We start from the raw sequence: 56,210 nt of genomic DNA on the forward strand, positions 1-56,210 counted from the left end.
GCGCCGCATCGCCGAGATCAACACCGGCGTGCTGACCGCGCCCGCGCGCCGTCTGCGCACCTGGCTGGACAAGGTCGGCAACGACAATGCCAAGCGCGAGTTCTATCTCACCGACGTGGTGAAGCTGGCGTCGCGCGATCGGGTGCGGCTCAGAACGGTCGCCGCGGAGTCGCTGGAAGAAGTGCTGGGCGTCAACGATCGGGTGCAGCTGGCGGCACAGGAGCGCGCCTGGCAGCGCCGCCAGGCGCTGGCGATGATGCGCCAGGGCGTGGGCATCCGCGATGCGGAACGCTTCGACCTGCGCGGCTCGCTGTTATGCGGCCAGGACGTCCATCTGGATGTGGGCGTGGTCATCGAGGGCGAGGTCGAGCTGGGCGATCACGTCCACGTCGGCGCCTACACCGTGCTGCGCAACGTCAAGATCGGAGCCGGAACGCATGTGGAAAGTCACAGCGTGCTGGACTCCGCCATCGTCGGGCGCGGCTGTCGGATCGGCCCGTTTGCGCGCCTGCGGCCGGACACGCGCCTGGCCGACCAGGTTCACGTGGGCAACTTCGTGGAGATCAAGAAAAGCACCCTCGGTGAAGGCAGCAAGGCCAATCACCTGGCCTATCTTGGCGACGCCCGCATCGGCAGCCGCGTCAATGTCGGCGCCGGAGTCATCACCTGCAACTACGACGGCGTCAACAAGCACCCCACGGTGATTGGCGACGGCGCCTTCATCGGCACCGACACCCAGCTGATCGCTCCAGTCACCATCGGTGCCGGGGCCTACATCGCCGCGGGCTCCAGCATCGCGATGGATGCACCGGCCGATCAGCTCACGATCTGCCGCGCGCGCGAGCAGCGATCCTTGCCCGGCTGGAAACGGCCGAAGAAGCAGTAACCGCGGGCAACCGCAGCGCTCGATCCGGAAGTTGCGGCAGCGGTCTTTCGGACGTAGCGAAGAACCATCCCCGTCGCCGCAGGCTGACCACCGCCCAGGTGCAAGACCGGTGACGGCTGCTATCCGGATGCTGTGAGCAGCTCCGCGACACGGGCGAGATCGGCAGGCGAGTCGATATCGATACCCGCGTGTGGCATCGGCAGCCGACGCAGCGCCTCATCGTACTGCTGTAGCAGGACACCTGCGCCGCGATCCCCCGACAGCGCGCGCAACGCGGGCAGATAGGTGCGCGGAAACAGGCAGGGTGGCCCCAGGCTAGGCCCGTAATCCGCAGCCAGGATCGCCTGAGGATACCTGCGGTGTTCGCCTATCAGGGCTTGCAGGTCTGCGGGCGTGAGCAGCGCCTGGTCCGCCAGCACGATCAAGACGGCGGCGGGGTCTGCGGGCATCCGTTGCGAGACGGCGCAAGCGATGGAGCCGCCCATGCCCCGTGCCCAGTCCGGGTTCTCGATGAGCCGGAGCGGCAGATCCTGTAACTCGCGGCGCACCCGATCTGCCTCAGCGCCGATGACCACGTCCAGCGGTAGTCCGGCGGTCAACACAATGAGCGCGGCGCGCCGCACCAGGCGCTGACCGCACAGGGTTTCCAGTTGCTTGAGGCGGCCGTAGCGGCGACCGGCGCCGGCGGCGAGCAGCAAGGCACGTACTTCGTCCGTCACCGGATCAGGCACTGCGATGGATCGGCGCCTGCGTGGCGCTCAGCGGGCCGCCAGCAGTGCCGTTTGCCACCGCCAGCATTTCGGCCGCGATGGCGATGGCGATCTCCTCGGGCGTCTCCGAACCGATATCCAGGCCGGCGGGACTTCGCAGCGGCGTCCGGCTGCCGGTACAGACTTCCATCAACTGCGCTGCGCGACGGCGTGCGCCTACTGCGCCCAGATAGGCCAGTGGCACATTGCGCAATGCGCGCAGGTAATCCAGGTCACGCTCCAGGTTGTGGGTCATCACCACCGCGAAGCTGCGCATATCCGTCGTCAGCTTTGCACTGACCTGTTGCGGCGCGCAGTGCAGCCGCTGGGTGCCCGGCGGCAGCGGCAGTTCCGGCACGCGGTCGTCGGCATGATCGATCAGGTAGACCACCCAGCCCAGTTGGGTCAGCACCCGCGCCAGGGCCAGCGCGGTGGCGTTGACCCCGAACAGCAGGGCAGCGCAGGGTGGATCCAGTCGTTCAAGCAGCACCGCGACCGGGCCGCTGTCGGAGTTCAGCTCGATCACTTCGGGTGGGCGGCGCGCCGGCAGTTGCGCGGCATGCTCACGCAGTTGCGCCGACAAACCGGCGTCGCCCAGCGCATCCACTTGCAGGCCGGGCGACCATAGCCAGCGCCGCGGTCGCGGCAGGCAGCCACCGGCACGCGCGAAAAGGGTGGCCATCACGCCGCTTTCACGAGCCTGCAGCAGGCGGTCGACGTGCTCGGCGAACGCCCAGTCGGCGGCTTCGCGCAAGGGCTCGATCAGCACTTCCAGTTCGCCGCCGCAGCCCATCTCCAGCAGCGCGTCGTAACCGTGCTCGCGGTCGTAGCGCAGGATGCGCGCGTGATCCTCCGCGATGGCTTCGCGTGCGCGTGCGGCGATGTCCTGTTCCGGGCATCCGGCGGACAGCCCGCGCAGGATGCGGCCATCGCCGTACACCAGCATGCGCGCGCCGGCGCGGCGGAAGGTGGCGCCGCGCGTACGCAGCAGCGTGGCCAGCGCCGCGCCCTGCGCGCAGGGCAGGCCGCGCAGTCCCGCCAGCAACGGTGCAAATTCCTGTGGGGTGTTCACAGGGCTGCGGCCAGCGCCTGCGACGCGTTAGGGTCAGGCTCTGTGCCCTTCACCTGGCGGGTCCACCAAGCTGACGCCAGCGCGACTTTCCGCCGTCGGAGTTGGGGACGTGAGCCAGCGTCCGGCGGCGGGCACGGCCCGCCCTACGCCACCGTGGATGGATGCGCGGGGCGGCCATGGTCCACCCGCCGGTAGGGCGGCCCGTGGCCGCCGTCCACCCCAGATTTTGGAGCCTCGCGATGGCGCGAACGTCGGAGTGCGAACGCTTCACGCGGTCAATTGATCGGCAATCGGCAGCTTGCGGATGCGTTGCCCGGTGGCGGCGAAGATGGCGTTGCACAGGGCGGGGGCCAGCGGCGGCACGCCGGGCTCGCCGACGCCGGTGGGCGGTTCGGGCGAGGCCACGATGTGGACCTCCACCGGCGGCATCTGGTTGATCCGCAGCGGCGTAAAGTTGTGGAAGTTGGTCTGCACCACCGCGCCCTGTTCCAGGGTGATGGCGTTGTTCAGCGCCGCGCTCAAGCCGAAGCCGATGCCGCCTTCCATCTGCGCGCGGATCACGTCCGGGTTGATCGCCAGGCCGCAGTCCACCGCGCAGACCACGCGATCCACGCGTAGCTTGCCGTCGGTGATGGTGACCTCCACCACTTCCGCCACGATGCTGTTGAAAGATTCCTGCACCGCAATGCCGCGGCCGCGCCTGGCCTTGCCCTCGCCGGGCGCCAACGCCTGGCTCCAGCCGGCCTTCTCGGCCGCCAGGTCCAGTACCGCGAGATGCCGCGGAAAGTCTGCCATCTGCGCGCGGCGGAACTGGTAAGGATCCGCGCCGGCCTGGATCGCCAGCTCGTCGATGGTCGACTCCTTGGCGAACGCGGTGTGGGTGTGGCCCACCGAGCGCCACCACTGCACCGGCACGCCGCTGACTGGCGAGTGCAGATCGATGTGCACGTTGGCCGCCTTGTAGTAATCGAAGCAGCCCTCGACCGAAGCGTGATCGACGCCGTCCTTGACCAGGAACGCCTCGAACGGTCCGCCGGCGGCGATCGACTCACCCACCACCCGGTGCTCCCAGGCCAGGATGCCGCCGTCGGCAGAGGTGGCGGCGCGCACGCGGTGGAAGAACATGGGGCGGAAATAGCCGGCGCGCATGTCGTCTTCGCGCATCCACACCATCTTCACCGGGACTTGGTGGCCTTGCGCATGCGCGGCCTTGGCGATGCTCACCGCCTGCAGCACATAGTCGCTGTGCGGGTTGGCGCGCCGGCCGAAACTGCCGCCGGCATACAACTGATGAATGACGACCTGGGCAGGCTCCAGGCCCAGCAGCTTGGCGACGTTGCCCTGGTCGATGGTCTGGAACTGCTCGCCGTTCCAGATCTCGCAGGCGCCGTCTTCGAGCTTCACCAGGCAGTTCATCGGCTCCAGCGCTGCGTGTGCCAGATACGGGAATTCGTACTCCGCCTCGATGACCTTGTCTGCTTGCGCCAGTGCTGCCGCGGCGTCGCCCTCGTGCTTGGCCACCGCCCCCGGTTGGTCGGCCAGTTGCTTGAACTCGGCCATGATCTCGCTGCTGCTGCGCTTCATGGCGACGCTGTCGTCCCACTCCAGCACCAGCGCATCGCGGCCCTGCTTGGCGATCCAGGTATTGCGGGCCAGCACCGCAACGCCGCCCGGATACCCGGTGCCGCCGTCGTAACGCACGACGTCGACCACGCCGGCCATGGCCTTGGTCTTGGCCGCGTCGACGGACTTGAGCCGGGCGCCGAACTGCGGCGGCAGCGCGGCCACGGCAACCAGCATCCCGGGCAGTTTCACGTCCTGGGTGAATAGTGCGCTGCCGTCGGTTTTGTCGCTGCTGTCCTTGCGCGGCAGCTTCTGCTGCCCGATCAGGGTGAACTATGCCGGGTCCTTGAGTTTCGGTGCTTCCGGAACAGGTTGCCGGCCCGCGGCCTCGGCGAGCTCGCCGAAGGTGGCCTGGCGGTTCGACTCGGCGTGGGTGATCACGCCCTTGCTCACGGTGATGCCCTCGGCCGGCACCTGCCACTGTTCGGCTGCTGCGGAAACCAGCATGGCGCGCGCGGCGGCCCCGGCGCGGCGCATCTGCTCGTGCGAGCTGGCCATGGCATTGCTGCCGCCGGTGCCCTGCATGCCGCCGGAAAGCGCGTTGCCGTAGCGCTTGGCGTCGGCCGGCGCGCCTTCCACGCTCACCAGTTCCCAGTCGGCATCGAGTTCCTCGGCGGCCAGGGTGGCCAGGCCGGTGTAGGTGCCCTGACCCATCTCGAGATGTTTGGCGACGATGGTGACGCGGTTGTCGCTGCCGATGCGCACGAACGCGTTGGGCGTGAAATCGGCGGCGGTCGCAGCCGCCGGCGGTGCGCCGGACGTGCCGGCCTGCTGGCCGCAGGCGCTCAGCGCCGGGCCGATGCAGACACCCACCGCCAGTCCGCCCATGCCCTGCACGAACTGACGACGGCTGAGGTTGACCGGCGCCGGCAGCTCGGCCGGGTCGATGCGCGGCACGGCGGGAATGTAGCGTTCGAGGATGCGCATGATTCCGCTCCTTCAAGCCTTGAGCGCGCGGCTGGCGTCATGGATGGCGGCGCGGATGCGCACATAAGTGGCGCAGCGGCACAGGTTGCCGCCCATGGCGTCGTCGATGTCGGCGTCGCTGGGCTCCGGATTGGTCTTGAGCAGGGCGGTGGCCGACATGATCTGGCCGGACTGGCAGTAGCCGCACTGGACCACGTCCAGCCGCCGCCACGCGGCCTGCACCTGCGCGCCCACCGGATCGGCCTTGAGCGCCTCGATGGTGGTCACCGCCTTGCCGGCCGCGGCGGACACCGGCGTCACGCAGCTACGCATGGCCTGGCCGTCCAGGTGCACCGTGCATGCACCACACTGGGCCATGCCGCAGCCGAACTTGGTGCCGGTCAGCCCGGCCTCGTCGCGCAGAAACCACAGCAGCGGCATGGACGGATCGCCGTCGAAGTCGTGTTCGGAGCCGTTGACCTCGAGCTTGAGCATGAGGAAACCCTCGTAGTCGGTTCAGACTGGAATGGTAGCGGGCGCGGGCGGCACGCGTGATGACGGCAGCGGCGCGCGCAGGCCCGATCTAAAATGCACAGGTCGTTCCAGGTTCTGGCGCCCGCGTCGCTCGACTCCCTTTTTCCAAGCAGAAAGTTCAATTCTTCGGAAACCCTCATGTGCGGAATTGTCGGCGCCATCGCGCAACGTGACGTCACCCCGATTCTGGTCGAGGGTTTGCGCAGGCTGGAATACCGCGGCTACGACTCCGCCGGGGTGGCGCTGCTGACCGACGACGGCGGGCTGGCGCGTCGACGTGCGCAGGGCAAGGTGCAGGAACTGGCGCAGGCGATTGCTGCAGCGCCGGTATCGGGTACGCGTGGCATCGCGCACACGCGCTGGGCCACCCACGGCGTGCCCAGCGAGCGCAACGCCCACCCGCATTTTTCCGAAGACTGCGTCGCGCTGGTGCACAACGGCATCGTCGAGAACCACGAGAACCTGCGCGTCGAGCTCAAGGCCAAGGGTTACGTGTTCACCTCGGAGACCGACACCGAGGTCGTCGCCCACCTGCTCAACGACAGCTTCAAGCAAAGCGGCAATCTGTTCGACGCCGTGCGCACCACCGTGCAGCGCCTGCACGGCGCCTTCGCCATCGTCGCCATCGACGTGCGCGATCCCGACCGCCTGGTCTGCGCCCGCGCGGGTTGCCCGGTGGTACTGGGAGAAGGGCAGGGCGAGTTCTATGTCGCCTCTGACGTGCAGGCATTGCTGCCGCACACCCGCAGCTTCCGCTTCCTGGAAGAAGGCGACGTCGCCGAACTGACGCTTCAAGGCCTGCGCATCGTGGATCGCGACGGCGCGCCGGCCGACCGGCCGCTCAAGCAATCCGAGCTGTCGGTGGATGCGGTGGAGCGCGGCGAATACGCGCACTACATGCTCAAGGAAATCTTCGAGCAGCCGCGCGCCCTGGGCGACACCCTGGCCGAACGCATCCTTGGCAACCGCGTGCTGGAACCGGCGCTGGGTCCCCGGGCGCAGGAGATCCTGCCGCTGGTGCGCGGCGTGCATATCGTCGCCTGCGGCACCAGCTATCACGCCGGCCTGATCGCGCGTTACTACATCGAGCAGGGCGCACGCCTGCCGTGCACGGTGGAAGTGGCCAGCGAATATCGCTACCGCAAGCCGGTGGTGCCGCCGGGCACCTTGCTGATCGCCATTTCGCAGTCAGGGGAAACCGCCGACACCTTGGCTGCACTGCGCTATGCCAAGGAACTGGGTTACCTGGCCACGGCCACCATCTGCAACGTGCCGGAATCCTCCCTGGTGCGCGAAGCCGACATGGTGCTCATGACCCGCGCCGGCCCCGAGATCGGCGTGGCCTCCACCAAGGCCTTCACCACCCAGCTCGCGGCGTTGTCGATCCTGGGCATCGCGCTGGCCCGCCACAACGGCATGAGCGCAGAAACCGAAGCCGAGTACGTGCGCCAGATCGCCCATGTGCCCGAAGTGGTGGAAAAGACCCTGGCGTTGGAGCCGCAGATCAAGGCCTGGGCCGCGCACTTCGCCGACAAGCACCACGCCCTGTTCCTGGGCCGCGGCCCCACCTTTCCGGTGGCGATGGAAGGCGCACTCAAACTCAAGGAAATCTCCTACATCCACGCCGAGGCCTATGCCGCCGGCGAACTCAAGCACGGCCCCTTGGCGCTGGTGGACAAGGACATGCCGGTGATTGCGGTGGCGCCCAACAATGCGCTGCTGGAAAAGCTCAAGTCCAACCTGCAGGAAGTGCGCGCGCGCGGCGGCAAGCTCTATGTGTTCGCCGACCCCAACACCGGCTTCGTCTCCGAGCCCGGCACCGAAGTCATGCTCATGCCCGAGCACATCGAGGCAGTACAGGCGCCGCTGGTCTACACCATCCCGCTGCAACTGCTGGCCTACCACGTCGCCGTGCTGCGCGGGACCGACGTCGATCAGCCACGCAATTTGGCCAAGAGCGTGACGGTGGAGTAGGGGGGCGCGCCACGTGATCGGAATTGTTCTGACCAATTAGGCTCTGTTCACTACCCCGATGGTGTGGTCGTCCGCCAGTTCGCCGGCTGGCTGCCCGGCAAGGGTTCGGGTTGGAAGTGGCCTTGGTGCGACGGGGGCGCTATGCGCTTGGCTGAACGGCCGGCTCGGCGGCTGCGGAACCACGCCGGGGGGCTGCGACTTTTCAAGTCGCCCGTCGGCCTTATTGAGCACGCCCCGCGGGCCGCGGCTACAATCCGCGACTCTTTTTTCCCCTGCGTAGCCTCCATGCGTTCCCATTACTGCGGCCAGGTCACTGAAACCCTGACCGGCGAGACCGTCACCGTGTGCGGCTGGGTGCATCGTCGCCGTGACCACGGCGGGGTGATCTTCATCGATCTGCGCGACCGCGAAGGTTTGCTGCAATGCGTGTTCGACCCGGACACGCCCGAGGCCTTCGCGCTGGCTGATCGCTTCCGCTCCGAGTACGTGGTCAAGCTCACCGGCCGCGTGCGCCCGCGACCAACGGGTACCGAGAACGCGAACCTCACGACCGGCAAGATCGAGGTACTGATCAAGACCGCCGAGCTGCTCAACAGCGCGCAGACCCCGCCGTTCCAGCTCGACGACGACAATGTCGGCGAGGACACCCGGCTCAAGTTCCGTTACGTCGATCTGCGTCGCCCGGCCCTGCAGAAGAACCTGCGGCTGCGCCACGACGTGATCCGCCGCATCCGCAACTACATGGACGACAACGGCTTCGTCGATGTGGAGACGCCGATCCTGACCCGCGCCACGCCCGAGGGCGCGCGCGATTACCTGGTGCCCTCGCGCACGCATCCGGGTCATTTCTTTGCGTTGCCGCAGTCTCCGCAGCTGTTCAAGCAGCTGCTGATGGTGGGCGGGTTCGATCGCTACTACCAGATCGCGCGCTGCTTCCGCGACGAGGATCTGCGCGCGGATCGCCAGCCGGAATTTACCCAGCTCGATATCGAGACCTCGTTCCTGACCCAGGAACAGATCATGGCGATCGTCGAAGGTCTGGTGAAAGAGATCTTCCAGTCCGTGCTGAACGTTGATCTCGGCAAGCTGCCGCACATGAGCTATGACGAGGCGATGGCGCGCTACGGCTCGGACAAGCCCGACCTGCGCAATCCGCTGGAACTGGTGGACATCAAGGACCTCGTTGCCGATTCTGACTTCAAGGTGTTCGCCAATCCGGCGAAGGACCCGAAGTGCCGCGTGACCGCGCTGCGCGTGCCGCAGGGCGGCGTGAAGCTGTCGCGTGGTCAGATCGACGGCTACACCGGCTTCGTCGGCCAGTACGGCGCCAAGGGCCTGGCCTGGATCAAGGTCAACGAGAAGGCCAAGGGCCGCGAGGGCCTGCAATCGCCGATCGTGAAGAATCTTTCCGACGTGGCGTTGGCCGGCATCCTCGAACGCACGGGCGCGTTGGACGGCGACCTGCTGTTCTTCGGCGCCGACAAGTTCAGCGTGGTGTCCGACGCGCTCGGCGCGCTGCGCCTTAAGGTCGGTCGCGACATTGGCCTGACCTCGGAAGGCTGGAAGGCGCTGTGGGTGGTCGACTGGCCGATGTTCGAGTGGGACGATCGCGACGGCGGACGCTGGGTCTCGCCGCACCATCCCTTCACCGCGCCCAAGCAGTTCGACGCTGGGGCCATCAAGGCCAATCCCGGTAGCATCGTGTCGCAGGGCTATGACATCGTGCTCAACGGCGTCGAACTCGGCGGCGGCTCGGTGCGTATCCATCGCACCGACGTGCAGCAGGCGGTGTTCGAGCTGCTCGGCATCGGTGCCGAGGAGCAGCAGGAGAAGTTCGGATTTCTCCTTGAGGCGCTGTCCTTCGGCGCGCCGCCGCACGGCGGTCTCGCGATCGGCATCGACCGCCTGATCATGCTCATGGCCGGCGGCGCGTCGATCCGCGAAGTCATCGCCTTCCCCAAGACCCAGACCGCGCACGATCCGCTGACTAACGCGCCCGGCACCGTCGACGTCAAGAGTCTTCGCGAACTGTCCATTCGCAGCACGGTCGTCAAGAACCCGGAAACCACCGCGGCGCAATAAGGTCCAAGCCCGAACGCGCGCAGCCCCAAGGAACACGATGCCCATTACCCGATTCTCAGTGACCGCCCTGGCGGCTGTTGCCCTGGCCGGATGCAGCAGCATCGGCGACGGCAGCAAGCCGGAATCGCTCAAGATTCTGCAGCTTGGGCCTACCGATCAGCTCACGCTCGAATTGCTGGAGGCTCCGACCGAGCCGGCCAAGGCGTTCACCTGCATCCGTACCGGGCTGTCCTTGTTCGTGACCTTCAGCGGCGGCGACATCGGCAATTTCACCAATCGTGCGCGCTGGTCCAGCGACAACGAGGCGGTGGTCCGGGTGAGCAATCGCGACGAGGAAGTGCCCGACTCGGATGGCTTGGTGTTCGATTTCGGGTCCTTGACGCCGGTCGCGCCCGGCACCGCCAACATCACGGCGGAGTACGTCGGAATGACTGCGACGATTCCGGTCACGGTGGCCGGCATCGATACCAGCACCATCCGCATCGAGCCGGAGAAGGCGGTTCTGGCGGCGCGCTCGGGCCAGAATTTTTCGGTCAGCGCCATGATCGACGGACAGATGACCGACGTCAGCAATACGGTGACCTTCGCGTTCGCCGAACCGGACGAGGAGATCGCGCTCACCGAGCCCACCGGCTTCGTCACGGCCGTTGCCGACGGCGGGCCGCTGGTGTTGGAGGGGCGGCTCAACGCCCCCTGCGACGTGACCCCGTCGGCAACGGTGCGGGTCGCGCCTCTGCAGTCGATCGCTCTGGACTACGAGGAAGGGTTCGACGGCGAGATGGTCAGCGGTACGACGCAGTTGCTGCGTGCGACCGGCGACTTCGGGGACGTTGACGGCGACGGCGAGCCGGACACGCAGGATCTCAGCGCGCAATCGATCTACACCTCCTCGGACACCGACGTTATGGGGACCGGCGGATTGCTTTCAGGTCTCAACCTGGCGATCGCGGGGACCAGCGGCGAGCAGCCTTCGGTCGTCGGCGACGCGACAATCACGACCAACTTCGGGCAGGTGATCGATCCGGACGGCGATGGTTCGGTCGAGGAAAGTCCCGGGGTCACCAGCAATGAACTGGAGTTCACCGTGCTGAATGTGGCGCTGGAGGAGGTGCGTATCGTGCCGGAGGAGCCGATGACAATCGCGCCCCTGGGCAATACGCGTTTTCGCGCCATCGGTACTTACAGCTTCGACGGTACCGAGCGCGAGCAGGACATCACCCGCCACGTCAACTGGGCCTCTAGCGATACCGAGCTGGTGCTCATTGGCGCCGGCATCAGCACCTCCGCCGGATTCGCGGTGGCCCGCACCGAAGACGGCGAGGGCGAGGTCGATATCACCGCGACCGTCGTCAGAGGCGTACTGGATCTGGATCCGGACGGCGAACCCAATCCCGATCGGCCGCTGGACGATCCGGACGACAGCCGCGACACCGTGAAACTGTTCGTGGCGATTCCCGACGACCAAGAGGAAGCCGCGCCGTAACGGTTTTTCTGCAACGTTTTTTGTAGCGCTCAACCGTCCCGGCGCGCGGTGATTCTTCCGCGCGCCAGAACCAGATTGAAGCGCTGCTGCGGAGCCAGGGACGTCGCGTCTCGAACCACGTGGCCTTCGGCGGTCGTGGCAATGGCATAACCGCGATCCAGCACCGCCTGCGGGCTGACGCTGCGCAGCAGGCTGTGCTTTTGCTGCCAGCGCTCGGCATGCCGCAATAACGCTGCGCGCAAATTTCGCTGCAACTGGGTGGCGGCCAGGTCCAGTTGCCGGCGTGCCGCCGCCAGTCGCGGACGCGGATCGCGCAGTGCCAGGCGGATGTGCTGCGCGTGGTGACGCTCGGCGTAACGTTGCAGACGCTGCTGCCAGCCGTCGCCGAGCCGTTGCGTCATCTCGTCCAGCATCTGTGCGCGTTCATGTAGCTGGCGCTGCGGATGGCGCTGATGCAGACGGTCCCGCTGCTGCTGCAGCTGTGTGCGGTCGTGCAGGATCCGGCGCAGCAGATCGCGGTTCAGGCCGCTGTGCGCCTGCGCCAGGCGTGCGCGAATGGTGGCCTGGTCGGGACTGATCAGTTCCGCTGCCGCAGTCGGGGTGGGCGCGCGCAGATCGGCGGCGAAGTCGGCTATGGAAAAGTCGATCTCATGACCGATTCCGGTGATCACCGGCACTGCACAGGCGGCGACCGCGCGCACCACGATTTCCTCGTTGAACGCCCACAGGTCCTCCAGCGAACCGCCGCCACGGACCAGCAGCAGCGCATCGATCTGCGCGCGTCGCGGCAGTTCGCGCAACGCCCGCACGATGGCCGGGGCGGCCGTGGCGCCTTGGACCGGCACCGGCCACAGCGCCACCTGCAGCAGCGGGAAACGTCGCGACAACGCAGCCAGCACGTCCTGCACGGCGGCGCCGGTGGCCGAGGTAATCAGTCCGATGCGGTGCGGGCGCTCGGGGATCGGGCGCTTGCGTGCCGGGTCGAACAGGCCCTCGGCGGAAAGCCGCCGCTTGAGTGCTTCGAACTCGCGCAGCAGGGCGCCTTCGCCGGCGGGTTCCAGGTGCTCGCAGATCAGTTGCAGGTCGCCGCGGGCGGTGTAGAAACTGGCGCTGGCGCGCACCAGCACGCGATCGCCGTTGCGCGGCTGCGCGGCGACCACGTAGTTGGTGTTGCGGAACATGGCGCAGCGAATCTGCGCGCGCTCGTCCTTGAGGGTGAAATACCAGTGCCCGGAAGCAGGCCGGCTGAAGTTGGAGATCTCGCCTTCCACCCACAGCCGCGGCAGGCTGTCTTCCACTAGCGCGCGCAGGATCTCGGCCAGATCGGAGACGCTGTGGACGGTGCGGGCAGGTGAAGAATTCAAGCGTGACGGGCAGGAGGAATGCCGCAGGAGAGCGCGTATAATACGGCTTTGATGGAGCCCTCAATGCGTATTGAAACCGAGGCGCTGACGTTCGACGACGTCCTGCTGCAGCCCGCCTACTCGGAAGTCCTGCCGCGGCAGGTCGATCTCACCACGCGACTGACGTCGCGCATCTCCCTGAACATTCCGCTGCTGTCGGCCGCCATGGATACGGTGACCGAGGCCAAGCTGGCGATTGCGCTGGCGCAGGAAGGCGGCATGGGCATCGTGCACAAGAACATGACGCCCGAACGTCAGGCCGCGGAGGTGCGCGCAGTCAAGAAATACGAATCCGGCGTGATCACCGACCCGATCACGGTGCCGCCGAACATGACCATCGGCGAGGTGCTGGAACTGACCCGCGCCAACCGCATCTCCGGTGTGCCGGTGGTGGAAGGGTCCAGCCTGGTCGGCATCGTCACCGCGCGCGATCTGCGCTTCGAGACCCGCTATGGCGAACCGGTCAGCCGCGTGATGACGCCCAAAGAGCGGCTGGTCACGGTGCTGGAAGGGGCCTCGCGTGAAGAGGTCATCGCCAAGCTGCACCAGCACCGCATCGAGAAAGTGCTGGTGGTCAGCCCCAGTTTCGAGCTGCGCGGCATGATCACCGTCAAGGACATTCAGAAGTCGACCGACCATCCGCTGGCCTGCAAGGATGATCGCGGTCGCCTGCGGGTGGGCGCGGCGGTGGGCACCGGACCGGATACCGACGAGCGCGTTGCCGGCTTGGTGCGCGCCGGCGCGGACGTGGTGGTGGTAGATACGGCGCACGGACATTCCAAGGGCGTGATCGACCGGGTCAGGGCGATCAAGCAGCAATACCCTGATCTGCAAGTGATCGGCGGCAATATCGCCACGGCGGATGCTGCGCTGGCACTGGCCGATGCGGGCGCGGACGGGGTGAAGGTCGGGATAGGGCCGGGTTCGATCTGCACCACACGCATCGTCGCCGGGGTGGGTGTACCGCAGATCAGCGCGGTGATGGCGGTGGCCGCGGCGCTCAAGCATCGCGACGTGCCCTTGATTTCGGACGGCGGCGTGCGCTACTCCGGCGACTTCGCCAAGGCGCTGGCGGCGGGTGCGCATGCGGTGATGGTGGGCTCCATGCTGGCCGGCACCGAGGAAGCGCCGGGCGAGGTGGAGCTGTACCAGGGCCGTTCCTACAAGTCCTATCGCGGCATGGGCTCGCTGGGCGCCATGAGCGCGACCCACGGGTCCAAGGACCGCTATTTCCAGGACACCACCAGCGAGATGGAAAAGCTGGTGCCCGAAGGCATCGAGGGTCGCGTGCCGTACAAGGGCGGCATGGCCGCGATCGTGCATCAGATGATCGGCGGCCTGCGCGCCTGCATGGGCTACACCGGCTGCGGCAGTGTGGACGACCTGCGGGTGCGCGCGCGCTTCGTCAAGATCACCGGCGCGGGCATCAAGGAAAGCCACGTGCACGACGTCAGCATCACCAAGGAAGCACCCAACTACCGCGTTCAGTAGCGGGCGCGGTCGCCGCCGTAGGCATAGGCGACCGGGCGCTGTAGCAGGGCGCGCGGTGGTGCCCCCTCCAGGAACAGATCGGTATCGAGTGCGCTCAGCTGCATTACCGCGCTGGCGACAAAACCGGCGCCGCCCGGCAGCGCAACAGCGTCGACCACGTCTCCCGCCGATTGGCCGGCGCTGTCGCGAATCGTGCCGCCGGGTTGCGGGGCCTCGCCCGCGCCCTGCAGCAAGAACAGCCGCTTCTTGAGATTGCCCAGGTAGTGCAGGCGCGCCACCACTTCCTGGCCGGTGTAGCAGCCCTTGTCGAAACTGATGCCGCCGAGCAGATCAAGGTTGGCCATCTGCGGCACCCAGCGATCCTGCGTGTCGAGGTCCACACGCGGAACGCCAGCGCGGATGTCGGCTTCGCGCCAGGCCAGCAGTGCGGCCTCGCCCCCAAGCAGGCTGTCTTGGGGGAGCGCGACAGACGCGGTCGCCGCGCCGATGGCCAGAAAGCGCGGTGTGATGCCGGGCAGGCGCACGATGCGCAGTCCGGGCGCAGTGCTCACTTGCAGAACATGCGCTGGGACTGGCCATGCCTGCGCGGCGATCCAGTCGGCGGCCTGGTGGCCGTCGATGCTCAGGCTCATCGATGTTGACGCCGGCGCTTCGAGCTGCACCTTGGCGCGTAGCACAAACATGCGCAGGCGCTTGAGTACCGGTTCCAGCAGATTCTGCGGCAGCCACAGTTCCACATCGGCGCCGTTGCGCAACAGCAGCGGCGCGGCGAGCATGCGACCCTTGGGACTGCAGTACGCGCTCCAAATCGCCTGATCGGACGTCAACTGGCGCAGATCGCCGGTCAACTGTCCTTGCAGAAAACTGTCGACGTCCGCGCCACTTGCACGCAGGGACAGCGGGGAAGTGAGCTGCAGCACGCGCAACGCCGGGAAATTTTCGGGGGGGGTAAGCAAGGGTAAATACTCGGGTGAGTTGGACATTCGTTGCGACGATGGTGCTGTGTTTGCGAAAATGGCGTGCTTTCCCAAATCCGGCCGCCGCCTAGGTCCATGAGTAAACCCGCAGATTCCGTCGTACGCCAGCACCGTCCCGCGGGGATCGATGTGGTGACGTTGAACGATCTGATCAAGGCCGAGGCCGGTACAGCGGCCGAAGCTTCCCCGGAAAGCCCGCAGACACCGTCGTCGCAAAACGGAAGCGTGCCGGAGATCGGTGGCCGCAAGAACGGCCTGGACCCGACCCGGTACGGCGATTGGGAAAAGGACGGACGCTGTATCGACTTTTAGCCACGTAGTCGGTTTTCGTCCAGCCGGACAGACCGACGCAGACCGTAGTCAGGGAGCACATGAGCACGAGCAAATCCACGGCGCCGAACCGGCCGCTGTCGCCCTTCATGATCGGGCCGTATTACAAGCCGCAGCTCACGTCGATGCTGTCGATTACGCACCGCCTGACCGGCATGGCGCTGGCTGCGGGCACGCTGCTGCTGGCGGGCTGGCTGATCGCCCTGGCCAGCGGCCCGCAGGTATTTGCCGCCTACGCCGGTCATGTGCAGGCCTGGTACGGGCAAATCCTGTTGCTCGGGTTCAGCTGGGCGTTTCTGTATCACCTGTGCAACGGCATTCGGCATCTGTTCTGGGATATCGGCAAGGGGCTGGACATCGCCGCCGCCTACAAGTCCGGCTATGCCGTGATCGCGATGTCTGCCGTTCTGACCGTGGCCGTGTGGGCCCTGGCCTACCTGATCTGACGGGAGTTTTTCACATGAGTCTTCGTTCTCCGTTGGGTCACGCGCGCGGCCTGGGTTCGGCCAAGGACGGCACCCACCATTTCTGGGTGCAGCGGGTGTCGGCGGTGGCGCTGGTGCCCCTGAGCCTATGGTTCGTGTTCAGCCTGGCGCGCCTGGGTGGCGCTGGCTACGAGCAGGTCCTGTGGTGGGTCAGCTATCCGGCGGTGGCAGTGACCTTGGTGCTGTTCATCGGCGCGGCCCTGTATCACTCGATGCTGGGCGTGCAGGTCGTGATCGAGGATTACGTCGGCAATGAAGCCGCCAAGATCACCGCGCTGCTGCTGTCGAAGTTTTTCCACCTGGTCGTGGCCGTCGCGAGCATCTTCGCGGTGCTGAAGATTGCGCTGGCGTGACGCCGGGAATGGAGAATCGGGAATGGGGAATCGTGACCGCCCCCGCTTCAGACGATTCCCGACTCCCGATTCCCGATTCCCGAGAATGAAATGACTTACGAAATCATCCATCACGAATATGACGTGGTCGTGGTCGGCGCCGGCGGTGCCGGCCTGCGCGCCACCCTGGGTCTGGCCGAATCCGGCCTCAAGACCGCCAACATCACCAAGGTTTTTCCCACTCGCTCGCACACCGTGGCGGCGCAGGGCGGCATCTCCGGTGCGCTGGCCAACATGGGCAAGGACGACTGGCGCTGGCACTTCTTCGATACCGTGAAGGGCAGCGACTGGCTGGGTGACCAGGATGCGATCCAGTACATGACGCGCGAGGCCATCCCCGCGATCATCGAACTGGAACACTACGGCGTGCCGTTTTCGCGAACGCCGGAGGGCAAGATCTACCAGCGTCCGTTCGGCGGCATGACCACCGACTTCGGCAACGGGCCACCGGCACAGCGCACCTGCGCGGCCGCGGACCGCACCGGCCACGCGATGCTGCACACGCTTTACCAGCAGAGCCTGAAGTGCAAGGCGCAGTTCTTCATCGAATACTTCGCGCTGGACCTGTTGATGGACGATGACGGCGCCTGCCGCGGCGTCATGGCCTGGGATCTGTCCACCGGCAAGCTGCATCGTTTTCGCGCGCAGATGGTGATCCTCGCCACCGGCGGCTATGGCCGCGCGTACTTCTCGGCCACGTCTGCGCACACCTGCACCGGCGACGGCAACGCGATGGTGTTGCGCGCCGGCCTGCCGCTGCAGGACATGGAGTTCGTGCAGTTCCATCCAACCGGCATCTACGGTTCGGGGTGTTTGATCACCGAAGGCGCGCGCGGTGAGGGCGGGTATCTGACCAACAAGAACGGCGAGCGTTTCATGGAACGCTACGCGCCGAGCGTGAAGGATCTCGCGCCGCGTGACATGGTGAGCCGCTCGATGGCCACCGAGATCCGCGAAGGCCGTGGTGTGGGCTCAGAAGCTGATCACATCCACCTGCATCTGGAGCACCTGGGCCCGGAAGTGCTGCACGCGCGCCTGCCGGGCATTTCCGAGAGCGCCAAGATCTTCGCTGGCGTCGACGTCACCAAGGAACCGATCCCGGTCGTGCCCACCGTGCACTACAACATGGGCGGCATCCCGACCCTGTTCACCGGCGAAGTCGTCACGCTCAAGAACGGCGAACCCGACTCCGTGGTGCCGGGCCTGATGGCGGCGGGCGAGGCGGCCTGCGTGTCAGTGCATGGCGCCAACCGTCTGGGCTCCAACTCCCTGCTCGATCTGGTGGTGTTCGGTCGCGCCTCGGCGATCCAGGCGGCCAGGCTGGTCAAGCCGGGTCAGCCGCACAAGACCATTTCCAGAGCTTCCGAAGAGGCCTGCCTGTCGCGCCTGGACAAGCTGCGCAACGCCAAGGGCAAGACCTCCACCGCTGACCTGCGCCTGGACATGCAGAAGACCATGCAGAAGCACTGCGCGGTGTTCCGCGACGGTCCGCTGATGCAGGAGGGCATTGCCAAGCTCAACACCATCGTCGAGGGCTTCGTCAACGATGTCGCCGTCACCGATCGGTCGATGGTGTGGAACTCCGATCTGGTCGAATCGCTGGAGCTGGACAACCTGCTGGGTCAGGCGCTGGTCACCATCGTCTGCGCTGAAAACCGCAAGGAGTCTCGCGGTGCGCATGCGCGCGACGACATCAAGGATCGTGACGACGCCAGCTGGATGAAGCACACCCTGGCCTGGCGCGAGTCGGACACCGGCGTGAAGATCGACTTCCGCCCGGTCCACATGAACACGCTCGATACCGACGTGGACGTGATCCCGCCCAAGAAGCGGGTTTACTGAAAAGCCGGGAATCGGGAATCGAGATGCGGGAATCGTGAAAACGCTCCGCTTCTGACCATTCCCGATTCTTCATTCCCGATTCTCCATTCCCGATTCCCGATTGCGGAGCAATCAATGGCCCAGTTCACCCTCCCCAAGAATTCCACCATCAGCAAGACCGCCGGCAAGAAATTTCCGGCGCCGGCTGGCGCCAAGAACGTGCAGACCTTCAAGGTCTACCGCTACGACCCGGATACCGGCGAGAACCCGCGGATGGATACCTACGATCTGGACATGGACGCCTGCGGTCCGATGGTTCTGGACGCACTGATCAAGATCAAGAACGAGGTCGATCCGACGCTCACGTTCCGACGCTCCTGCCGCGAAGGCATCTGCGGGTCCTGCGCGATGAACATCGACGGCACCAACACCCTGGCCTGCATCAAGGGCTGCGATGAAGTCAAAGGCGCCGTGGCGATCTACCCGCTGCCGCACATGCCGGTGGTCAAGGACCTGGTGCCGGACATGACGCATTTCTATGCGCAGCTCGCCAGCATCGAGCCCTGGCTCAAGACCGACAGCCCGGCGCCGACGCGCGAGCGCCCGCAGTCCGAAGAAGAGCGCGCCAAGCTCGATGGCCTGTACGAATGCATCCTGTGCGCCTGCTGCTCCACCAGTTGCCCGAGCTACTGGTGGAACGGCGATCGTTACCTGGGTCCGGCGGTGTTGCTGCAGGCCTACCGCTGGCTGGCCGATTCGCGCGACGAAGCCACCGGCGAACGGCTCGACGCGCTGGAAGACCCGTTCAAGCTGTATCGCTGCCACACGATCATGAATTGCACCAAGACCTGCCCCAAGGGCCTGAACCCGGCCAAGGCGATCGCGCAGACCAAGATGATGCTGGTTGAGCGTCGCACCTGATCCATTTGTGGTGCCTGCAACGGCCCCGCTCGCGGGGCCGTTTTCGTTGGTGCGTCCACGAACTGCAGTCTTGCGTAGGCAAGCTGTCGCGCCCTTTGTCTACTACTGGAGTCCTGAGCATGCATGTGGCTGCCCGCGTTCGTTCGTTTGCTGTGCTTTCCCTGATCGGCCTGCCCCCGTCGGTGCTGGCGATCGACTATGAGGCTACGGCTGACGCCTCGCTGGCGTACTCCGGCAGTCATTACGAGTCGGATGTCATGGGCGACGATTCCAACGGTCACAGCAATGGCTCCTGGGCCGGCGTCTCGCTGGCGGCGACGCAGAATGACTATCGCGCATTCCTGGTCTATCAATACGGCTTCGAGCGCTTCAACGAATCGATTCCCAACGCCGCGCCTGGCGATCGCGAGCGCGAGTTCTTCGGCGGCATCGCCAGCCCTTTCGGCACGCTCGGCTATGGCCGCCAGAGTTCGTTCTACAAACAGTCCGGGCGCGACCTGGATCCGTTCTTCGATACCTCGGTGGTCGGCTTCAACGGTGTGTTTGCGGCCGAAGGCGCGAGCTACGGTCTGTCCAATCTCACCAATGCCTTCAACGACGAGGCCGTGGCCTATGCCTCGCCGGTGATTGAAGGATTCAGCCTGCGCCTGTCGTACTTCATGGACCAGGCAGCGAACACCGACGAGGACTACGGCGTGGGCCTGCGCTACGCACCGGAAGACGGACCGCTGGTGGTCGGCGTCGAGTATCTCGACAGCGATGGCGGCGATGCGGTGTTCGGGGTCGGCAAGCTCGTGCCGTTCGATGCGGTCCGCGTATACGGCAGTATCCGCTGGAATGCGCTGGCGCTCGGCGCATCCTATGAGCGGGTGGACGTGGAGAACGAGGCGGACCCGCGCAACTACACCTTGCTCAGCGCGACCTACCAGATCATGCCCAAGCTCACCCTGGCGGGTACGCTGGGCTACCTCAAGGACGTGGTGCCCAACGCGGCGGCGAGCCCGGACGGCATCGATGGCGAGGGCCTCACCCTTGGTGCGTTCTACGAGTTGATGCCGCGCCTGACGACTTACATCGCCGCCCGCGGCGTGCGGCTGGATTCGGATGCCGACACCGAGACCTACGCCGTCGGCGTCAACTACGCCTTCGAGTTCGAACTCTTTCCCGGCTTTGGTCTCGCGCGCTGAAGCTTGCTGCGGACACGGGCGGCGTCGGCCGCTGACGGCACCGGCCTCAGAGGTTCCATGATGGCGGTGCCGGGCTCGGTACAACCCTTGGCGCAGCATTTGCCGGGCTGACGGTTGCGGGTGACGGCGCGCTGGGTGTCCGCGAGCACGCCGCGATCCAGCAGGCGTTCGACCAGCGCAACCTTGTCGCCGACCGGGTAATGCCGGTAGATCTCCTGCTTCATCGCCGCAGGCGATCCGCCACCGTGCAGGCTGATCACCGAATACCAGCCGCCCTGATACGAGGCGGTGAGGTCCTCGATGAAGCGTGCGGTCTGGATGCGCTTGTCGTAGGGCACGTCGGGGTTGGCGCGCAGCACTTCCGACAGGGTGGCGGCAGTGGCCGGGTTGTGGTCCTCGTCCGGGCCCGGCAGCGTCACGATCAGGCCGCCGGAGACATAGTGCGCGATGCGCTGCATGTCGTAGATCTGCGTGGCCAGCAGCAGCTTGCCGATGTTGGCGAACACCGGGTCGGGCACGAAGCAGCCGTTGAGCGCATCGGCCGCACCGTAGACCGAGGCCGCAACGCCGCAGGCGAAGAATCCCTCGGTGATCTTGATCAGCTCCACCATCTGCTCGCGCAGATGCGTCTCCTTTTCCGGGTCGAAGCCGTTGGCCTCGCACATCAGCGCGCCGGCGCCGATCAGCAGATCGCCGAAGCCGGCACGCGCACCGATGCAGGTATGCCGATGGTGGGTCGCGTACTGGTAAGTCAGAAACCCGCTGTGCTCCCACTCGCCGGCGAAGAACACCCGTTCGTACGGTACGAACACCTTGTCGAAGATGCACACGCCGGTGGACTGGCCGTAGCGATTGGAGAACAGCGCGGATTTTTCTCCCGGTCGGCCGGCCGGCCGCGCCACGATGGTCAGCCCCTTGGCGTCGATGGGCACCGCGCAGCACACCGCGAACGCGGCATCCTGCTTGCTCATGTTGCGGCAGGGCATCACCAGCAGCTCGTGCATGTAGGGCGCGCCGGTGACGATGGCCTTGGTGCCCGAGATCGTGATGCCTTTCTTGCTGCGCTTGACGATGTGCACGTAGGTATCGGCGTTGCCCTGCTGGTGCGGGCGCAGCGAGCGATCACCCTTGGCGTCGGTCATCGCCACGCCCAGGGTCAGATCCTCGTCCTGCACCCTTTGCAGATAGGCGTCAAAGCGGTCGCGATGTGTACGCGTGCCCTTGGCATCGTCGATGCGCGCGCTGACCTGGCCGATGGCGTTCATCGCATCGTAGGTCAGGTAACGCTGCGCGCAGCCGGTTTCCTGGCACACCAGGCGTGTGGCTTCGAGCTTGTTGAGCAGATCGCCGGCGCTCATGCCGATGTGGGTGAAGCGGTTGACGGTCTTGCCCGTCGTGTGCTGCACGGCGGTCATCAACGGAGCGAAGTCGGCGCGATGCGCGTAGTCATAGGTCAGGCCGATGGCGCGCACGCCGGGCGCCAGCGCGGGCTCGTCGGCGACACAATCGACGCTGCGTCCATCCACATAGACCTGCGGTCGATAGGCGCGCAACGATTCGCGGTAATCCGGGGCGGTCATCAGCATGGCGGACTCTCCTTGAATGTCCGCCATTGTCGGGCCTCTACCGCAACAGCCGAACTAGGGCGACCCCGCGGCCTTGGCCGGCGAGGCTACTTTGCGCTTCTCGCGGATGCGGATGACGCCCGCGGCGCCGTCCGCGCGTTTGCCCTGCTCGACGTCGAACAGACCGATGGCGCCAATGAGATCGCGCAACTTGGGAAACCCCCAGGTCCGCGAGTCGAAATCCGGTGCCTGCTTGGCGATATACGATCCCACCGGTCCCAGGTTGGCCCAGCCATCGTCGTCCGAGGCGGCCTTGATGCCGCTGCGGATCAGGTTCAGCAGCTTGTTGTCGCTGCGCAGATCTTTTGCCGTTTTCTTCTTCTTGGTCGGACTCTCTTCGGTAGTTTCTTCAGGTACCACCAGCAGTTCAGCGTAGATGAACTTGTCGCAGGCCGAGACGAAAGACTTCGGTGTTTTCTTTTCGCCCAGGCCGTAGGCCATCAGCCCGGTCTCGCGGATGCGCACCGCCAGCCGGGTGAAATCCGAATCGCTGGAGACGATGCAGAAGCCGTCGAAGCGGTTGGTGTACAGCAGGTCCATGGCGTCGATGATCATGGCGCTGTCGGTCGCATTCTTGCCGGTGGTGTTGGCGAACTGCTGAATCGGCTGGATCGCCTGTTCGGCCAGCACCTTCTTCCACGGCGCCAGGTTGGGCTGCGTCCAGTCGCCGTAGATGCGCCGCACGCTGGCCACCCCGTACTTGGCGATCTCGGCGAAGATCGGTTCGATCATGGAGGACAGCTTGGTGGTGTTGTCGGCGTCGATCAGCACCGCCAGCTTGGCGGTTCGGGAAGGGTCGACCATGGAGGGCTCCGGTTGCATCGGCGCAGCCTACCGGATCGGCCGCACTGCCATTGGACAAGGCCTGCACGGGACGCAGCCATGACCGACAATGCGCAGATGACAGACGAACGCCGCTTGCGCTGGCTGCTCCGACGCGGGATGAAGGAACTGGACGTGATGGTCACGCGCTACCACACCCATCGTTACGCTTCTGCGCCGGAAACCGAGCGCGCAAGCTTCGTACGCTTGCTGGAAACGGTTGAAGACCCCGACATCTGGTCCTGGGCCATGGGCTATGCCGAGCCGCCACCCGAATACCTTGAGCTGATCGCGCAACTGCGCGTGCATCGCTGAGCGGTTGACCTGATCGTGAACACCGCCCTGGACCTTCAGCTCAAGCCATCGGTGCGCGCCCACCAGTGGCTGTTCTGGCTGCACGCGCTGCCTTTGATACTGCTGCCGTTTGCCATGGAATCCGGCGCAACGATGTTGGCGCTGGCCGCTGCCATCGGCCTGTCGTGGGTAGGGTTGCGGCGTCATCCGGCCTTCGGGTACGGACCCAGGGCACTGACGCGCATCGTGGCCCAGGTCGAGGGCGGCTGGTTGTTGGGTACGGCGGGTGGCGCACAGATCGAGGCACAACTGCTGGACGACACTTACCGGCAATCCTTCGTCATCGTGCTGAACTTTCGCGATGCTTCGCAGCGCCGTCGCACCCGTGTGTTGCTCGGCGATGAGCTTTCGGCCGAAGCGCTGCGCCGTTTGCGTCTCAGGCTGTCGGAACGTGCAGCCGCCAGTGATCGTTCGGAGTCCTCGTCACCGTGAAGTCTCGTCTTGCCCTGTTGTTTCTGCTGGTTCTCCCTATAAGCGGATGCGCCATGTTTGCACCGAAGCGTGAACCCATTGCCCTGGTACCGAAGGTCGACCTGCAGCGTTTCATGGGCGACTGGTACGAGATCGGCTTCACCCCGATCTACTTCGTGCGCGACGCGCACAATGGCGTGGAAAGCTACACGCTTAACCCGGACGGCACCGTCGGCACGGTTTACCGCTATCGCGACGGCGGCTTCGACGGCCCGCTCAAGACTCATCGTCCGAAGGGTTTTGTGGTACCGGATACCGGCAACGCGCTGTGGGGCATGCAGTTCGTGTGGCCGTTCAAGGGCGAATACCGTATTGCGCATCTGGAGCCGGACTATTCGGTCACCATCATCGCCCGCAATGCCCGCGATTATGTGTGGCTGATGGCACGTGACCCGGAGATGAGCGACACCGACTTCGAGCGCTATCGCGCCATGATCGGGCGCATGGGTTACGACCTTTCCAAGTTCAAGCGTCATCCGCAGCGATGGCCGGAAGCGGAGGCGCGACCGCCACTGTAGTGCGCGATTAGGTTGCGCGGACGTGCTTGGTAGTGCGGAGCGCTTCCGCACCGGGAACCCGGTGCGGCGCTCGCGGCGCAGATTGCCCTTGTGGCAATCCGCGACAGCCCCGCTCGCGTGTCCGAAAACGGCCAGACAGCGCTGCGCGTACGCCCCACACTAGGCGCATGGAACTGAATGCGGATCTTTGCTACGAGGCGCTGCGTGCACGTGATGCCCGCTTTGACGGCCGCTTCTTCGTAGGCGTCTCAACCACCGGCATCTATTGCCGGCCGGTATGCACGGCCCGCACCCCCGGGCGTGACCGCTGTCGTTTCTTCTACCAGGCGGCCGCGGCGGAGATAGAAGGTTTCCGGCCTTGCCTGCGCTGCCGGCCGGAACTGGCGCCGGGCGTGGCGCCGGTCGACGCCGTGCGCAGCGCCGCGCGTTGGACGCTCGGGCGCATCGAGTCCGGCGCCTTGAACGACGAAGGTTTCGAGCGCCTGGCCGCAGAGTACGGGCTGTCCTCGCGTCAGTTGCGACGTGCGGTGGTCGCGGAGTTCGGAGTTACGCCGGTGCAGCTGGCGCAGACGCGCCGCCTGCTGCTGGCCAAGCAGTTGCTCACCGAAACTGCCTTGCCGATGGCGCAGGTCGCGCTCGGCAGCGGATTCGCCAGCGTGCGTCGCTTCAATCACCTGTTTCGCGACCGCTACGGCCTGAATCCGGTCGCGATGCGCCGCTCCACCTCCGCGACGCTGGGCCAGGGCGTGACCTTGCAACTGGCGTACCGGCCACCGCTGGCCTGGGACGTGCTGCTCGGATTCCTCACCGGCCGCGGCGCGGCGGGCGTGGAGTACGCGGAGGGCGACCGCTACCTGCGCACGGTGCGCATCGGCGCGCACCGCGGCTGGATCGTCGCTGGCCCAGTCAGCGGGCGCCCGATGTTGCAGGTCGAGGTTTCCGCGGGTCTGATTCCGGCGCTCGCCAGCCTGATGCCGGCCCTGCGCCGGCTGTTCGATCTGGACGCGCATCCGCACACGATCAACGCGCAACTGCAGCGCGATCCCAGGCTGGCCCCGCTGTTGCTGGCGACGCCAGGCTTGCGCGTACCGGGTGCGATGGACGGTTTCGAACTGGCGCTGCGAGCGGTGCTGGGCCAGCAGGTGACGGTCAAGGCCGCGACGACCTTGTTCAGCCGCTTCGCCCTGGCCTTCGGTGAGCCCGCCGTTACGCCGCATGCCGGGCTGAAGTTCTACGCGCCGACGGCGGAGCGCGTCGCCCAGGCCAGCGTGCAGCAGTTGATCGATCTGGGGCTGACGCAGCGCCGTGCGCAGACCATTGCGGACCTGAGCCGCGCGCTGGCGCTCGGAGAGTTGGTGCTGGATGCCGGTTCCAATCCCGAGTCGAGCGCGGCGCGGCTGCAGACCATCCCCGGCATTGGTCCCTGGACCACGCAATACATCGCCATGCGCGCGCTGCGCGATCCGGACGCACTACCGGCGTCGGACTTGGGCTTGATGAAAGCGCTGGCGGTGAAGCGTCCGCGCGAGGTCATCGACGCCGCGCAGGCTTGGCGCCCGTGGCGTGCCTACGCCGCGCTGCATCTGTGGCACAGCGTTAAGGCGGGAGGGTGAGTTCATGAACATTTTTCACAGCCATATGGACAGTCCGCTCGGACCGTTGCTGCTGTTGGGCTCGGACGGGGTGCTGACAGGTGTTTTCATGGATGCGCACAAGGGCGGGCCATCGGCCGCACAGATCGGCGAGCGTGACGACGCTGCGCTGGCCCCGGTGCGCGCGCAACTGGAGGCCTATTTCGCCGGACATCTGCGCACATTCGATCTGCATCTGGACGGCGCCGGCACACCGTTTCAGCGCAAGGTGTGGGCGGGCCTGTGCGAGATTCCGTATGGCGAAACCATCAGCTACGGCGAGCTGGCGCGCCGTATCGGGCAACCCACCGCCTCCCGCGCGGTGGGTCTGGCCAACGGCCAGAACCCGATCTCCATCGTGGTGCCCTGTCATCGCGTGATCGGCGCCAACGGATCGCTCACCGGTTACGGCGGTGGCATCGAACGCAAGCGCTGGTTGCTGGCGCACGAGGCACAGCAGCAAACCCTTCTGTAGGGCGGTCCGAGGCCGCCGTCTGTGCTCGGTAGACGGGCCCGATGGCGGGCGCGGCTCGCCCTTGATGTGAGTACGCCAGGGGCAGTCGGCCCGCGCCGCTGTCTATGATCGGAGCCCCGCGAGGACGGTCGGCCCGGTTTGCGCGAGGCTCTGCGGAAAGTCCAGGGTGTGGTGCAGGCCGCGGCTTTCCTTGCGTTCCAGGGCCGAGCGCACGATCAACTCCGCGCAGACCACCAGATTGCGCAGCTCGATCAAGTGATGGCTGACGCGGTAGTTGCCGTAGTAGTCCTGGATTTCCCGTTGCAGCAATTCCACCCGGTTGAGCGCGCGTTTGAGGCGTTTGGTGGTGCGCACGATGCCGACGTAGTCCCACATGAAGGTGCGCAGTTCCAGCCAGTTGTGGCTGACCACCACGTCTTCGTCGGAGTCGCGCACGCGCGAGGCGTCCCAGGGCTTGAGCGGCGAGGGCGCGGGCAGAGTATTCAGACGCTGCAGGATGTCGTCGGCCGCCGCCGCGGCGAACACCAGGCATTCGAGCAGGGAGTTGGAAGCCAGGCGATTGGCACCGTGCAAGCCGGTGCAGGCCACTTCGCCAATGGCGTAGAGGCTGTCGATATCGGTGCGCGCGGCGAAATCGGTCATGACGCCACCGCAGGTGAAGTGCGCCGAAGGCACCACGGGGATGGGGTCCTTGGTGATGTTGAGACCCAGTTCCAGGCAGTGCGCGTAAATGCCCGGGAAATGACCCTTGATGAAATCCGCCGGCAGATGGGTGACGTCGAGCAGCACATGGCGCAGGCCCAGGCGTTTCATCTCGTGGTCGATGGCGCGCGCGACGATATCGCGCGGCGCCAATTCTGCCCGCTCGTCGAAACGCAACATGAAGCGATCACCCGGGGTGCCGTTGTCGCCGGGCAAGCGCAGATATCCGCCCTCGCCACGCAGCGCCTCGGTCATCAGGAAACTGCGTGAATCCTTGTGATACAGGCAGGTCGGGTGGAACTGCATGAACTCCATGTTGGCGACGCGACAACCAGCGCGCCAGGCCATGGCGATACCGTCGCCCGAAGCGCCGAAAGGGTTCGACGAGTACAGGTACACCTGATTGGCGCCGCCGGTACATAGCGCCACCACCTTGGCCGGCACGGCCTCCACCTCCTTGCTGGCGCGGTCGTACAGGTACACACCCTGAACCTTGCGGCTGTCCGGGTCGACGATCAGGTCCACCGCCACCGCACGCTCGCGGATGCGGATATTGGGATGGTTGGCTGCCAGCGTCGCCAGCGTGGTTTCCACTGCACGGCCGGTGGCGTCGGCGGCGTGCACCACGCGCCGGTGGCTGTGGCCGCCTTCCCGGGTCAGGTGCAGGCGCGAGCCGGTGGGATCGTCATCGTCGCGGGTAAAGGCCACGCCCTGGTCCACCAGCCAGCGGATTGCGGCCGGGCCCCGCTCCACGGTGTAGCGCACCACGGCTTCGTCGCACAGTCCGCCGCCGGCGGTCAGGGTGTCGCGCACATGGTCCTCAAGGGTGTCGGTGGCGTCCAGCACGGCGGAGATGCCGCCCTGCGCCCACAGGGTGGAACCCGACTCCAGACGCGTCTTGGATACCACAGTGACCCTGCGGCCGGCCTGCGCCAGGCGCAAGGCCAGGGTCAGGCCGGCGGCGCCGCTGCCCAATATCAGAATGTCGGAACTCATGCTCCCCGGTCCGGATTGCTAGACTGGCGGCGATTATGAACGCGGAACCAGGGATAGGCTTGGCAGCCTGGGGTTCTGCCCGAACGTTTCCCCATGAGCGAAGAACCTGTCGACGAACAGCTCGTCGAGCGTGCCCAGCAGGGCGACCAACGCGCATTCGAGCTGCTGGTCCGAAAATATCAGTACAAGATCGTGCAACTGGTCGGCAGACTGGTGGGCGATGCCGACGCGCCCGACGTCGCGCAGGAAACCTTCATCAAGGCCTGGCGTGCGCTCAACGGTTTCCGCGGTCAGAGCGCGTTCTACACCTGGCTGTATCGCATCGGCATCAACACCGCCAAGAATCACCTGGTCGCGCGCAACCGCCGGCCCAGCAACCAGGACATCGATGTCGAAGAGGCCGAGCTATACGGCCACACCGAGCAGATGTCCGATGTCGACACCCCGGAAGCGGTGCTGCTGTCCGAAGAGATTCGCCACAAGGTCGAAGAGGCGATCGCCAAGCTGCCGCCGGACTTGCGTCAGGCGATCACCCTGCGCGAGCTCGAGGGTCTGTCCTATGAGGAGATCGCCGAGGCCATGAGCTGTCCGATCGGTACTGTGCGCTCGCGCATCTTCCGCGCCCGCGAGGCGATCGACGCGGTGCTGCAACCGCTGATCGAGTCGCGATGAGTGCCGCCTTTTGTCATCTGTCAGGAACTTTCCCGTTAAGCTGCGGTTTAGCTGAGGTCTGCGGGCGTGCTTGCAGCAACTTTTAGAAAAATGGTGTCCACGATGGTCATGGATTCTCTGTCTGCCCTGCTGGATGGCGAATGTTCCGCCGAGGAAACGGATCGGCTGCTCGGTGAGATCGAGCGGTCGCCCGAACTGGCGCGACAGTGGAGCCGCATGTGCCTGGCCCGCGACGCCCGCGCCGGCGTCAGCGTTCCGCTCCACCAGCCCTGCATCTGCGATGCCGTGATGAGCCGGCTGGATCCCGCTCCCGCGGCCGCCGACGCCAAGGTGGTCGATCTGGCCGTGCACAAGGCCAGCCGGAGCGGCCGGCAGCGATTCACCGGCACCGCGGCGTGGAAGCCGCTGATCGGATTCGCGGCCGCCGCCTCGGTTGGCGCCGCCGCGGTGTTCCTGCTGCAACCGCAGTCCGGCACCGTCGATCCGACGCCTTCCAATGGAATCCCCGCGGCCGGCACCCTGGCGCACTGGAATCGCGGCGATGCGCGCGCAGTGCAGCCGGTGGCCGTCGCTGGCGACGAGGCCCATGCACAGATGCTGCGCGAGTATCTGATGGATCACAGCTCTGCCGTGGCGGGCGAAGGCCTGGGCAGCACGCTGCGCTATGCGCGGTTCGCGGCGCATACGGCCGACTATCGGCCGGAGCCGAGCGAGCAACCGTGAGCCCACGCGCCAAGTCGCGCTGGGCAGTCGGGGCGATCGCCCTGAGCCTGATCGGCAGCGTCGCCAGCGCGGCCGATGCGGTACCCGGCGAGTGGCTGGTCCGCATGAGCGAGGCCACACGCCTGGCCAACTACGAAGGCGTCGTGGTCTATCGCGGCGACGACGTACTCGAAACCTTTCGCGTCACCCATCGCTTTGCCGACGGCTCCGAGCGCGAGCGCGTGCAGTCCATGACTGGCGAAGTCCGCGAAGTCCTCAAGCAGAACGACAAGCTGACCTGTCTGCTCCCCAAGGATCGTCATCTCACGGCCACGCGGCCGGCGTCCACCCCCAAGGGTCTGTTCCGGGCACTGACGCCGGAGCGCCTGCAGCAGATCGCCCGGGTCTACGAGCTGCGCGAAATCGGCACCGCGCGCGTGGCCGGTCGCATCTGTCGGGGGATCGCCATCGCGCCGCGTGACGAATTTCGCTATGGCTACGAGATCTGGGCCGACGACGCCACCGGCCTGCCGCTCAAGCTGAGCCTGGTTGCGCCCGACGGCCGCCTGCTGGAGCAGATGTTCTTTACCGAGGTGCGCTTTCCCGACAGCATCCCCGACTCCGCTTTCGACGCTGAGATCCCGGTGGCCGAGGTGCGCGAATCCACCGAGGCCGCGGTCGACGCCATCGCCCAGGCGCACGAGCGCGAACCGATGACCGAAGAACAAGCGGCCGCCGTGGCGGCGGAAGCCGCAGAGCCTGCATTCAGCCAGCTGCCACCGGGCTTTCGCGTGATCCGCCGCGAGATTCGCGCCTCGCCTGCGGGGGTGCGCGAGCACCTCGTGCTGTCCGACGGTCTCAGCGCCGTGTCGGTGTATCGCATTCAGCGGCGCCAGGCGCCGACCGCCGGCAGCGGCCAGCGTCTGGATCAGATGGGTCCGCTCAATGCCTACAGCCGCATGGTCGGTACCACGCAGGTGATGGTGCTGGGAGAAGCACCGCGCCGCACCATCCGCATGATCGGCGACAGCTTCGAGCCCCGTGACTTGGCGCCCGCCCCGCCGACGCTGGTGGTCAGCGAACCGGGCGAGGCTGCAGCCGGCGGCGCGGTGGATCGCTGAGTTCGCGGTGTAGCCGGATACAATGGGGCGATGTTCCTCGCGTCCGCCCTTTCCAAACGATTCGTTCTGCCGGTGCAGACTGGCTCTGGCGCGGTTGTCGCCGCCATCATGGGTTCTGCGTTGCTGATCGCCGGCTGCTCCGGGCCTGGCGGCTTTCCCGATCTGGCCGATCTGGTCGACAAGAACAGCCCTTCGGTGGTCAACATCAGTACGGTGCACAGCCCGCGCCCTGGCGTGCTGGCGTCTCCGCATGGCAATGACAGCCCGGACTGGCTGCGGCGATTCCAGGAAGGCTCCCCCCATGCAGACGAACTGCCCGACACGCCACAGGACGAGCCTTTGGGGTCCGGGTTTGTGCTATGGGAAGACGGCTACATCCTCACCAACTATCACGTCGTGCAGGACGCCGAAGAAGTCATCGTGCGCCTGCTAGACCGGCGGCAGTTGCCGGCCACGATCATCGGAGTGGACCCGCCAACCGACCTGGCACTGCTCAAGATCGACGCCGACGAACTGCAAGCCGTGCGGATCGGCGACTCCAACCGGTTGCGGCCCGGCCAGTGGGTGTTCGCAATCGGCTCGCCGTTCAGCTTCGACTTTTCGGTGACCGCAGGGGTGGTGTCCGCCAAGGGCCGCAATCTGCAGTCCGAGCAGTACGTGCCGTTCCTGCAGACCGACGTCGCCATCAACCCGGGCAATTCGGGTAGCCCGCTGTTCAACCTGGCCGGCGAAGTGGTGGGGATCAACTCGCAGATCTATTCGCAATCCGGCAGCTTCCAGGGCGTGAGTTTCGCCATTCCCATCGACGTTGCCGCCAAGGTCGCGCGGCAGTTGCGCGACACCGGCCGCGTCACCCGCGGCTGGCTGGGCGTGGTGGTGCAGGAAGTGGATCGCGCATTGGCGCAGTCGTTTGGCATGGACAAGCCCGAGGGCGCGCTGGTGGCCAAGGTCATGCCATCCAGCCCGGCCGAAGAATCCGGCATCCTGGCGGGCGACGTCATTTTGTCGTTCAACGGCGAGGTGCTGGCCAGCTCCACCAGCCTGCCGCCGCTGGTCGGCAGCGTCGATCCGGGGCAGGTGGTGAATCTGCGCATCATCCGCGACGGCAAGGCGCTGGACTTCCGGGTGGAGGTCGGCACGCTGCAAGAGTCGCCGCGCGCCAGCCTGACACCCGCGCCGCCGCAGCCGACGCCGTCCGCCGGCCTGCTCGGCCTGAGCGTGGTGCCGCTGACCGACGATCAGCGCCGCGCGATGCGCATCCTTTCCGGCGGTGTGCTGGTGGATCAGGTTTTCGGCGGGCCTGCCGCGGTGGCGGGGATCCGGCCCGGCGACGCCATCCTGTCGGTGGCGGGGCAGGAGATCGATTCCCCCGAGCGTCTGGCCGAAGTCACCGGGCGTCTGACGCCGGACAGCAGCGTGCCGGTGCTGGTCAGCCGCGACGGCGCGCCGACCTTCGTGCCGTTGCAGATTCCGCCGGCCACCGAAGTGCCGGGCGGCCGCTGAGCGCTGCGGGTGAGTGCCGAGTTGCAGCTGTTGAGTCGAACCGGCTGCGGGCTATGCGAAGAGATGGCACAGGCCCTGCGCCCGGTTCTGGCTGCGGCCGGCGTGCAACTGGGCGTGATCGATGTCGACCACGATGCCGAGCGGCAGCGACGCTACGGCCTGCGCGTTCCGGTGTTGCTGGATGCCTGGGACGAGGTGGTTTGCGAGGGACACTTCGATGCTGACGCGCTGCAGGACTGGCTGCGCGAACGACGGCGCCGCAGCGCCGTCTGAGCGGCCGCAGGGCGGCTCCACGCCGCGCGCGGGCGCCGTGGAAGACTTCGCGAACCGGTATACTCCACGACCTTTTCGCCGACATTTCCGCTACTTGTAACCGCTGCCATGAATCTGGCGAATATCCGCAATTTCTGCATCATCGCGCACATCGATCACGGCAAGTCCACCCTGGCCGACCGCTTCATCCAGCTCTGCGGCGGTTTGGAGGCGCGGGAAATGCAGTCGCAGGTGCTGGACAACAATCCGATCGAGCGCGAGCGCGGCATCACGATCAAGGCCCAGGCGGTGTCGCTGGACTACCGGGCCAGCGACGGTCAGGTCTACCAGCTCAATTTGATTGACACGCCCGGGCACGTCGATTTCAGCTACGAAGTGAGCCGCTCGCTGGAAGCCTGCGAGGGCGCTCTGCTGGTGGTGGACGCTAGCCAGGGCGTGGAAGCGCAGTCGGTGGCCAATTGCTACACCGCGTTGGAGCAGCACCTGGAAGTGTTGCCCGTGCTCAACAAGGTGGACCTGCAGAACGCCGAGCCCGAGCGCGTGGCCGACGAGATCGAGCAGGTGATCGGCATCGAGGCCAAGAACGCGCTGCGCATCTCCGCCAAGACCGGCCAGGGCGTGGCCGAGGTGCTGGAACTTCTGGTCAAGACCCTGCCGCCGCCCAAGGGCGACCCCGAAGCCAAGCTGCAGGCGCTGATCGTCGATAGCTGGTTCGACAACTACCTGGGCGTGGTGTCGCTGGTGCGCGTGGTCAACGGCTCGATCCAGAAGGGCCAGAAAGTGCGCGTGATGTCCACCGGCAAGGATCACGAGGTCACCATGCTCGGCGTGCACACACCCAAACGGATGTTCAAGGACCGCCTGGAAACCGGCGAGGTCGGCTTTCTGATCGCCGGCATCAAGGATATTTTCGGGGCGCCGGTGGGCGACACCCTGACCACCAGCATCCATCCCTGCACGCAGATGCTGCCGGGCTTCCGCAAGATTCAGCCGCGCGTGTTCGCCGGCATGTTTCCGATCGACGCCGACGATTTCGAGGATTTCCGCGAATCCCTGTCCAAGCTGCGCCTGAACGATTCCGCGCTGCAGTACGAACCCGAGAATTCCGGCGCGCTGGGCTTCGGCTTTCGCATCGGCTTTCTGGGCATGCTGCACATGGAGATCGTGCAGGAGCGGCTGGAGCGCGAATACAACCTGGATCTGATCACCACGGCGCCCAGCGTGGTGTACGAGGTCGAACTGCCCGGCAACGAGATCAGACGCATCGACAACCCCGCCGACCTGCCCGAGGCTGGCGGTTACGAGGACATCCGCGAGCCCATCATCACCGCGCGCGTGCTGATGCCGCATGCTTACGTGGGTCCGGTCATGCAGTTGTGCATGGAAAAGCGCGGGCAGCAGAAGAACCTGCGCTATCTGGGTGCGCAGGTGCAGATGGAAGTGGAGATGCCCCTGGCCGAGGTGGTGCTGGATTTCTTCGACCGTCTCAAGAGCGTGTCGCGCGGCTACGCCAGCTTCGAGTACGAGTTCACCCGCTTCCAGAGCGCCGACCTGGTCAAGCTCGACGTGCTGGTCAACGGCGACAAGGTCGATGCCCTGGCCAGTATCGTGCATCGCGATACCGCGTATCCGCGCGGCCGCGATCTATGCGAGCGCATGCAGGAAGTGATTCACCGGCAGATGTTCGATGTGGCGATCCAGGCCGCCATCGGCGCCAAGATCATCGCGCGTTCCACCGTCAAGGCCCTGCGCAAGGACGTTACCGCCAAGTGTTACGGCGGCGACGTATCGCGCAAGCGCAAGCTGCTGGAAAAGCAGAAAGAGGGCAAGAAGCGCATGAAACAGGTGGGTAATGTGGAAATTCCGCAGGAAGCCTTTCTCGCCGTGCTCGGCGTCGACCGCAAAAAATAACCCGAGCCATAACCAGGGGTAGCGATGCAAGCCGCCAGCGATGTGCATTTCGATTTCGCCGTACTGCTGACGATCCTGACGATCCTCACCGGCATCGGCTGGGCCCTGGACGCGCTGTGGCTGGCGCGCAAACGGCGTGGCGTGATCGGCGATGCCGCCAAGGCGCCCTGGCTGATCGATTTTTCGCGCTCGTTCTTTCCGGTGATTCTGGCGGTGCTGGTGCTGCGCTCCTTCGTCGCCGAACCTTTCCGCATCCCTTCCGGTTCGATGATCCCGACCTTGCTGGTCGGCGACTTCATCCTGGTCAACAAGTTTTCCTACGGGCTGCGCGACCCGGTTTTCCACCAGGAATTCCTGAAAGGCGATCGTCCCGAGCGCGGTGACATCGTGGTGTTCCGCTGGCCGCGCGATCCGTCGGTGGACTTCATCAAGCGTATCGTTGGTCTGCCGGGCGATACCGTGGCCTATCGCGACAAGGTGCTTTACATCAACGGCGAGGCGCTGGCGCAGACGCCGGACGGCGCGTACACGGCGCCCAAGCTGCCCGGCGGCACCGCCTATCGGATGCGGGAGTCCATGCCGGGACACGAGCACCACATCATCGTCAACCCCGACGAGCCGCCGCAGGATTTCGAGTTCACCGTGCCGGAGGGCGAGTATTTCGCCATGGGCGACAACCGCGACGGCAGCTTCGATTCGCGCGGATGGGGCACGGTGTCCGAGCGCCTGCTGGTCGGCAAGGCGTTTTTCATCTGGATGAGTTGGGACGGCAGTATCGGGCGCCCCAATTTTTCCCGGATCGGCACCCGCATCCGCTAATCTAGCGGCCGGGTCCGTCGGGGAGGGGAGCACATGCAGGCGTCCATCAAGCGACAGCGCGGCATGGGATGGTTCGGGTTGCTGCTGGTGTTTGCCGCGATCGGCTTCATCGCCATCGTGGTCATCAAGGTCGGGCCGTTGTACCTGAACCACATGACGGTGGCGCGCGTGGTGTCCAACGTCGCCGACGATCCCGAAATGGGCAACGCCAATGTGCAGCAGATCCGCTCGGCGCTGCAGCGGCGCTGGGACATCGACTACATCGATCAGGTCGAAGCCAAGGACATCAAGGTCAAGCGCTCCTCGCGCGGCCGCCTGCTGGCCTACGACTACGAGGCGCGGGTGAACCTGTTCTACAACGTTTACGTGGTCGTGCATTTCAAGGGCGATCATCTGATGCGCAAGGCGCCGGGCACCTGAGCGTTGCAAGGCTCCGAGCACGAGCGTCTGTGGGCCGAACTGCAGCGCCGCATCGGGCACCGTTTCGCGCAGCCCTTGCTGCTGCGTCAGGCGCTGACGCATCGCTCCTACTCTTCGGATAACAACGAACGGCTGGAGTTTCTGGGCGATGCGCTGATCAGCGCGTACGTGGCCGAGCGGCTGTACCGCCTCAAGCCGCGTGCCGGGGAGGGCGATCTGTCGCGGCTGCGCGCCAGCCTGGTGCGTGAAGGCGCGCTGGCAGCGATGGCGCGCGAAGTGGACCTGGGGCCGCTGTTGCAGCTTGGCGAGGGCGAGCTCAAGAGCGGTGGCTGGCGGCGCGATTCGGTGCTGGCCGACGCCCTCGAGGCCCTGGTTGCTGCGGTGTACCTGGACGCCGGTGGTGACGCCATGCGGACCGTTTGTGCCACCGTGTTCAACGCGGCCCTGGGCAATCTGCCGGACGCCGAATCGCTGAAAGACCCCAAGACCCAGTTGCAGGAATGGTTGCAGGGGCGCAGCCGCCCGCTGCCGCAGTACGAGGTGCTGTCGGAAAGCGGCCCCGCACATCGGCGATACTTCTCGGTGCGCGCCCGACTGACCGACGCGAATGTCTCTGCCGAATCCAGCGGCAGCAGTCGCCGCGTTGCGGAACAACAGGCTGCGCGGCTGTTGCTGGAGCGACTCAGCGGGGTCTCAACCGGCTGAAGTTCCTGGCCACGGATGCTCACGGATCGACACTGAGTGGGGAGACACATCGCATCTGACGCGCATCCCGCACGTGTTTGCGCCTCATGGCCGAAATATCCGGGTTCATCGGCGTGATCCGCGTCAATAGGCCAAGGCCTTAGGCTTTTGTCAGTGTCGATCCGTATGCATCTGCGGCAGAAGTGCGTTTCTGGTTGCGAGTTCCCTCTCTGTGCCCTCTGAAGACCATCATGCAAAGCGGCATCGTCACCCTCATCGGCAGGCCCAACGTCGGCAAATCCTCGCTGCTCAACGCGCTGATCGGGCGCAAGGCGAGCATCGTGTCGCACAAGCCGCAGACCACGCGCCACGCCATCCAGGGGGTGCTGCACCGGCCCGAAGGGCAGGTGGTGTTCGTCGACACCCCCGGTCTGCACCAGCAGGCCAGGCGCGCGCTCAACCGCGCCATGAACGACGCCGCCGCCAACAGCCTGCACGATGTCGATCTGGTGGTGTTCGTGGTGGAGTCGCTGCGCTGGACCGACGAGGATCAGGCCGTGCTGGAGCGCCTGCGCGGGGTGAGCGCTGCGGTGGCGCTGGTAATCAACAAGGTCGATCGTGTGACCGACAAGTCACGCTTGTTGCCGGAACTGGAGCGCCTGGGCGCGCTGCGCGACTTCGCCTTCATCATGCCCTTGTCGGCGACCAAGGGATACAACGTGCAGGTCCTGGCGGCGGAGATCCTTGGCCGCATGCCGGAAGGTCCGCCGCTGTACCCACCGGACATGATCGTCGGCTATGACAATGTCTTTCTGGCGGCCGAAACGGTTCGCGAAAAACTCACCCGACTGCTGCACAAGGAGCTGCCGTACGCGCTGACGGTGGCCATCGAGTCGTACGCGGTCGAGCCCCTGCAGCGCGGTCCGGGCGAGATGCATCGCATCGGCGCGGTGGTCTGGGTGGAGCGCGAAGGGCAGAAGAAGATCGTGATCGGCGAAGACGGCGGCACGCTCAAACAGGTCGGCACCGCCGCGCGACGAGAACTCGAGAAGCTGCTGGGCGGCAAGGTGTTTCTGCAGCTCTGGTGCCGGGTGCGCGACAACTGGAGCGACGATCCCAAGTCGCTCAAGCAGTTCGGATTGAGCGGCGACTGAGTTCCATGACCAGGGCGCGAGTCCAGCTCGAACCCGCCTGGGTGCTCAGGGCTGCACCCTATCGCGACACCAGCCTGCTGCTGGAATGCCTGTCGCGCGATCGCGGTCGGGTCGGGGTGGTTGCGCGCGGCGCGCGCGGACCGAAGTCGCGCAGCCGCGCGCTGCTGCAGGCGTTCCGTCCGCTGCTGCTGTCGTGGACCGAGAGCGGCGACCTTGGCACGCTCACCGCCGTCGAAGCCGCCGGCGCGCCGCTGAATCTGGCGGGCGAGCGCGTGTTCAGCGGCTGGTATCTGAACGAGTTGCTGCTGCGTCTGTTGCAGCGGCATGACGCTCACGCGCAGGTCTTCGAGGCGTACGGCGACGCCATCGCGGCGCTGGCCGTCGACGCCGGGCCGGGTGAGGCGGGTTTGCGCCGATTCGAACTGCGCCTGTTGGCGGAACTTGGATTCGGTCTGGAACTGCCGCTGGACCTTCACGCCGACCGAACCTACCGGTTGGATCTCGAAACCGGTCTGCAGGAGGTCGCCGGCGACCATCGCGAGGCGCTGCGCGGCGCGCACCTGATCGCGCTGCGTGACAACGCGCTGAGCAGCGAGGACGCGCTGCGTGCGGCGCGCCGTTTGCTGCGCGCTGCGCTGGCGCCGCTGCTGGGGGCCAGACCGCTGGCCAGCGCATCGATGTTGCGTGAACTGCGCTTGCGCCGCATAGCGGCCCCACGCGGCCTCAGCGCGGGTTGACCCGATCGCGCAACAGCTGCGCCAGACTCGCCACCACCCAGCCGAGGAAAGACACGCCCACCATCACTGACGATGCCGTCACCAGATGGCCCAGCCAGGCGGGTGCCGGGTCGGCTACGCCATAGGCGAGCAGGCCGATCGACGAGGTGATCAGCGCGGCGAGCGAGACGATGCACACCTGGCTGAATCGGCGCGCGGTCGGGCTTTCGCGGTGGTGCAGGCGGGCGGACATACCGCGTGTGGGATCCTCGTGTGGGGTAACGCAAAATCGCACCGCGCGGCCGGACGCCGGCGATGCCGTTTCACCGGTAACGGTGCGGTTTCCATGCCGGCTGCTCTCAGATGGGCGAGGTCACGAAAATCAGCGGGATAGCCGAAGTTCGCGAGTCCGTCGCGGAGCTTGGCCCGGCCGATCTGGACCCGCCTCGTCGCCATGTGACAAGGATCGACAGCCAACGGCGTGTTCGGTTCGGCGCTGTTTCAAATCCGGCACGCGGTGTCGCGCCGTTCGCGGGGCGCGAACCGGGGGGTACGCGAATCGTGACCGCCAGCGTCGCAAGCGCGGTTGCACGAAAGCCCTCGGTATACTTGGATCACTCGCCTTCGGCGTGTCGCTGTAGGTGCCCGCAAGCGCGGGCCAAGCGAGCGCGGAGCGGCGTGGCTGCCGTCGGCGGCCCGCAGCGCCCGGTCCGGAACTGCCGTCGGCGCTGCGCTGTCGTCCCCACTGACCAACCGGAACCTCTCAAAGCGTGTACGCGCAGTACTTCAACCTGCGGGAGATGCCTTTTTCGATCACGCCCGATCCCGCTTATCTGTACATGTCGCCGCGCCATCAGGAGGCGCTCGGTCACCTGCTCTTCGGCACCGGCCAGTACGGCGGATTCGTGCAGCTCACCGGCGAAGTGGGCACCGGCAAGACCACGGTGGTGCGCACGCTGCTGGAGCAGCAGCTCGACGGCGTCGAAGTGGCGATGCTGCACAACCCGCGGCAGAGCGAGCAGGAGTTCGTGCAGTCCATCTGCGACGAGTTGCGCGTGCCTTACGCGCGCGAACCTGCAGCGCCGACGCTCAAGGATCTGATCGACGCGCTCAATCGGCACCTGCTGGCCAACCACGCGGCCGGCAAGCGCACCGTGGTCATCATCGACGAAGCGCAGAACCTGTCGCCCGGCGTGCTGGAGCAGGTGCGCCTGCTCACCAACCTGGAGACGCACAAGGAAAAGCTGCTGCGCGTGATGCTGGTGGGCCAGCCCGAGTTGAGCGAGCTGCTGGCGCGTCCGGAGCTGCGCCAGCTCGCCAGCCGCATCACCGCGCGCTATCACCTGACGCCGCTGGCGGAGGACGAAACCGCGGAGTACATCCGCCATCGACTCAATGTCGCCGGCAGCCAGGAGATGCTGTTTCCGCCCGAAGCCGTCGCCGAAGTGCAGCGCCGCACGCACGGGGTGCCGCGCCTGATCAACGTGCTGTGCGACCGGGCGTTGCTGGGCGCCTATGCGGCGCAGTTGCGCGCAGTGACGCCGGAACTGGTGACCGGCGCCGCCGAAGAAGTGCTGGGCAACACGCGGGCTCGTCGTCCGCGCGATCTGGCCGAAAGCGGCGGCTTGTGGGAACAACTGGACCGTCGCATCGGCAGTCGCCTGCCGCAGATTTCAGTGTCGCCGCTGGAAGGCTTGCTGATCGCGGTTGCCTTCATGATTGGCGGTGCCCTGCTGTATCAGACGCTGGTCAACTGGTCGTTTTCCGAGGCACCGCCCGCCGCCGACGGCGCGGTAACCGCCATCTCCGCGCCGCCGTCTGCCGGCGCTTCTGCGCCCGCTCCCGATGAGGTCGCAACCGCCGCGCCGGCAACGCCACCGGCGATCGCCCCGCCGTCGGCACCGGAGGTTGCCCGACCCAGCATTCCGCCGGCCGCAGCCGAGCCGTCGCCGCTGGATCCCGCTGCATTGGAGCGACTGCTGGCGCGGAACACCACCCTGGCGCAGCTCACCAACCGCCTGATCCGTCTGTGGGACAGCGGCATCCGCGTGCCGCGCAACGCCAACGTCTGTCGCAGCCTGCGTGCGCAGGGGCTGGAGTGCTACCGCACCAACGGCTCGCTCAAGGATCTGCGACAGATGGATCGCCCGGCGATCCTTACCCTGACCGACGACGACGGCGATAAGCGCCACCTGCTGATTGCCCAGCTCACCGAGGACCGCGCGCGGTTCGATACTGCCGACGGCCTGGTCGATGTCGCCCTGGACGATCTGCGCCTGGCCTGGACCGGCGAGATGTTCCTGCTGTGGCGCCGCGAGACCCGTCAGGTGCAACTGGCACCCGGCCAGCGTGGGCCCGACATCGTTTGGCTGCGCGAACGTCTGGGGGAGATGATGGGCAAGCCGGTCAGCCGCTCGGACCGCTACGACGCCTCGCTCAAGGAGGAAGTGCGCCTGTTCCAGGAGGCGCGCGATCTGATCGCCGACGGCGTCGTCGGCATCCGTTCGCGGATCGCGCTCTCGGACCCGGCGCCGGGTACGCCGACCCTGAGTTTCCGGCCCTGAATCCGGTCCCGGAGACGCCCCGTGAGCTTCATTCTCGATGCATTGCGCAAGGCCGAGCGGGATCGCCACCTTGGACAGCCACCGTCCCTGGTGGAATTGACGCGCGCGCCGGCAACATTGAAACCCGTCGTCGGCCACCAGCGCGCCTGGATTCTTTTGGCGCTGGTGGTGGTGATGGCGGTATTGCTGGGAGCCGTCATCCGTGAGCCGGACCGGGAGACCCAGCTTGTCACCGTCGCGGCGGCGCCGCAGGTCCGCAGCGTGCCTGCGCCAGCGCAGCCGCCAGCGGCCCTGCCGCCCGCGCAGCCGGTGGCGGTGGAGAACTTGCAGGAAGAATTTCTGCCTCAGCTGCCGCTGACGACCGCGCTGGACGCCGATACCGAACTGACCTCGCTGGACGACCTGATTGGCGAGAGCGTGCCGGCGGTGGCGGTGGCGGTTGCGGTCGACGACGATGGCGACGAACCGGCTTCCTCAAGCACGGCACCGGCCGAGGGCGAGTCCGCAGCGGCGACGCCGGCGCCGATTCCGCTGGATGGCGGTGCCGACGAAGGCGACGCCTTGCCGCCGCCCGAAGAAAGCGGCGAGGAGTTGCCGGCACTGGCGGCGGTCGAGCCGGCGCAACCCGCCGCCGCATCCGAGTCGGGGCCACGGCTGCTGCGCGACATGCCGGTGGAGTTTCGCAGCAGCTTTCCGGCGGTGCAGATCGACGTGCACGTGTACGACGATGATCCGCAGCGTCGCTGGATCCTGGTACAGGGACGCCGTCACAAGGAAGGGGACAGCTTGCCCCAAGGCTCGCGGGTGGAAGCCATCACCGCGCAGGGCACCGTGGTCGGTTGGCTCGACCAGTCGATCCTGATTCCGCTCAGCCCGTAGCGTCGACCGGGCCCTGCGCCAGCAGCCGGGCCAGGGTCGCCTGTACCTTGGCCATGCCACGCTCGATGCTCTGGCGAATCTCGTCGTGGATGCCGCCGCTGCCGATGCCTGCGGCCCAGTTCACCGATACCGCGATGCAGGCATAGGACACCCCAAGCTCGGCCGCCAGCGCGGCCTCCGGCATGCCGGTCATGCCTACCATGTCGCAGCCGTCGCGGCACATGCGGGTGATTTCGGCGGGCGTCTCCAGGCGTGGCCCCTGGGAGACCGCCATGACGCCGGCACCGCCGATGCGTACGCCGGCCTGGCGCGCCGCGCTGGCGATCCGCCCGCGCAGTGCGGGGGTATAGGGATGCGTGAGTTCCACGTGATGCACCTCGGCGTCCGGCGCACCGTCGGAGTAGGTGTGCTCGCGACCCCAGGTGTAGTCGATCAAATCCGCGGGCAAGGCGATTTCACCCGGCGCGAACCATTCGGCCATGGCGCCTACGGCGGCAATCGCCACCACCTCGCGAGCGCCGGCTTCGCGCAGTGCCCACAGGTTGGCGCGGTAATTGATGCGATGCGGCGGAATCTTGTGACCCTCGCCGTGGCGTGCCAGAAACAGCGCCGGATGCCCGCCGATCTGTCCGATCGCCAGTGGCGCCGAGGGCTCTCCGTAAGGCGTCTGCATCGCCAGCGACGAGTGAATCTCCAGACCCGGCCACTGGTTCATGCCGGTGCCGCCGATCACCGCCGTGAGGGTTGCGGGGTGAGACGTGAGGGTTGGGTTGGGACTGCTCATGTCATATACCTGTCGACTCAAGATCGAGTTTCACGGCGCGAGCCCTCCGATTCACGATTGCTTTTGCATCGACGCCCGAGCTCATCATCGGACGCCTCACGCCTCACGCCTCACGCCTCACGCCTCACGCCTCACGCCTCACGCCTCACGCCTCACGCCTCACGCCTCACGCCTCACGCCTCACGCCTCACGCCTCACGCCTCACGCCTCACGCCTCACGCCTCACGCCTCACGCCTCACGCCTCACGCCTCACGCCTCCCCGGGGCTGCCGCCCGCCGGGCCGGTGCACGCGAGTGCCAAGTCAAGGCACTCGCGTAGGCTCGCACCGCCCCGGCCCTCACACCTCACCGGGGCTGCCGCCCGCCAGGCGGGCGCACGGAAGTGCCAAATCCCGGCACTTCCTTAAGCTCGCGCCATCCTGGCCCTAACGCCTCACGGCATAAATGGCCGGCAACTGGCGCCAGTATTCCTTGTAGTCCATGCCGCAGCCGAAGACATAACGATCCTCTACTTTCAGGCCGATGTATTCGGCCTGCGCGCCCGGTGCCCGACGGCCGTGAATTTTCTCGGCGAGCACCGCCACGCGCAACGACTCCGGCTGAAATTCGCCGAGCGCACGACGCACCGCAACCAGCGTATGGCCCTCGTCGAGAATGTCGTCGATCACCAGCAACTCGCGTCGGGAAAGCGCTTCGCCAGGCGGCTGGCGCTTCCACACCAGTCCGCCGCCTTCGGTGGCGCCGCGATAGCGGGTGGCATGCAGGTAATCCTGTTCGAACGGAAAATCCAGGCGCCGCGTGATTTCGGACGTGGGATAAAGCCCACCGTTCATGACGCACAACACCAGCGGATTGCGCTCCGCATAGTCGGCTGTGATAGCTGCGGCGAGGCGGTCGAACGCCGATTGCACGGCGGCTGCCGGGTGCAGGCAATCGGCCTGGGCGCGCACTTGCAGGGCATCCTGCAGACGGTTCATCGCGGACCCTCGGTGCGGAACAGCGCCGTCAGGCGGCGGCTGGCGGCGGTGCCCGGTTGGAGGTCGCGCAAGGCGTCGAGCAGTTGCAGCGAGGCGGGGCGGTCGTTGCACACCGGCAGCATGTCGCAGCCGGCGGCCAGTGCCATGCGCGCTCGCTCGTTCATGTCGCCGACCACGGCAGCACCGTGCATGGACAGGTCGTCGCAGAACAGCGCTTTGCGAAAGCCCAGGCGCCTGCGCAAGGTGCCGGAAATCCACCGGCGCGACAGCGAGGCCGGCGTGTGATCGACCGCGGTGTAACGCACGTGCGCCATCATCAAGGACTCGATGCCGTCCTGGATCAACGGGACGAAGGGTGCGAGCTCGGTGCGTTCGATCTCCTCCAGCGCGCGCCGGTCCACCGGCAGCTCGACATGCGAATCGGCCACTACTGCGCCGTGCCCGGGGAAGTGCTTGCCGGTGGCAGCCATGCCGGCACGATTGAGGCCGGCGCGAAATGCGCGCGCCAGCTCCACGATGACGTCGACGCGCGTGGCAAATGCGCGGTCGCCAATGACGCCGGATACGCCGATGTCGCGATCCAGCACCGGCGCGAAACACAGATCGATGCCGAAGCCGCCCAGTTCCGAGCCGATGCTGTAGCCGTGCGCCTCGGCCTCGTCGCGGGCGGCGCGGGCACTCTCCTCGTAGCGATGACCCAGCGCGCGCATCGCCGGGATGCGCGAAAAGCCGACGCGAAATCGCTGTACGCGGCCGCCCTCGTGGTCCACCGCCAGCAGCAGGCGCGGGGAGCGCTTGATCGAATGGATGTCGGCGCACAAGGCGCGCAACTGATCGGGGTCGCGGTAGTTGCGGGTGAACAGGATCACACCGCCCACCAGCGGATGCGCCAGCACCTCGCGGTCTTCGGCGCCCAGTTCCAGTCCGCCGACATCGAGCATCAGCGGTCCTATCAAGCCGCCGGTCCTGCTTGCCGCCATGTGCCTGTTCGCCTCTTTGTTCTTGTGTCTGTGGACGGCTGATTCTGCGGCCGCGCTTGAACCTGGATCGTCAGGAATGATGGGATCAGTGCCGCTAAACCGCCGTTCCGATCACTGCTGCCATGTCTGTCCGTGAAATCCGTGGCCGCGGTTGCTTGCTGGGCCGGTCACTCGTGGAGATCGACTTCCGTCCCGGCCGGGACCTGATCGTACAGCGCGATGATGTCCGGGTTGGATAGCCTTACGCAGCCTTTCGATCCCGGGATGCCGAGCCGGGTGATCGGCGGCGTGCCGTGCAGGTAGACGTAGCGCCGGAAGGTGTCGACACAGCCCAGGCGATTGCGCCCAGGTTCGGTGCCCGACAGCCACAGGATGCGGGTGAGAATCCAGTCGCGGCCCGGGTAGCGCCGATGCAGTTCGGGGGTCCACACTTCGCCGGTGGGACGGCGCGCCCTGAACACCGCGCCCTCCGGCTGACCCCGGCCGATGCAGGCGCGAATCCGGTGAATGCCGCGTGGCGTGCCGCCCGAACCGTTTATCTCGCCTGCGCCGTTGGCAGCGGTGGAGACCGCCGATTCGCGCAGGACCCGGCCCTGGTCCCACACCAGCAGGCGCTGGCGCCGCAGATCGATCTCAAGATGCATCCCAGTTCCGGTAGGGGTGCAGCGCCAGGCTGTGGTTGTAGTAGCGCCGCTGGTCGGTGACTTCCCGGCCGAGCCAGGCCGGGCGCGGAAACCACTGAGCCTCGTTTTCGAGCTCGATCTCGGCCACGATCAGACCGTCGTTGTCGCCGTGGAACTCGTCGATCTCCCAAGTGAAGCCGTCGCGTTCGACGTAATGGCGGGTCTTGTCGATGCGGCCCACGCAGAGGTGGTCGAGGATCTCCTGCGCCTCGCCGGGCGGCATGTCGTAGTCGTACTCGGCCCGCGCACTGCCGACCACTGCGGCCTTGATGTTCAGGCGCGCCTCGGTGTCGTCCAGACGCACGCGCACCGATGCCCGACCTTCGACGCCGGCCAGATACCCCTGGCGCATCACCCGGCGACGGCTGACTTCGTGCCGCCAGGCGTTGTCGACCAGCAGGAATTTTCGTTCGATCTCCAGCGGCATTGCGGGTATCGGGTCGGGGGAGGCCGCAGGCTACTGTAGGTCGGGCCGCAGGCAAAGCAGGCGGCGCCCGGAATTCAGTCGCGCACGAACAGGCACATGGACTCCACGTGGGTGGTGTGCGGAAACATGTCCATCACGCCGGCACGCAGCAGGCGGTAACCGTGATCGTGCACCAGCAGACCGGCGTCGCGCGCCAGGGTGCCGGGGTGGCAGGACACGTACAGGATGCGCGAGGGCTTGCCGGCCGCGATCACCGGTATCACCGCCTCAGCCCCGGCCCGCGGCGGGTCCAGCAGCACCGATTCGAACGAGGTCCGCAACCAGGCGGCTTCGGGCCGCGGCTGGAACAGGTCGGCGGCATGAAACGCGATGTCCAGTCCCAGGCGCTCGGCATTGGCGCGCGCCCGCCCCACCAGACTGGCCTCGCCCTCCACCGCCGTGACGCGCGCGCCGGCCCGCGCCAAGGGCACGGAAAAATTGCCCAGGCCGCAGAACAGCTCCAGCACGCGCTCGCCGGTGTAGGGCGCCAGCCATGCCAGGGCCTGGCGCACAGTCTGCTGACTGACCGCGGAATTGATCTGGATGAAATCGGTGGGCTGGAATTGCAGGCGGTCGGCGCCGCCGTCAGGCGAGTAGTCCAGCAGCGGCGCGGGCGGCCGCAGCGGCTGCACCGTATCCGGCCCCGAGGTCTGGATGTACAGCGCAAAGCCTTCGCGCTCGGCCATCTGCAGCAAGGCCGCGCAGTCCGCATCGGTCAGCGGCTGCATCACGCGCAGCACCAGGGCCACCGGCTCGGTCGGGAGCGTATCCGCGCAGGCAACTTCGATCTGCGGCAGGTGGCGGCGCACAGACAGGCCGGCAATGGTCTGGCCGAGCACGCGCAACTTCCGGCCCACGCGCGCATCGAGCACGGCACAGCTTTCCAGTGCTGCCAGAAACGGGCTGGCGCGTTCGCGAAAACCCACCAGTGCGGTGCCGCGCTTGTCGACGAACTTCACGCCCAGGCGTGCGCGACGCCGGTAGCCGAGGGTCGGGCCGATGATGGGCGGCGCGATCTCTTCAGGCTGCAGCTTGCCGATGCGGCGCAACGCTTCCACCAGCTGTTGCTGTTTCAGCGCGATCTGCGCGGCCGGCGCCAGATGCTGCAGCGAGCACCCACCGCAGACGCCGAAGTGCGCGCAGGGCGGTTCGACGCGATCCGCAGATGCGTGCAGCACCTCCAGCATCTCGCCCTCGTCCGCATCCTTCTGCACACGCGTGTAGCGGAAGTTCACGGTCTCGCCGGGGAGCGCGCCGCTGACGAAGCAGACCTTGCCTTCGATTCGGGCCACGCCACGGCCGTCTTCGGCCAGATCCACGATCTGTGCTTCGAAGCCACCCTCGGGTAGGGATTTTCGGCGGCGGGAGGAATTCGCTTTAGCCACGGATTACACGGATTCACACGGATAAAAAACTTGAAAAGCAGGAGCAAGTTTCGCTTTTGGCGGCATGGCAGATGGAGCGACTTCGAGACGGCCGGCGCAAAACGACTCCGTGTTCCTCCGTGTCATCCGTGGCAAAAGCGCTGTGATCACTCGCTCCACGCCGCAGCGAAGTCGGCCCAATGCGGCGCAGTGCTGGCTTCAAGAAATTCACGCGCAAGCAGAATCTCCTGCTCGTATTCGTCCTCGGACAGATGCCCGCGCATGAACTGGAATCTCAGGTACACCAGCCAGGTGTTCATCACATCGGTTTCGCAGTAGGCCCGGATATCGTCGAGGCGGCCGGCCCGGTAGGCGTCGAACACCTTGGAGCCGTCCATGCCCAGCTTGCCGGGCAGACCCAGCAGTACCGCGATCTCGTTCAACGGCGCGTTCTGGCGACCGGTATAGAGGGCCAGCACATCCATCAGATCGGTATGCCGGAACTCGTAGCGTTTGAGGTAGTTGTTCCACTTGGATTCGCGGTCGAAGTGACCGGTGTCCCAGTACGCCTGCGCGCGCACGCCATGGATCAAGCCGCGGTAATGCAGCACCGGCAGGTCGAAGCCGCCGCCGTTCCAGCTCACCAGGATCGGCTTGTAGCGCTCCACGCCGCTGAAGAATTTCTGGATCAGTTCGGCCTCGTCGGAGGTCGGGTCACCGATCGACCAGCACTTGAGCGAATCCGCAGCGCGCAGCACGCAAGAGATGGCGACGATTCTCTGCAGGTGAGCGGGCTGGAACTCGGTGCCTTTCTCCGCGCGACGCAGGCTCTGCATCGCGTTCCAGACCGCGTCGTCGTCGGACGAGGCGATGCCCAGGACCCGGCGCGCGCCGTCCAGGTCGGGGACGGTTTCGATGTCGAAGACGAGCGTTGTGGCGGTCATGGGCGCAAATTCAAAAGAATCACGCGGACAGGCGGATAAAAGCGCAAGGACGCGGAGAAAATTCCTGTGTGCTGGTGGGGCGCCTTTGCTTTTTTTCTTCCGTCGCCGCTCCGGTGTGCGAATTCTGAAAGTTGCTCACGCCGGGAACACACCCGTCGACACGTAACGATCGCCGCGATCGCAGATGATGCACACCACGGTGGCGTGCTGAACCTGTTTGCACACCTGCACCGCCGCGTAGATCGAGCCGCCCGACGAGGGGCCGCAGAACAGGCCCTCGGCGCTGGCGACGCTGCGCATCATGTTCTCGGCGTCGCGCGCTTCGACTTCCAGGATGCGATCGATCTTGCTGACATCGTAAATGCCCGGCTCGTAGGCTTTGGGCCATTTTCGGATGCCGGGAATGGACGATTCGCCGGCTGGGTGTACGCCGATCAGTTCGATGTTCGCGTTTCTCTCCTTGAGAAAGCGCCCCGTGCCCATGATGGTGCCCGTGGTTCCCATCGTCGCCACGAAGTGCGTCACCTTGCCGTCGGTGTCGCGCCAGATTTCCGGCCCGGTGCCCTCGTAATGGGCGCGCGGATTGTCGGGGTTGGCGAACTGGTCGAGCACGCGGCCCTTGCCGTCGGCCTGCATCTGCAAGGCCAGATCGCGGGCGTACTCCATGCCCTGTTCCTGCGTCACCAGCACGATCTCCGCGCCAAAAGCTTTCATCTGCGCGCGCCGCTCGGCGCTCATGTGCGCCGGCATGATCAGCACCATGCGGTAGCCGCGCATGGCCGCGGCCATGGCCAGGGCGATGCCGGTGTTGCCGGAGGTGGCCTCGATCAGCGTGTCGCCGGGCTTGATCTCGCCACGCTCCTCGGCACGCAGGATCATGGAATACGCCGGCCGGTCCTTCACCGATCCCGCGGGGTTGTTGCCCTCCAGCTTCGCCAGCAGGGTGTTGTTGCCGATGCCCGGCAGGCGCGTCAGCCGCACCAGCGGGGTGTTGCCGATGGTCTCGGCCAGGGTGGGGGCGTTCATGGGAGGAATTCTAAGCCAATGCTTCGTGAGGCCGGCCGCGGCCCGGAGCGGGCGGCGCAGGACTCTTCACCCATGCCGCCCCAAGTCTCCCGATCTGTCGCAGCTCCGGGGTCCGGCCCCGCGGCGCGGCTGTCCGGGCCGGGTCGAGCCGTCGTCCGACCAACGTCGGCTAAGCTGATCGGCGAGCGAACGGTTGCGGAGGGGACCCTGAAATGCTGACCCGCGATGAACTGACCGATTTTCTGCAGCGCGCCCTGCCGGTGGTGGATCACCGCGGCGAGATTATCGACGGGATTAGTGCCGATAGCCTTTGCATGCGGCTTCTGTCGCGGCCGGACTACCTGGGCCCGGAGCTGCCGGCAGGCTCGGGGCGCGTGGTGATGAGCGGGCCGGTGATGATGGGGTTTGCGGACACCGCTCTGTACGCCTGTATCCATGCTTTCTACGGCACCGCCGTGGCCGCGGTGATCGTCAATTTCCAGGTGATCTTTCTGAGCGTCGCCGGCGGTGGCGATCTCAGGGCGGTGGCGCGCATCGTCCGCAAGGGACGTACGCTGGCGTTCGTCGAGGCCCATCTTTTTTCCGGCGACGCCAACAGCCCCTGCGCCCAGGTCACCGCCACCTACGCCATTCGACCCAACCCGGGGCCGCTAGGCCAGGACTGAGATGCTGCCGGCGCTGCTGCCGTCGAGCTTCTCCAGCACCACGAACGCCTGCACCAAGCCGTCCTCATCGCTCAGCGAGAGGTGGCCGCCAGCAATGCCCATGAGCTGCAGGCGCGCCGCCATCGCATCGGAATACACCAGTGTCGGTTTGCCCAGGTCGGCGCGCACCACGCCGACTTCGGGATTGGCGTAACCGCGCACCCCGGTGCCCAGTGCCTTGCCGAAGGCTTCCTTGGCAGCCCAGGCCTTGGCAAGAAAATTCGCAGGTCGTTTGGAGACCTGGAACTGCGCCAGCTCCGCCGGATGCAGCAGGCGTCGTGCAAAGCGCAGCGGATGCGCAGCCAGGGTCTGCTGAATGCGGGTGACGCGGATCAGGTCGGTGCCGATGCCGTAGATCACGCGTACTCGCCGTCGTCGTTGGGCAGCGCGCGCGCCGCCTGCATGGCGCGGCGCATTTCCATGATCGCCGCGGGCAGGCCGGTGAACAGCGCGCGTGCCACCAGTGCATGGCCGATATTGAGTTCGACGATGTGCGCGATGGCGGCGATGGGCCCGACGTTATCGACGGTGAGCCCATGTCCGGCGTGGACTTCCAGGCCGGCGCCGGCGGCATCGGCGGCGAAGCGCCGGATGACGTCCAGCTCGCGCAGGCGTGCCTCGCCCTCAGCCTGGCAGTAGCGGCCAGTGTGGATCTCGATGTGCGGCGCGCCGGTGGCGAGCGTCGCTTCGAGCTGGCGCGGGTCGGCGTCGATGAATAAAGCGGTGGCGATGCCGGCATCGGCCAGCTCCTGACAGCCCTCGCGGATAGCGACGACGTTGGCGGCCACATCCAGTCCGCCTTCGGTGGTGATCTCCTCGCGCCGCTCCGGCACCAGGCAGGCGTAGTGTGGCGCCGCGCGGCTGGCGATGGCGAGCATCTCGTCGGTGAGCGCCAGTTCCAGGTTCACCGGCGCCGCACTGCAGGCGATCAGGCGCGTGAGATCGTGATCCTGAATGTGCCGGCGATCTTCGCGCAGATGGATGGTGATGCTGTCCGCACCGGCGCCGGCAGCGACGATCGCCGCCTCCACCGGGTCGGGATAGAGCGCCGCGCGTACCTGGCGCAAGGTGGCAATGTGATCGACATTGACGCCCAGCCGGATCGGCGGCGGGCTCTTGGAACCGGGATGGATGCTCATGGCGGCAGAAGGGTTCGGGACCGTCGCATGATAACGGTGCGCAAGGCCATTGCCGCGGCGCGGGGCATGCGATAAACACGGCGGACAAGAAGTTCAGAACAAGGGGAGCGCCCGTGCAGCATGTCCTGCAGGTCCGGTTCATTCCGTTGGCGGTGGCGATGCTGGTGTTCTTGCTGACGCTGGCAGGATCGACGCTGCTGCCGTCCTCGGCGCCGCTGCCGCTGGCCGTGGTGGCAGCGGCGTCCGGTCTGCTCAGCGCGGTCGGAATCTGGGACCTAGTACAGACCCGACAGGCCATTCGCCGCAACTATCCCATCCTCGGCCACATCCGCTTTTTTCTGGAGCTGATCCGCCCGGAGATCCGCCAGTATTTTCTGGAAAGCGACCAGGAGCGCATTCCGTTTTCGCGTGCGCAGCGCGCTCTGGTGTATCAGCGCGCCAAGGACGTGGTCGACAAACGGCCGTTCGGCACCCAGCTCGACGTCTACGCCGACGACTACGAATGGATCAATCACTCGATTGCCCCGGTGCACATCAAGGACTGGAACTTCCGCGTGCGGGTGGGTGGTCCGGACTGCGCGCAGCCCTACGAGATGTCGCTGTTCAACATCTCGGCCATGAGTTTCGGAGCGTTGTCGGCCAACGCCATCCTGGCCTTGAACAAAGGCGCGCAGATCGGCGGCTTTGCGCACGACACCGGCGAGGGGTCGGTCAGCCGCTATCACCGCGAGCACGGCGGCGATCTGATCTGGGAGATCGGATCCGGCTATTTCGGCTGTCGCAATGACGACGGCAGTTTCAATCCCGATCGCTTCGCGGCCGCCGCCGGCAACGCCCAGGTGAAGATGATCGAGATCAAGCTGTCGCAAGGCGCCAAGCCCGGTCATGGCGGCATGTTGCCAGGCGCCAAGGTGACCCCGGAGATCGCCGCAGCGCGCGGCATTCCGGTTGGGGTGGATTGCATCTCGCCATCCGGTCACTCGGCGTTTTCGACGCCGGTGCAGATGATGGAATTCATCGCCCGGCTGCGCGAGCTGTGCGGCGGCAAGCCGGTGGGATTCAAGTTCTGCCTGGGTCATCCCTGGGAGTTCTTTGCCATGTGCAAGGCCATGCTCAAGACCGGCATTACGCCGGACTTCGTGGTGGTGGACGGCGGCGAAGGCGGTACCGGCGCTGCGCCGGTGGAGTTTTCCGATCACGTCGGCACACCGTTGCAGGAGGCTTTGTTGCTGGTGCACAACACGCTGGTGGGACTGAATCTGCGCCCGCAGGTCAAGCTCGGCGCCGGCGGCAAAATCATCAGTGCCTTCGATGTGGCGCGCACGCTGGCACTGGGGGCGGACTGGTGCAATAGCGCGCGCGGCTTCATGTTTGCACTCGGCTGCCTGCAGGCGCAGGCCTGTCATACCGGCCATTGCCCGACCGGGGTGACCACGCAGGACCCCTTACGCCAGCGCGCGCTGGTGCCGGCCGACAAGGCCGCTCGCGTGGCCAGCTATCATCGCAACACGCTCGAGGCCCTGGCCGAGTTGACCGGCGCCGCCGGCCTTACCCATCCGGGGCGGTTGGGTCCGCAGCACATCGTGCGACGCGTCTCCAGCAGTGAGGTGCGCCTGGTCTCCACCCTGCTCACTTTCCTCAAGCCAGGCGACCTGCTGGAAGACCGCGCCAAGCACCCGGTCTACGCCATGTTCTGGAAAATGGCCTCGGCGGATTCCTTTGCGCCGGCGCTCTGACGTAAATCCGTCGGGGGCGGTTGCCGACTCGCGGGAACGGAAGTTGTAGGGAGTCGGGCGACCGTTGTGAGCGACGCCCACACAGGGCGCCGGACGGTCGGTGGAGATCGTCCCATGTCCCTGGCCTTCGCAGATGCCGCGCCTGATGCCGGCGCCGCGGGTTGTGTCATCCATCTACCTGCCGAACTGGGCATCGAGTCGGCGTCGGAACTGCATCGCGACCTGGTCGCCCATGTCGAAGACGCCGCGCCCGTCGTGCTCGACGCCGCCGCCGTCGCCCGCGTCCACACCGCCGCGCTGCAGTTGTTCTGCCTGTTCTGCCGCGACCGCCGCGAGGTGGGTCTGGAAACCCACTGGCTGGCCCCGTCGGTTGCGCTGCGTAGCGCCGCCACGCTGCTGGGCGTGGCCGGCCTGATGAATCTGCCACCGGAATCCCGCTGACATGAGCCGTATCCTTGCCGTCGACGACTCCGCGTCCATGCGTCAGATGGTCGCTTTCACGCTCAAATCTGCCGGCTTCGACGTGGCCGAGGCCGAAGACGGCCAGGCCGCGCTGGAGTTGGCGCAGGCGCAGAAATTCAATCTGGTACTGGCCGATGTGAACATGCCGCGCATGGACGGCATCACCCTGGTGCGCAATCTGCGCACCCTGGCGGACTACAAGTTCACCCCGTTGCTGATGCTCACGACCGAGTCCACCCCCGAGAAGAAGATGGAAGGCAAGGCCGCCGGCGCCACCGGCTGGCTCGTCAAGCCGTTCAATCCGGAACAGCTGGTGGCCACCGTGCAACGGGTGCTCGGGTGAAGTCCGTGGTCGCCGGGTCTTGCGGGTTCGGGGGGCTCTCGGCCGCTGGAGCTCGTGCAAGCGCGCGAGCCCCGGTGGGCACGGCCCGCTCTCTGGTGGATGTGACATGAGCCTTGATCTCGCCCGTTTTCACAAGACCTTCTTCGAAGAGTCCTTCGAGAACCTGGAGACGATGGAGCAGGCGCTGCTGCGCCTGGATCCCGCAGCTTTCGCCGCGCAGACCGCCAACGCGGTCAACACCAAGGCCTGCGCTCCGGAGGCCATCAACGAGGTGTTCCGTGCCGCCCATTCGATCAAGGGCGGCGCCGCGACGTTCGGCTTCGCCGCCGTTGCGTCGTTTACGCATCACGCCGAAACCCTGCTCGACCGGATGCGTTCCGGTGCACGGCCACTGGCGCAGCCGGACATCGACCTGCTGCTGCGCGCGGGCGATGCGATGCGCAATCTGCTGACCGCTGCGCGCGATGGCGGCGAGGCCGATCTGCGGCTGATTGCCATGGTACAGGGCGAACTGGAGTCTGCACTGGCGATCAAGCGTGAAACCACCGCAGCGGCACCGGTGGCGACCGTTGCTCCGGCGGCAGAGGGCTGGCGCCTGGTGTTTGTGCCCAGGCCCGATCTGTTTCGTAGCGGCAACGATCCACTGCGCATCATTCGCGCCGTCGCGCAGCTCGGCGAGCTGCAGGCGCAAGTTGCGTTGCCATCTGCGCCCGCACTCAAGTTGGCCGATCCCGAGACCTGCTATCTGTCGTGGACCCTGCACCTGCACGCCGACACGGATCGCGCGCTGCTGCAGGACTGCTTCTCGTGGGTGGAGGACGAATGCGATCTGGCGATCGAATCCTTATCGGTCGCTGCTCCTGCGGTATCCACCGCAGCGCCGGTGCCGGCGCTGCAGGTTGTTGCGCCGACCGGCAAGGGGGCCGAGGTGCCGGTTGCGGCGCGCGGGTTCAAGCCGGCCAACGACGGTGCCTCGATCCGCGTCGGCACCGAGAAGATCGACGCGCTGATCAATCTGGTCGGCGAACTCGTCATCACCCAGGCCATGCTCACCCAGCAGGCGGCGCACCTCGACCCGGTGCAGAACGAAAAACTGTTGAGCGGCCTCGGCCAGCTCGACCGCAACACGCGCATGCTGCAGGAGGCCGTGATGGCCACGCGCATGCTGCCGATGGAAGCGGTGTTCTCGCGCTTCCCGCGGCTGGTGCGTGATCTGGCCGCAAAGCTCGGCAAGCAGGTCAAGCTGGTCACCGTCGGCGAGCAGACCGAGCTCGACAAGAGCGTGATCGAGAAGATCACCGATCCGCTCAATCACCTGGTCCGCAACAGCCTCGATCACGGGCTGGAAACGCCGGCCGATCGCAGCGCGTCGGGCAAGGACCTCACCGGCACGATCACGCTCAAGGCGTCTCATCAGGGCGGGCACATCGTCATCGAGGTGCTCGACGACGGTCGCGGCCTGAACCGCGCGAAGATCCTGGCCAAGGCGCAGGAGAAGGGCATCGCGTGCTCTGATGCGATGAGCGACGGCGAGGTCTATCAGCTGATCTTCGCGCCCGGTTTCTCCACCGCCGATCAGGTCACCGACGTGTCCGGTCGCGGCGTCGGCATGGATGTGGTCAAGAAGAACATCCAGGCGCTCGGCGGTTCCGTGGAGCTTTCGTCCACGCAGGGCAAGGGCGCGACGGTGCTGATCCGCCTGCCGCTGACCCTGGCGATTCTCGATGGCATGTCGGTGGGCGTGGGCGAGGACGTGTTCATCCTGCCGCTGTCGTCGGTGGTGGAATCGCTGCAACCGCTGCCTGACCAGATCAAGCGCATGGCGCAGGAAGGCACGGTGGTTCGGGTGCGCAACGAATACCTGCCGCTGGTGGATTTGCGCGACTGGTTCGTGCTGCCGGGCGAGCGTCGCGCGCCGCAGGACGCGATCGTGGTCATCGTCGAATCCGAGGGGCGCAAGGTCGCGGTGCAGATCGACGAACTGGTCGGTCAGCAGCAGGTCGTGATCAAGAGCCTGGAGGCGAATTACCGTCGCGTGCGCGGCGTTTCCGGCGCGACGATTCTCGGCGACGGCCGCGTGTCGCTGATTCTCGACGTGGCCGCCGTGGTGCGCCTCTTCAGCCAGTCCGTCGCGGCCTGACCTCGCTGCCGTCATTCCCGTGCAAGCGGGAATGACGGAAGAACAAGGCGGGAACAGAACTTGAAGGAACCCCCGCGGTGATGTCGGGGAACTCGCCGAAAAGGGCGGAAACCCGACACCTGCCGCCCCGATCACCTTCAACCATCGAGCCGCAGCGCATGAGCAATCCCGCCAATCAAGGCCAGCCGTCCAGTCCGCAACTCAACGCGCAGATCGCGGCCGGCATGCCCAATGAATTCCTCACCTTCACGCTCGGCGCCGAGGAATACGGCGTCGACATCCTCAAGGTCCAGGAGATCCGCGGCTACGACACCGTGACGCGGATTCCCGACGCACCGGACTTCATCAAGGGCGTGATCAACCTGCGCGGCACCATCGTGCCGGTGGTCGACATGCGCCTGAAGTTCAAGCTCGGCAAGGCCGACTACAACGAATTCACGGTGATGATCATCCTCAACATCGCGCGTCGCGTGGTGGGCATGGTGGTCGACGGCGTCTCCGACGTCATGCAGCTCACCGGCGACCAGATTCGCCCCGCGCCGGATTTCTGCGCGGTGAGCACCCCAGGCGGCGGCGCCGCCGGCCGAATGAACTTCATTACCGGCATCGGCGCGCTCGACACGCGGATGCTGATTCTGGTGGACATCGAGAAGCTCATGTCGGGTGCCGACATGGCCTTGATGAACGCCGCCTCACAGTCCCTGCAGTAAGCCACGCGCCACCCGGAGCTACATCATGAAACTCGACACGTCCCTCGTTGAATCCCGGCTGCGCAGTGCGGCCCTGCTGCTGATGAGTCTGCCCGCCACCGTCGCCGCCGCCTGCTTCGCGCACGGCCACGGCACGGTCGGTTCGTCGGCCCTGCTCGCGATCCTCATCGTCGCGATCGTGGCGGGTGCCGTCGGTGCCTACCGCCTGCTGAGCCTGACGCGGCGCGAACCCGTCGCCTTCGACACCAATCCCGATTTCGGCAGCTCCGCCGCGATCCGTTCCTCGAACTAACCTGGCAGATCGTCCATGACCAAGAAAGCCAAACCCGTCACCAAGAAGTCTGCCGCGAAGAAGCCCAGCGCCAAACTGGTTAACCGCGCCAAGATTCCCACCGCCATCGGCAGCAAGGCCGAGGCCGCCGCA

At 66.3% G+C, this 56,210-nt stretch carries 56 protein-coding genes and 1 pseudogene (2 of these 57 cut by a window edge); 37 read left to right on the plus strand and 20 right to left on the minus strand.

Annotated features, from left to right (window positions below; all coding sequences use genetic code 11):
- Positions 1–886: the 3' portion of a bifunctional UDP-N-acetylglucosamine diphosphorylase/glucosamine-1-phosphate N-acetyltransferase GlmU gene (glmU, locus tag ACOOHP_RS04335; protein ID WP_420465231.1), read on the plus strand. Its footprint begins 524 nt before the window's first position; 886 of the gene's 1,410 nt are visible here — the last part of the coding sequence; its start codon lies off the left edge, out of view; it ends in the stop codon at positions 884–886.
- Between the two features lie 119 nt (positions 887–1,005).
- Here the strand turns inward: glmU and ACOOHP_RS04340 are convergent, their stop codons facing one another.
- The 4 genes and pseudogenes from ACOOHP_RS04340 to ACOOHP_RS04355 all read right to left on the minus strand — a co-directional run bounded on the left by ACOOHP_RS04340 (position 1,006) and on the right by ACOOHP_RS04355 (position 5,731).
- Positions 1,006–1,605 (minus strand): nucleotidyltransferase family protein, encoded by a 600-nt coding sequence (locus ACOOHP_RS04340; protein WP_420465232.1) that lies wholly within the window; start codon positions 1,603–1,605, stop codon positions 1,006–1,008.
- Between the two features lie 4 nt (positions 1,606–1,609).
- Complete coding sequence (locus ACOOHP_RS04345; RefSeq protein ID WP_420465233.1) at positions 1,610–2,707, minus strand: XdhC family protein; 1,098 nt, start codon at positions 2,705–2,707, stop codon at positions 1,610–1,612.
- 267 nt (positions 2,708–2,974) lie between these two features.
- Positions 2,975–5,158: pseudogene (locus ACOOHP_RS04350) on the minus strand (molybdopterin cofactor-binding domain-containing protein).
- Between the two features lie 111 nt (positions 5,159–5,269).
- Positions 5,270–5,731, minus strand: a complete 462-nt coding sequence (locus ACOOHP_RS04355) for a (2Fe-2S)-binding protein (protein ID WP_420465234.1) — start codon at positions 5,729–5,731, stop codon at positions 5,270–5,272.
- A gap of 177 nt (positions 5,732–5,908) precedes the next feature.
- On the opposite strand from ACOOHP_RS04355, the gene glmS reads away from it, so the two are divergent.
- The 3 genes from glmS (at position 5,909) to ACOOHP_RS04370 (ending at position 11,309) form a co-directional block, all read left to right on the plus strand.
- Positions 5,909–7,744: a glutamine--fructose-6-phosphate transaminase (isomerizing) gene (gene glmS, locus ACOOHP_RS04360; protein WP_420465235.1), complete on the plus strand. Its 1,836-nt coding sequence runs from the start codon at positions 5,909–5,911 to the stop codon at positions 7,742–7,744.
- Positions 7,745–8,029: 285 nt separating this feature from the next.
- Positions 8,030–9,826, plus strand: coding sequence for an aspartate--tRNA ligase (gene aspS, locus ACOOHP_RS04365; RefSeq protein WP_420465236.1), 1,797 nt, complete (start codon positions 8,030–8,032; stop codon positions 9,824–9,826).
- A 37-nt stretch (positions 9,827–9,863) separates the two neighbouring features.
- A complete protein-coding gene (locus ACOOHP_RS04370; protein WP_420465237.1) occupies positions 9,864–11,309 on the plus strand; it encodes a hypothetical protein in 1,446 nt (481 codons plus the stop codon).
- A 29-nt stretch (positions 11,310–11,338) separates the two neighbouring features.
- Here the strand turns inward: ACOOHP_RS04370 and xseA are convergent, their stop codons facing one another.
- Positions 11,339–12,673, minus strand: coding sequence for an exodeoxyribonuclease VII large subunit (gene xseA, locus ACOOHP_RS04375; protein ID WP_420465238.1), 1,335 nt, complete (start codon positions 12,671–12,673; stop codon positions 11,339–11,341).
- A gap of 63 nt (positions 12,674–12,736) precedes the next feature.
- On the opposite strand from xseA, the gene guaB reads away from it, so the two are divergent.
- Positions 12,737–14,203 carry an IMP dehydrogenase gene (gene guaB, locus ACOOHP_RS04380; protein WP_420465239.1) on the plus strand — a complete coding sequence of 489 codons (1,467 nt, stop codon included), beginning with the start codon at positions 12,737–12,739 and terminating at the stop codon, positions 14,201–14,203.
- On the opposite strand, the gene ACOOHP_RS04385 is transcribed toward guaB, so the two are convergent.
- Positions 14,197–15,159 (minus strand): YgfZ/GcvT domain-containing protein, encoded by a 963-nt coding sequence (locus tag ACOOHP_RS04385; protein WP_420465240.1) that lies wholly within the window; start codon positions 15,157–15,159, stop codon positions 14,197–14,199. The two genes, guaB and ACOOHP_RS04385, sit on opposite strands and share 7 nt — an antisense overlap.
- Before the next feature lie 159 nt (positions 15,160–15,318).
- Here ACOOHP_RS04385 and ACOOHP_RS04390 point away from each other — a divergent pair, with 159 nt between their 5' ends.
- The 6 genes from ACOOHP_RS04390 (at position 15,319) to ACOOHP_RS04415 (ending at position 20,316) form a co-directional block, all read left to right on the plus strand.
- Positions 15,319–15,492 carry a DUF1674 domain-containing protein gene (locus ACOOHP_RS04390; RefSeq protein WP_420465241.1) on the plus strand — a complete coding sequence of 58 codons (174 nt, stop codon included), beginning with the start codon at positions 15,319–15,321 and terminating at the stop codon, positions 15,490–15,492.
- 59 nt (positions 15,493–15,551) lie between these two features.
- Positions 15,552–15,956 carry a succinate dehydrogenase, cytochrome b556 subunit gene (gene sdhC / locus ACOOHP_RS04395; protein WP_420465242.1) on the plus strand — a complete coding sequence of 135 codons (405 nt, stop codon included), beginning with the start codon at positions 15,552–15,554 and terminating at the stop codon, positions 15,954–15,956.
- 14 nt (positions 15,957–15,970) lie between these two features.
- The gene (sdhD, locus tag ACOOHP_RS04400; protein ID WP_420465243.1) at positions 15,971–16,348 is read left to right on the plus strand and encodes a succinate dehydrogenase, hydrophobic membrane anchor protein; all 378 of its coding nucleotides are present in this window, start codon (positions 15,971–15,973) and stop codon (positions 16,346–16,348) included.
- 90 nt (positions 16,349–16,438) lie between these two features.
- Complete coding sequence (gene sdhA / locus ACOOHP_RS04405; protein WP_420465244.1) at positions 16,439–18,229, plus strand: succinate dehydrogenase flavoprotein subunit; 1,791 nt, start codon at positions 16,439–16,441, stop codon at positions 18,227–18,229.
- A gap of 114 nt (positions 18,230–18,343) precedes the next feature.
- On the plus strand, positions 18,344–19,129 hold the full coding sequence (locus ACOOHP_RS04410) for a succinate dehydrogenase iron-sulfur subunit (RefSeq protein WP_420465245.1): 786 nt from the start codon (positions 18,344–18,346) through the stop codon (positions 19,127–19,129).
- A 119-nt stretch (positions 19,130–19,248) separates the two neighbouring features.
- The gene (locus ACOOHP_RS04415; protein WP_420465246.1) at positions 19,249–20,316 is read left to right on the plus strand and encodes a porin; all 1,068 of its coding nucleotides are present in this window, start codon (positions 19,249–19,251) and stop codon (positions 20,314–20,316) included.
- Here the strand turns inward: ACOOHP_RS04415 and ACOOHP_RS04420 are convergent.
- Positions 20,268–21,902 (minus strand): 4-hydroxyphenylacetate 3-hydroxylase family protein, encoded by a 1,635-nt coding sequence (locus ACOOHP_RS04420; RefSeq protein WP_420465247.1) that lies wholly within the window; start codon positions 21,900–21,902, stop codon positions 20,268–20,270. The two genes, ACOOHP_RS04415 and ACOOHP_RS04420, sit on opposite strands and share 49 nt — an antisense overlap.
- A gap of 54 nt (positions 21,903–21,956) precedes the next feature.
- Positions 21,957–22,745, minus strand: a complete 789-nt coding sequence (locus tag ACOOHP_RS04425; protein ID WP_420465248.1) for an NYN domain-containing protein — start codon at positions 22,743–22,745, stop codon at positions 21,957–21,959.
- A gap of 78 nt (positions 22,746–22,823) precedes the next feature.
- Here ACOOHP_RS04425 and ACOOHP_RS04430 point away from each other — a divergent pair, with 78 nt between their 5' ends.
- The 5 genes from ACOOHP_RS04430 (at position 22,824) to ACOOHP_RS04450 (ending at position 26,212) form a co-directional block, all read left to right on the plus strand.
- On the plus strand, positions 22,824–23,078 hold the full coding sequence (locus tag ACOOHP_RS04430; protein WP_420465249.1) for a succinate dehydrogenase assembly factor 2: 255 nt from the start codon (positions 22,824–22,826) through the stop codon (positions 23,076–23,078).
- Between the two features lie 15 nt (positions 23,079–23,093).
- Positions 23,094–23,549 (plus strand): protein YgfX, encoded by a 456-nt coding sequence (locus ACOOHP_RS04435; protein WP_420465250.1) that lies wholly within the window; start codon positions 23,094–23,096, stop codon positions 23,547–23,549.
- Between the two features lie 53 nt (positions 23,550–23,602).
- Positions 23,603–24,106, plus strand: coding sequence for a lipocalin family protein (locus ACOOHP_RS04440; RefSeq protein ID WP_420465251.1), 504 nt, complete (start codon positions 23,603–23,605; stop codon positions 24,104–24,106).
- A gap of 167 nt (positions 24,107–24,273) precedes the next feature.
- Positions 24,274–25,719 (plus strand): DNA-3-methyladenine glycosylase 2 family protein, encoded by a 1,446-nt coding sequence (locus tag ACOOHP_RS04445; RefSeq protein WP_420465252.1) that lies wholly within the window; start codon positions 24,274–24,276, stop codon positions 25,717–25,719.
- A gap of 4 nt (positions 25,720–25,723) precedes the next feature.
- The gene (locus ACOOHP_RS04450) at positions 25,724–26,212 is read left to right on the plus strand and encodes a methylated-DNA--[protein]-cysteine S-methyltransferase (RefSeq protein ID WP_420465253.1); all 489 of its coding nucleotides are present in this window, start codon (positions 25,724–25,726) and stop codon (positions 26,210–26,212) included.
- 102 nt (positions 26,213–26,314) lie between these two features.
- On the opposite strand, the gene nadB is transcribed toward ACOOHP_RS04450, so the two are convergent.
- Positions 26,315–27,910: an L-aspartate oxidase gene (gene nadB / locus ACOOHP_RS04455; RefSeq protein WP_420465254.1), complete on the minus strand. Its 1,596-nt coding sequence runs from the start codon at positions 27,908–27,910 to the stop codon at positions 26,315–26,317.
- A gap of 93 nt (positions 27,911–28,003) precedes the next feature.
- Between nadB and rpoE the strand changes: the two genes are divergently transcribed.
- From rpoE to recO, 11 genes are all read left to right on the plus strand, one after another.
- Entirely contained in the window at positions 28,004–28,582 is a 579-nt protein-coding gene (rpoE, locus tag ACOOHP_RS04460; protein WP_420465255.1) for an RNA polymerase sigma factor RpoE, read from the plus strand.
- 108 nt (positions 28,583–28,690) lie between these two features.
- Positions 28,691–29,305 carry a sigma-E factor negative regulatory protein gene (locus tag ACOOHP_RS04465; protein ID WP_420465256.1) on the plus strand — a complete coding sequence of 205 codons (615 nt, stop codon included), beginning with the start codon at positions 28,691–28,693 and terminating at the stop codon, positions 29,303–29,305.
- A complete protein-coding gene (locus ACOOHP_RS04470; RefSeq protein WP_420465257.1) occupies positions 29,302–30,405 on the plus strand; it encodes a MucB/RseB C-terminal domain-containing protein in 1,104 nt (367 codons plus the stop codon). Before ACOOHP_RS04465 ends, ACOOHP_RS04470 begins: the two co-directional genes overlap by 4 nt.
- Positions 30,406–30,435: 30 nt before the next feature.
- Positions 30,436–31,908 carry a Do family serine endopeptidase gene (locus tag ACOOHP_RS04475; RefSeq protein ID WP_420465258.1) on the plus strand — a complete coding sequence of 491 codons (1,473 nt, stop codon included), beginning with the start codon at positions 30,436–30,438 and terminating at the stop codon, positions 31,906–31,908.
- 9 nt (positions 31,909–31,917) lie between these two features.
- The gene (locus ACOOHP_RS04480; RefSeq protein WP_420465259.1) at positions 31,918–32,181 is read left to right on the plus strand and encodes a glutaredoxin family protein; all 264 of its coding nucleotides are present in this window, start codon (positions 31,918–31,920) and stop codon (positions 32,179–32,181) included.
- Between the two features lie 108 nt (positions 32,182–32,289).
- Entirely contained in the window at positions 32,290–34,092 is a 1,803-nt protein-coding gene (lepA, locus tag ACOOHP_RS04485; protein WP_420465260.1) for a translation elongation factor 4, read from the plus strand.
- A 24-nt stretch (positions 34,093–34,116) separates the two neighbouring features.
- Positions 34,117–34,911 (plus strand): signal peptidase I, encoded by a 795-nt coding sequence (lepB, locus tag ACOOHP_RS04490; RefSeq protein ID WP_420465261.1) that lies wholly within the window; start codon positions 34,117–34,119, stop codon positions 34,909–34,911.
- A 33-nt stretch (positions 34,912–34,944) separates the two neighbouring features.
- Positions 34,945–35,331, plus strand: coding sequence for a DUF4845 domain-containing protein (locus tag ACOOHP_RS04495; protein WP_420465262.1), 387 nt, complete (start codon positions 34,945–34,947; stop codon positions 35,329–35,331).
- Between the two features lie 3 nt (positions 35,332–35,334).
- Positions 35,335–36,036, plus strand: a complete 702-nt coding sequence (gene rnc, locus ACOOHP_RS04500; RefSeq protein ID WP_420465263.1) for a ribonuclease III — start codon at positions 35,335–35,337, stop codon at positions 36,034–36,036.
- Between the two features lie 230 nt (positions 36,037–36,266).
- Entirely contained in the window at positions 36,267–37,169 is a 903-nt protein-coding gene (gene era / locus ACOOHP_RS04505) for a GTPase Era (protein WP_420465264.1), read from the plus strand.
- Between the two features lie 5 nt (positions 37,170–37,174).
- Positions 37,175–37,906, plus strand: a complete 732-nt coding sequence (gene recO / locus ACOOHP_RS04510) for a DNA repair protein RecO (RefSeq protein WP_420465265.1) — start codon at positions 37,175–37,177, stop codon at positions 37,904–37,906.
- Here the strand turns inward: recO and ACOOHP_RS04515 are convergent.
- Positions 37,893–38,138: a hypothetical protein gene (locus tag ACOOHP_RS04515; RefSeq protein WP_420465266.1), complete on the minus strand. Its 246-nt coding sequence runs from the start codon at positions 38,136–38,138 to the stop codon at positions 37,893–37,895. The genes recO and ACOOHP_RS04515 overlap by 14 nt on opposite strands.
- Before the next feature lie 517 nt (positions 38,139–38,655).
- Here ACOOHP_RS04515 and ACOOHP_RS04520 point away from each other — a divergent pair.
- On the plus strand, positions 38,656–40,449 hold the full coding sequence (locus ACOOHP_RS04520; RefSeq protein ID WP_420465267.1) for an AAA family ATPase: 1,794 nt from the start codon (positions 38,656–38,658) through the stop codon (positions 40,447–40,449).
- A 21-nt stretch (positions 40,450–40,470) separates the two neighbouring features.
- Positions 40,471–41,328, plus strand: a complete 858-nt coding sequence (locus ACOOHP_RS04525; protein WP_420465268.1) for a general secretion pathway protein GspB — start codon at positions 40,471–40,473, stop codon at positions 41,326–41,328.
- Here ACOOHP_RS04525 and ACOOHP_RS04530 read toward each other — a convergent pair.
- The 8 genes from ACOOHP_RS04530 to cysM form a co-directional block, all read right to left on the minus strand.
- Positions 41,318–42,112: an S-methyl-5'-thioinosine phosphorylase gene (locus ACOOHP_RS04530; protein WP_420465269.1), complete on the minus strand. Its 795-nt coding sequence runs from the start codon at positions 42,110–42,112 to the stop codon at positions 41,318–41,320. The two genes, ACOOHP_RS04525 and ACOOHP_RS04530, sit on opposite strands and share 11 nt — an antisense overlap.
- Positions 42,113–42,537: 425 nt before the next feature.
- Positions 42,538–43,089: a hypoxanthine-guanine phosphoribosyltransferase gene (locus tag ACOOHP_RS04535; RefSeq protein WP_420465270.1), complete on the minus strand. Its 552-nt coding sequence runs from the start codon at positions 43,087–43,089 to the stop codon at positions 42,538–42,540.
- The gene (gene nagZ / locus ACOOHP_RS04540) at positions 43,086–44,069 is read right to left on the minus strand and encodes a beta-N-acetylhexosaminidase (RefSeq protein ID WP_420465271.1); all 984 of its coding nucleotides are present in this window, start codon (positions 44,067–44,069) and stop codon (positions 43,086–43,088) included. Before nagZ ends, ACOOHP_RS04535 begins: the two co-directional genes overlap by 4 nt.
- A 167-nt stretch (positions 44,070–44,236) precedes the next feature.
- Complete coding sequence (locus tag ACOOHP_RS04545) at positions 44,237–44,713, minus strand: L,D-transpeptidase family protein (RefSeq protein WP_420465272.1); 477 nt, start codon at positions 44,711–44,713, stop codon at positions 44,237–44,239.
- Positions 44,703–45,179: a CYTH domain-containing protein gene (locus ACOOHP_RS04550; protein ID WP_420465273.1), complete on the minus strand. Its 477-nt coding sequence runs from the start codon at positions 45,177–45,179 to the stop codon at positions 44,703–44,705. The genes ACOOHP_RS04545 and ACOOHP_RS04550 overlap by 11 nt, the downstream gene beginning before the upstream one ends.
- 74 nt (positions 45,180–45,253) lie before the next feature.
- A complete protein-coding gene (gene rlmD / locus ACOOHP_RS04555) occupies positions 45,254–46,603 on the minus strand; it encodes a 23S rRNA (uracil(1939)-C(5))-methyltransferase RlmD (protein WP_420465274.1) in 1,350 nt (449 codons plus the stop codon).
- Positions 46,604–46,749: 146 nt separating this feature from the next.
- Positions 46,750–47,526, minus strand: a complete 777-nt coding sequence (locus ACOOHP_RS04560) for a 3'-5' exonuclease (RefSeq protein ID WP_420465275.1) — start codon at positions 47,524–47,526, stop codon at positions 46,750–46,752.
- A gap of 135 nt (positions 47,527–47,661) precedes the next feature.
- Positions 47,662–48,552 carry a cysteine synthase CysM gene (gene cysM / locus ACOOHP_RS04565; RefSeq protein ID WP_420465276.1) on the minus strand — a complete coding sequence of 297 codons (891 nt, stop codon included), beginning with the start codon at positions 48,550–48,552 and terminating at the stop codon, positions 47,662–47,664.
- Between the two features lie 212 nt (positions 48,553–48,764).
- On the opposite strand from cysM, the gene ACOOHP_RS04570 reads away from it, so the two are divergent.
- Entirely contained in the window at positions 48,765–49,217 is a 453-nt protein-coding gene (locus ACOOHP_RS04570; protein ID WP_420465277.1) for a PaaI family thioesterase, read from the plus strand.
- On the opposite strand, the gene acpS is transcribed toward ACOOHP_RS04570, so the two are convergent.
- Both acpS and ACOOHP_RS04580 read right to left on the minus strand, forming a co-directional pair.
- Positions 49,203–49,616, minus strand: coding sequence for a holo-ACP synthase (acpS, locus tag ACOOHP_RS04575; protein ID WP_420465278.1), 414 nt, complete (start codon positions 49,614–49,616; stop codon positions 49,203–49,205). The genes ACOOHP_RS04570 and acpS overlap by 15 nt on opposite strands.
- The gene (locus tag ACOOHP_RS04580; RefSeq protein ID WP_420465279.1) at positions 49,613–50,395 is read right to left on the minus strand and encodes a pyridoxine 5'-phosphate synthase; all 783 of its coding nucleotides are present in this window, start codon (positions 50,393–50,395) and stop codon (positions 49,613–49,615) included. Before ACOOHP_RS04580 ends, acpS begins: the two co-directional genes overlap by 4 nt.
- Before the next feature lie 158 nt (positions 50,396–50,553).
- Between ACOOHP_RS04580 and ACOOHP_RS04585 the strand changes: the two genes are divergently transcribed.
- The 7 genes from ACOOHP_RS04585 to ACOOHP_RS04615 form a co-directional block, all read left to right on the plus strand.
- Positions 50,554–52,131 carry an FMN-binding glutamate synthase family protein gene (locus ACOOHP_RS04585; protein WP_420466943.1) on the plus strand — a complete coding sequence of 526 codons (1,578 nt, stop codon included), beginning with the start codon at positions 50,554–50,556 and terminating at the stop codon, positions 52,129–52,131.
- Positions 52,132–52,245: 114 nt separating this feature from the next.
- Positions 52,246–52,572, plus strand: coding sequence for an STAS domain-containing protein (locus ACOOHP_RS04590; protein WP_420465280.1), 327 nt, complete (start codon positions 52,246–52,248; stop codon positions 52,570–52,572).
- 1 nt (position 52,573) lies between these two features.
- On the plus strand, positions 52,574–52,936 hold the full coding sequence (locus ACOOHP_RS04595) for a response regulator (protein ID WP_420465281.1): 363 nt from the start codon (positions 52,574–52,576) through the stop codon (positions 52,934–52,936).
- Between the two features lie 106 nt (positions 52,937–53,042).
- Positions 53,043–55,076, plus strand: a complete 2,034-nt coding sequence (locus ACOOHP_RS04600) for a chemotaxis protein CheA (protein ID WP_420465282.1) — start codon at positions 53,043–53,045, stop codon at positions 55,074–55,076.
- Positions 55,077–55,234: 158 nt separating this feature from the next.
- Entirely contained in the window at positions 55,235–55,786 is a 552-nt protein-coding gene (locus ACOOHP_RS04605; protein WP_420465283.1) for a chemotaxis protein CheW, read from the plus strand.
- A gap of 25 nt (positions 55,787–55,811) precedes the next feature.
- Positions 55,812–56,078: a hypothetical protein gene (locus ACOOHP_RS04610; protein WP_420465284.1), complete on the plus strand. Its 267-nt coding sequence runs from the start codon at positions 55,812–55,814 to the stop codon at positions 56,076–56,078.
- A gap of 15 nt (positions 56,079–56,093) precedes the next feature.
- Positions 56,094–56,210, plus strand: partial view of a methyl-accepting chemotaxis protein gene (locus ACOOHP_RS04615; protein ID WP_420465285.1) — the 5' portion only. 3,123 nt of this gene lie beyond the right edge of the window; 117 of the gene's 3,240 nt are visible here — the first part of the coding sequence; it begins with the start codon at positions 56,094–56,096; its stop codon lies off the right edge, out of view.

It is taken from the genome of Panacagrimonas sp. (genome assembly GCF_965216805.1).
Lineage (GTDB): Bacteria > Pseudomonadota > Gammaproteobacteria > Nevskiales > Nevskiaceae > Panacagrimonas.

Coding starts and splice junctions, on each gene's coding strand:
- ACOOHP_RS04355 (WP_420465234.1), bottom strand. CDS start 5,731: ATGCTCAAGCTCGAGGTCAACGGCTCCGAACACGACTTCGACGGCGAT.
- glmS (WP_420465235.1), top strand. CDS start 5,909: ATGTGCGGAATTGTCGGCGCCATCGCGCAACGTGACGTCACCCCGATT.
- aspS (WP_420465236.1), top strand. CDS start 8,030: ATGCGTTCCCATTACTGCGGCCAGGTCACTGAAACCCTGACCGGCGAG.
- ACOOHP_RS04370 (WP_420465237.1), top strand. CDS start 9,864: ATGCCCATTACCCGATTCTCAGTGACCGCCCTGGCGGCTGTTGCCCTG.
- guaB (WP_420465239.1), top strand. CDS start 12,737: ATGCGTATTGAAACCGAGGCGCTGACGTTCGACGACGTCCTGCTGCAG.
- sdhC (WP_420465242.1), top strand. CDS start 15,552: ATGAGCACGAGCAAATCCACGGCGCCGAACCGGCCGCTGTCGCCCTTC.
- sdhD (WP_420465243.1), top strand. CDS start 15,971: ATGAGTCTTCGTTCTCCGTTGGGTCACGCGCGCGGCCTGGGTTCGGCC.
- sdhA (WP_420465244.1), top strand. CDS start 16,439: ATGACTTACGAAATCATCCATCACGAATATGACGTGGTCGTGGTCGGC.
- ACOOHP_RS04410 (WP_420465245.1), top strand. CDS start 18,344: ATGGCCCAGTTCACCCTCCCCAAGAATTCCACCATCAGCAAGACCGCC.
- ACOOHP_RS04415 (WP_420465246.1), top strand. CDS start 19,249: ATGCATGTGGCTGCCCGCGTTCGTTCGTTTGCTGTGCTTTCCCTGATC.
- ACOOHP_RS04420 (WP_420465247.1), bottom strand. CDS start 21,902: ATGCTGATGACCGCCCCGGATTACCGCGAATCGTTGCGCGCCTATCGA.
- ACOOHP_RS04425 (WP_420465248.1), bottom strand. CDS start 22,745: ATGGTCGACCCTTCCCGAACCGCCAAGCTGGCGGTGCTGATCGACGCC.
- ACOOHP_RS04430 (WP_420465249.1), top strand. CDS start 22,824: ATGACCGACAATGCGCAGATGACAGACGAACGCCGCTTGCGCTGGCTG.
- ACOOHP_RS04440 (WP_420465251.1), top strand. CDS start 23,603: ATGTTTGCACCGAAGCGTGAACCCATTGCCCTGGTACCGAAGGTCGAC.
- ACOOHP_RS04445 (WP_420465252.1), top strand. CDS start 24,274: ATGGAACTGAATGCGGATCTTTGCTACGAGGCGCTGCGTGCACGTGAT.
- ACOOHP_RS04450 (WP_420465253.1), top strand. CDS start 25,724: ATGAACATTTTTCACAGCCATATGGACAGTCCGCTCGGACCGTTGCTG.
- nadB (WP_420465254.1), bottom strand. CDS start 27,910: ATGAGTTCCGACATTCTGATATTGGGCAGCGGCGCCGCCGGCCTGACC.
- rpoE (WP_420465255.1), top strand. CDS start 28,004: ATGAGCGAAGAACCTGTCGACGAACAGCTCGTCGAGCGTGCCCAGCAG.
- ACOOHP_RS04465 (WP_420465256.1), top strand. CDS start 28,691: ATGGATTCTCTGTCTGCCCTGCTGGATGGCGAATGTTCCGCCGAGGAA.
- ACOOHP_RS04475 (WP_420465258.1), top strand. CDS start 30,436: ATGTTCCTCGCGTCCGCCCTTTCCAAACGATTCGTTCTGCCGGTGCAG.
- lepA (WP_420465260.1), top strand. CDS start 32,290: ATGAATCTGGCGAATATCCGCAATTTCTGCATCATCGCGCACATCGAT.
- lepB (WP_420465261.1), top strand. CDS start 34,117: ATGCAAGCCGCCAGCGATGTGCATTTCGATTTCGCCGTACTGCTGACG.
- ACOOHP_RS04495 (WP_420465262.1), top strand. CDS start 34,945: ATGCAGGCGTCCATCAAGCGACAGCGCGGCATGGGATGGTTCGGGTTG.
- era (WP_420465264.1), top strand. CDS start 36,267: ATGCAAAGCGGCATCGTCACCCTCATCGGCAGGCCCAACGTCGGCAAA.
- recO (WP_420465265.1), top strand. CDS start 37,175: ATGACCAGGGCGCGAGTCCAGCTCGAACCCGCCTGGGTGCTCAGGGCT.
- ACOOHP_RS04515 (WP_420465266.1), bottom strand. CDS start 38,138: ATGTCCGCCCGCCTGCACCACCGCGAAAGCCCGACCGCGCGCCGATTC.
- ACOOHP_RS04530 (WP_420465269.1), bottom strand. CDS start 42,112: ATGAGCAGTCCCAACCCAACCCTCACGTCTCACCCCGCAACCCTCACG.
- ACOOHP_RS04535 (WP_420465270.1), bottom strand. CDS start 43,089: ATGAACCGTCTGCAGGATGCCCTGCAAGTGCGCGCCCAGGCCGATTGC.
- nagZ (WP_420465271.1), bottom strand. CDS start 44,069: ATGGCGGCAAGCAGGACCGGCGGCTTGATAGGACCGCTGATGCTCGAT.
- ACOOHP_RS04545 (WP_420465272.1), bottom strand. CDS start 44,713: ATGCATCTTGAGATCGATCTGCGGCGCCAGCGCCTGCTGGTGTGGGAC.
- ACOOHP_RS04550 (WP_420465273.1), bottom strand. CDS start 45,179: ATGCCGCTGGAGATCGAACGAAAATTCCTGCTGGTCGACAACGCCTGG.
- ACOOHP_RS04560 (WP_420465275.1), bottom strand. CDS start 47,526: ATGACCGCCACAACGCTCGTCTTCGACATCGAAACCGTCCCCGACCTG.
- cysM (WP_420465276.1), bottom strand. CDS start 48,552: ATGAACGCCCCCACCCTGGCCGAGACCATCGGCAACACCCCGCTGGTG.
- ACOOHP_RS04570 (WP_420465277.1), top strand. CDS start 48,765: ATGCTGACCCGCGATGAACTGACCGATTTTCTGCAGCGCGCCCTGCCG.
- ACOOHP_RS04580 (WP_420465279.1), bottom strand. CDS start 50,395: ATGAGCATCCATCCCGGTTCCAAGAGCCCGCCGCCGATCCGGCTGGGC.
- ACOOHP_RS04585 (WP_420466943.1), top strand. CDS start 50,554: ATGCTGGTGTTCTTGCTGACGCTGGCAGGATCGACGCTGCTGCCGTCC.
- ACOOHP_RS04590 (WP_420465280.1), top strand. CDS start 52,246: ATGTCCCTGGCCTTCGCAGATGCCGCGCCTGATGCCGGCGCCGCGGGT.
- ACOOHP_RS04595 (WP_420465281.1), top strand. CDS start 52,574: ATGAGCCGTATCCTTGCCGTCGACGACTCCGCGTCCATGCGTCAGATG.
- ACOOHP_RS04600 (WP_420465282.1), top strand. CDS start 53,043: ATGAGCCTTGATCTCGCCCGTTTTCACAAGACCTTCTTCGAAGAGTCC.
- ACOOHP_RS04605 (WP_420465283.1), top strand. CDS start 55,235: ATGAGCAATCCCGCCAATCAAGGCCAGCCGTCCAGTCCGCAACTCAAC.
- ACOOHP_RS04610 (WP_420465284.1), top strand. CDS start 55,812: ATGAAACTCGACACGTCCCTCGTTGAATCCCGGCTGCGCAGTGCGGCC.